This is a genomic window from Calothrix anomala FACHB-343, from assembly GCF_014696435.1.
Classification (GTDB): domain Bacteria; phylum Cyanobacteriota; class Cyanobacteriia; order Cyanobacteriales; family Nostocaceae; genus Aulosira; species Aulosira anomala_A.
Genome location: NZ_JACJQG010000062.1, coordinates 1 through 57,671 on the forward strand (window position 1 = coordinate 1; position 57,671 = coordinate 57,671).

The 57,671-nt window shown below is 40.6% G+C and carries 28 protein-coding genes, 1 pseudogene and 1 CRISPR repeat array (1 of these 30 running past the window's edge); of the genes and pseudogenes, 25 read left to right on the plus strand and 4 right to left on the minus strand.

The window, feature by feature from the left end; genetic code table 11:
* Positions 1 to 503 precede the first annotated feature (503 nt).
* The 8 genes from H6G08_RS27720 (at position 504) to H6G08_RS27755 (ending at position 15,252) form a co-directional block, all read left to right on the plus strand.
* A complete protein-coding gene (locus H6G08_RS27720; protein WP_190548943.1) occupies positions 504 to 1,028 on the plus strand; it encodes a P-loop NTPase family protein in 525 nt (174 codons plus the stop codon).
* A gap of 268 nt (positions 1,029 to 1,296) precedes the next feature.
* Positions 1,297 to 2,532, plus strand: a complete 1,236-nt coding sequence (locus H6G08_RS27725) for an LL-diaminopimelate aminotransferase (protein ID WP_190548945.1) — start codon at positions 1,297 to 1,299, stop codon at positions 2,530 to 2,532.
* A gap of 891 nt (positions 2,533 to 3,423) precedes the next feature.
* Positions 3,424 to 3,663, plus strand: a complete 240-nt coding sequence (locus H6G08_RS27730) for a calcium-binding protein (protein WP_190548947.1) — start codon at positions 3,424 to 3,426, stop codon at positions 3,661 to 3,663.
* Positions 3,664 to 3,776: 113 nt separating this feature from the next.
* Positions 3,777 to 6,251 carry a calcium-binding protein gene (locus tag H6G08_RS27735; RefSeq protein WP_190548949.1) on the plus strand — a complete coding sequence of 825 codons (2,475 nt, stop codon included), beginning with the start codon at positions 3,777 to 3,779 and terminating at the stop codon, positions 6,249 to 6,251.
* Between the two features lie 112 nt (positions 6,252 to 6,363).
* On the plus strand, positions 6,364 to 9,261 hold the full coding sequence (locus tag H6G08_RS27740) for a beta strand repeat-containing protein (protein ID WP_190548951.1): 2,898 nt from the start codon (positions 6,364 to 6,366) through the stop codon (positions 9,259 to 9,261).
* A 979-nt stretch (positions 9,262 to 10,240) separates the two neighbouring features.
* On the plus strand, positions 10,241 to 12,733 hold the full coding sequence (locus H6G08_RS27745) for a beta strand repeat-containing protein (RefSeq protein WP_190548952.1): 2,493 nt from the start codon (positions 10,241 to 10,243) through the stop codon (positions 12,731 to 12,733).
* Between the two features lie 553 nt (positions 12,734 to 13,286).
* Positions 13,287 to 14,981, plus strand: coding sequence for a calcium-binding protein (locus tag H6G08_RS27750; protein ID WP_190548954.1), 1,695 nt, complete (start codon positions 13,287 to 13,289; stop codon positions 14,979 to 14,981).
* A gap of 91 nt (positions 14,982 to 15,072) precedes the next feature.
* Positions 15,073 to 15,252: a hypothetical protein gene (locus H6G08_RS27755; RefSeq protein ID WP_190548956.1), complete on the plus strand. Its 180-nt coding sequence runs from the start codon at positions 15,073 to 15,075 to the stop codon at positions 15,250 to 15,252.
* Positions 15,253 to 15,360: 108 nt separating this feature from the next.
* Here the strand turns inward: H6G08_RS27755 and H6G08_RS27760 are convergent, their stop codons facing one another.
* Complete coding sequence (locus H6G08_RS27760) at positions 15,361 to 16,569, minus strand: 4-hydroxy-3-methylbut-2-enyl diphosphate reductase (RefSeq protein ID WP_190548958.1); 1,209 nt, start codon at positions 16,567 to 16,569, stop codon at positions 15,361 to 15,363.
* 286 nt (positions 16,570 to 16,855) lie between these two features.
* The gene (locus H6G08_RS27765; RefSeq protein ID WP_313942956.1) at positions 16,856 to 17,713 is read right to left on the minus strand and encodes an SGNH/GDSL hydrolase family protein; all 858 of its coding nucleotides are present in this window, start codon (positions 17,711 to 17,713) and stop codon (positions 16,856 to 16,858) included.
* A gap of 362 nt (positions 17,714 to 18,075) precedes the next feature.
* Between H6G08_RS27765 and H6G08_RS27770 the strand changes: the two genes are divergently transcribed.
* From H6G08_RS27770 to H6G08_RS27825, 12 genes are all read left to right on the plus strand, one after another.
* Positions 18,076 to 20,283 carry a CHASE2 domain-containing protein gene (locus H6G08_RS27770; protein WP_190548960.1) on the plus strand — a complete coding sequence of 736 codons (2,208 nt, stop codon included), beginning with the start codon at positions 18,076 to 18,078 and terminating at the stop codon, positions 20,281 to 20,283.
* A gap of 75 nt (positions 20,284 to 20,358) precedes the next feature.
* Positions 20,359 to 23,769 (plus strand): WD40 domain-containing protein, encoded by a 3,411-nt coding sequence (locus tag H6G08_RS27775; RefSeq protein ID WP_190548962.1) that lies wholly within the window; start codon positions 20,359 to 20,361, stop codon positions 23,767 to 23,769.
* A 193-nt stretch (positions 23,770 to 23,962) separates the two neighbouring features.
* Complete coding sequence (locus tag H6G08_RS27780) at positions 23,963 to 24,274, plus strand: hypothetical protein (protein ID WP_190555633.1); 312 nt, start codon at positions 23,963 to 23,965, stop codon at positions 24,272 to 24,274.
* A gap of 537 nt (positions 24,275 to 24,811) precedes the next feature.
* Complete coding sequence (locus H6G08_RS27785) at positions 24,812 to 29,704, plus strand: PAS domain S-box protein (protein ID WP_190548966.1); 4,893 nt, start codon at positions 24,812 to 24,814, stop codon at positions 29,702 to 29,704.
* Between the two features lie 1,522 nt (positions 29,705 to 31,226).
* Positions 31,227 to 32,351: a phosphotransferase enzyme family protein gene (locus tag H6G08_RS27790; RefSeq protein ID WP_190548968.1), complete on the plus strand. Its 1,125-nt coding sequence runs from the start codon at positions 31,227 to 31,229 to the stop codon at positions 32,349 to 32,351.
* Positions 32,348 to 32,890 carry a DOMON-like domain-containing protein gene (locus H6G08_RS27795; protein WP_190548971.1) on the plus strand — a complete coding sequence of 181 codons (543 nt, stop codon included), beginning with the start codon at positions 32,348 to 32,350 and terminating at the stop codon, positions 32,888 to 32,890. Before H6G08_RS27790 ends, H6G08_RS27795 begins: the two co-directional genes overlap by 4 nt.
* 525 nt (positions 32,891 to 33,415) lie before the next feature.
* Positions 33,416 to 36,526 carry a plasmid replication protein, CyRepA1 family gene (locus H6G08_RS27800; protein ID WP_190548973.1) on the plus strand — a complete coding sequence of 1,037 codons (3,111 nt, stop codon included), beginning with the start codon at positions 33,416 to 33,418 and terminating at the stop codon, positions 36,524 to 36,526.
* A gap of 17 nt (positions 36,527 to 36,543) precedes the next feature.
* Positions 36,544 to 36,699, plus strand: coding sequence for a hypothetical protein (locus H6G08_RS27805; protein ID WP_190548974.1), 156 nt, complete (start codon positions 36,544 to 36,546; stop codon positions 36,697 to 36,699).
* 49 nt (positions 36,700 to 36,748) lie between these two features.
* Entirely contained in the window at positions 36,749 to 38,398 is a 1,650-nt protein-coding gene (locus H6G08_RS27810) for an AAA-like domain-containing protein (RefSeq protein WP_190548977.1), read from the plus strand.
* Entirely contained in the window at positions 38,398 to 41,904 is a 3,507-nt protein-coding gene (locus H6G08_RS27815) for a WD40 domain-containing protein (RefSeq protein WP_190548979.1), read from the plus strand. Before H6G08_RS27810 ends, H6G08_RS27815 begins: the two co-directional genes overlap by 1 nt.
* Before the next feature lie 62 nt (positions 41,905 to 41,966).
* Positions 41,967 to 43,532 carry a hypothetical protein gene (locus H6G08_RS27820; RefSeq protein ID WP_190548981.1) on the plus strand — a complete coding sequence of 522 codons (1,566 nt, stop codon included), beginning with the start codon at positions 41,967 to 41,969 and terminating at the stop codon, positions 43,530 to 43,532.
* A gap of 53 nt (positions 43,533 to 43,585) precedes the next feature.
* A complete protein-coding gene (locus H6G08_RS27825; RefSeq protein ID WP_199322772.1) occupies positions 43,586 to 44,428 on the plus strand; it encodes a C1 family peptidase in 843 nt (280 codons plus the stop codon).
* 296 nt (positions 44,429 to 44,724) lie between these two features.
* On the opposite strand, the gene H6G08_RS27830 is transcribed toward H6G08_RS27825, so the two are convergent.
* Entirely contained in the window at positions 44,725 to 48,639 is a 3,915-nt protein-coding gene (locus H6G08_RS27830) for a PAS domain-containing protein (protein ID WP_190548990.1), read from the minus strand.
* A gap of 822 nt (positions 48,640 to 49,461) precedes the next feature.
* On the opposite strand from H6G08_RS27830, the gene H6G08_RS27835 reads away from it, so the two are divergent.
* The 5 genes and pseudogenes from H6G08_RS27835 (at position 49,462) to H6G08_RS27855 (ending at position 56,846) form a co-directional block, all read left to right on the plus strand.
* Positions 49,462 to 51,489: a calcium-binding protein gene (locus H6G08_RS27835; protein WP_190548992.1), complete on the plus strand. Its 2,028-nt coding sequence runs from the start codon at positions 49,462 to 49,464 to the stop codon at positions 51,487 to 51,489.
* A 734-nt stretch (positions 51,490 to 52,223) separates the two neighbouring features.
* Positions 52,224 to 53,021: an ergothioneine biosynthesis protein EgtC gene (gene egtC / locus H6G08_RS27840; protein ID WP_190548995.1), complete on the plus strand. Its 798-nt coding sequence runs from the start codon at positions 52,224 to 52,226 to the stop codon at positions 53,019 to 53,021.
* A 311-nt stretch (positions 53,022 to 53,332) separates the two neighbouring features.
* Positions 53,333 to 53,836: pseudogene (locus H6G08_RS27845) on the plus strand (RepB family protein); the annotation flags it as partial.
* Positions 53,808 to 54,488 (plus strand): PAS domain-containing protein, encoded by a 681-nt coding sequence (locus H6G08_RS27850; RefSeq protein ID WP_190548999.1) that lies wholly within the window; start codon positions 53,808 to 53,810, stop codon positions 54,486 to 54,488. The pseudogene H6G08_RS27845 and the gene H6G08_RS27850, both read left to right, overlap by 29 nt.
* Positions 54,489 to 54,812: 324 nt before the next feature.
* A CRISPR array of direct repeats spans positions 54,813 to 56,014; the repeat unit is 37 nt; unit sequence GTTTCAATCCCCTTGCGGGGTAATAGATATTTGAAAC.
* A 472-nt stretch (positions 56,015 to 56,486) separates the two neighbouring features.
* On the plus strand, positions 56,487 to 56,846 hold the full coding sequence (locus H6G08_RS27855) for a hypothetical protein (RefSeq protein ID WP_190549001.1): 360 nt from the start codon (positions 56,487 to 56,489) through the stop codon (positions 56,844 to 56,846).
* Positions 56,847 to 56,848: 2 nt separating this feature from the next.
* Here the strand turns inward: H6G08_RS27855 and H6G08_RS27860 are convergent, their stop codons facing one another.
* A protein-coding gene (locus tag H6G08_RS27860) for a hypothetical protein (protein ID WP_190549003.1) crosses the window boundary here: on the minus strand, positions 56,849 to 57,671 show its 3' portion. 134 nt of this gene lie beyond the right edge of the window; the window shows 823 of its 957 coding nt (coding positions 135-957); the start codon falls outside the window, past its right edge — the gene reads right to left on this strand; its stop codon occupies positions 56,849 to 56,851.

Sequence of the window (57,671 nt, forward strand, 5' to 3'; positions counted from 1 at the left end):
TGGGATATGCTTTACTCATGTTGCTCTCTCGGTGCTGTCTACTATCTATTCACAGCGTATACCGAGAGAGCTTTTTTACAATCTGTCCGACTTTTCAAACATCCTCTAAGAGACAACTCGATCGCAAAGAAGAGAGTTGACACTCACCGCCCTAAAAGTGCGGTGATTCTTGGGCTGAATCTTGCCTCCACCAACAATGTTGATTTTGGGCTGACAGTTTCATGTTTAGTCCGACTACACTTTTTACAGCAAGCACTCTTATGGACTACTCCCCAAGCGTAAATTCGGGTATGCCCTACCCTATTTGATTTTTATTTTCTCCCACCTATGCCATATTTTTAGAGGGCAGTGAGGTATTGGGGCAACCCTTGAGGGCTGGTGACACTAGCCTTTATCCAACGGTCAGTTCGCGTGCCACGACTACACATCTGATTTTCCGGTTGTACTCATTTTACCAGAAAGGCGTCCTAGAAGGACGGGGTTTTAGACCCATTCTCCTGATAATGAAAAAAGTAGCCGTGTTTGGTAATACTGGAGGCGGTAAATCAACTCTCAGCCGGAGATTATCAGAAATTACTGGTTTACCACTCTACATTTTAGATAAAATTCAATATCAACCAGGGGGCGCTAAAATTTCAGATGAAGAGTATCAGCGCATTCATGCGGAAATTTTAGCTAATAACCAATGGATTATTGATGGCTTTGGTTCAATGGAAACTCTTTGGCCTAGACTCAACGAAGCGGATAGTTTGGTATTTATCGATTTACCCCTATATGTGCATTTTTGGTGGGTAACTAAACGGTTAATTACAGGTTACTTTCAACCCCCAGCAGGCTGGCCGGAAAATAGTCCTATCTTCAGTAGTTCGCTAAATAGCTACCGCGTGCTGTGGTTATGCTACAAATATTTGACGCCAAAATATCGTGAGTATATTGCACAGGCTGAAAGTAGCAAAAAGATTTATCATATTCGTTCAGTGCAAGAGATTGGGCAGTTTTTTAAATCAATTGAAAGTCAGAATAAATAACAGTTTGAGGTTGGGCGATCGCTATATTAGTTAAATGTTACATTTACTACCATATAAAATATGTCTTTAATTCTATCCCTTCTAGAAATGGGATAAAAGACAACCCAACACCGTCAACCGTCAACCGTCAACCGTCAACGTGAAATACCCCCACATTACCCTTGTGGTAAAGTCATTGGCTGTGTGCGATTCGAGAATTACGGCAAAACTTTATAATTTGTAATCTGTTCGCAGTAAGCTTGTTTGATGGTATTTCTCTCAATCTACTATGGCAACGATTAACGACAACTACCTGAAGCTGAAAGCAGGTTACCTATTTCCCGAAATTGCACGGCGGGTAAATGCCTTTGCCCAAGCCAATCCAGATGCGAAAATTATTCGGTTGGGGATTGGCGATGTTACAGAACCTCTACCTGAAGCTTGCCGCACAGCGATGATTAAAGCTGTAGAGGAAATGGGCGATCGCGCAACTTTTAAAGGCTATGGCCCCGAACAAGGTTATGCTTGGTTAAGGGAAAAGATTGCAGCGCAAGATTTCCAAGCTAGGGGTGCGGATATCGACGCCTCGGAAATTTTTATTTCTGATGGTTCTAAATGCGATACGGGGAATATTTTAGAAATTTTTGGACATGATAATGCGATCGCTGTTACCGATCCGGTTTATCCTGTCTATGTAGATACTAATGTCATGGCAGGTAATACAGGTGTCGCTAACGATAAAGGCGAGTTTGCTGGCTTAGTCTATCTCCCCATTACCGCCGAGAATAACTTCACCGCAGAGATACCAAACCAGAAAGTCGATTTAATTTATCTTTGCTTTCCCAATAACCCCACCGGCGCAACTGCTAGTAAGGAACACCTGAAAGCTTGGGTAGACTATGCAAAGGCGAATAACTCGATTATTTTCTTTGATGCTGCTTACGAAGCTTACATCACCGATCCGGCAATTCCCCATTCGATTTATGAAATTGAAGGTGCTAGGGATGTCGCCATTGAGTTTCGTTCTTTCTCCAAGAATGCAGGTTTCACCGGCACTCGTTGTGCTTTAACTGTCGTTCCCAAAACTTTGACAGCCAAAGCGGCTGATGGTTCTGATGTTGAACTGTGGAAACTGTGGAATCGTCGCCAGTCTACCAAGTTTAACGGCGTATCTTACATTGTACAGCGCGGTGCGGAAGCTGTTTATTCCCCAGAAGGACAGGCGCAAATCCAAGGATTAGTCAGCTTTTATTTGGAAAACGCCAAAATTATTCGCGAAAAGCTAACAGCCGCCGGATTGTCAGTATATGGTGGTGTCAATGCCCCTTATGTTTGGGTAAAAACTCCCAATGGTTTATCAAGTTGGGAATTTTTTGATAAATTACTGCAAAACGTCAACGTTGTTGGCACTCCTGGTTCTGGCTTTGGTGCTGCTGGCGAAGGTTACTTCCGCATCTCTGCATTTAATAGCCGAGAAAATGTAGAAGAAGCTATGCAACGAATTACCACTGGCTTGTCTTTGTAAGTCTGTTTTGACTATAGTGCGATCGCATATTCAAAGCTGATGGCTCAGATATGCGATCGCATTATATTATCATTGGTCATTGGTCAAAGAAGAGGACAAGGGGCATTGGGCATTGGGCATTGGGCATTGGGCATGGGAGACATTGAGAATTATTTATTTGTCTGCGTCACGCTCCAAGTCTACTTTTCCCCCCTGCTCCCCTGCCTCTTTGGTCATTTGTCATTGGTATACCCTTGAGAATACAGCGAATTGCAACTTGGTGAGGTACAGATAATCGTTGATTGTAGGGGCATTGGCACTGCCATGCCCCGAAGCGCGTACCTCATTTACCTGAAATATGCTTTATATTGATTATTTGCTAATATTATTTGAATTATTATTATATTTTTCTATACCTGCATAAATAGTTATGGTTAATTTAAAAACCATAGATTATCAGTGTTTTGCAGGTGATATCGATAAAATATGACTAAGAAATATCAAATTTTATTGAGACTTTATTTTTCCTGTCTTGCAATACTAAATTGGCCTCAGTGAAATTTTTAAAGATTAGATAAAGTTAGGTATCCTCCCAAGAATTTATGGTAAGTAAATACTCAGGTTAACTCTGAGTTAAGAAGGTAAAAACAAGGAAAACATATTCATTATTGATGCTTGTATAGTTCTGACAGTAGTAACCATCCTTGATTAAAAGTGCGATCGCCCCATCAATCCCAAATTAAAGTATGGATAATTTCCCCAAGCATTACTAGTAAATCGCAGTATTTCTCGCCAAGAGAGCAACATCAACAATAAGTTGCTCGCTGAAAATTGTCCTGCTTTGTGAGATAGGAATTGTACATTTAGCGCCAAGTTAGTAACAAGATAAATTATTTACAAAAAAATAAAACAATGGCAATAATTTACGGAACTACATTAGACGATATCCTCAATGGAACTACTAGTGGCGATCGCATTTACGGTTATGCAGGTAATGATGTCCTCAATGGTGGTAGCGGTAACGATACACTTTCTGGGGAAGTGGGTAACGATACATACATCGTTGATAGTCTTGGCGATGTTGTCAGTGAAGATAATCGTGCAGGTGGCGATCGCACAATCAGCGCTGCAAATTTTCTAGTCGTTGCTTAATAGCGCGCAATTTCTTTATTAGGGATTGAGCAATACTTAAACCCCTAATAGTCTTTGTATGGCTGGCTTTAACCATCATACCTATATATTTACAAATTTTTAGGAAGAAAATCATGGCAACAATTAAAGGTACTGCTGCTGACGATATCCTCAATGGCACTACTAGCAGCGATATCATTTACGGTTATCAAGGTAATGATGTCCTCAATGGTGGCAGCGGGAACGATACCCTTGATGGCGGTAGCGGTAACGATACACTTTCTGGGGGAGGGGGTAACGATACATACATCGTTGATAGCCTTGGCGATGTTGTGAGTGAAGACAATGGTGCAGGCGGCGATCCTGGCGGTAGCAAAGATACAGTCATTTCTTCAGTAAACTGGACATTAGGCAATTATATTGAAAGACTTACCCTCACTGGCGCAGCTATTTCTGGCACGGGAAACAATCTCAATAACAGAATTACGGGTAATGAATTTAACAATATTATCAATGGTGGAGAAGGCAACGATACCCTAGAAGGTCTGGCAGGAAATGATAATTTGTATGGTGGGCTAAGTAATGACACAGTCTACGGTGGTGACGGTAATGACTATATTTACGACAATCAAGGCAAGAACAAACTCTACGGTGAAAATGGTAATGATGAGCTAAGTGTTACCTCTTCATCTACAAGTAACACTTTAGACGGTGGTTCTGGTAATGACTACTTGTATGCCCATAACTCCAGTGGCAATAATACCCTCAAAGGCGGATCTGGCGATGATTACTTATATATCGTCTCTTCCTTGGGTAATAACAGACTGAGTGGGGATGAGGGAAATGATATCTTTGCGCTTCGAGGATCTAGCGGGAACAATACACTTTCTGGCGGTACTGGCAATGATACCTTTAATGTTGCCAGCGTTACAGGCGCAAATAGGTTTTCTGGCGGCGATGGTAATGACTCTTTCTATCTATCTGCAGGTAATACAGCTTCGTTAGTAACCCAAACAATATATGGGGATGGTAATAGCGATTACTTGGATGTCGATTACATCAGTGCGAATGGTGGTATCATCATGACCTTGGATGGAACCACAACTAACGGCTCAATTACTGCTGGCACAAATAAGATTAGCTTTTCGAGTATTGAAAGCTTCAATATCATAGGTACAAACTACGATGATAGTATTAAAGGAGGCAATGGCAACGATAGATTTTACGGAGGCTATGCTGGTAATGATCGGATTAATGGTGGTGCCGGTCACGATTTCTTGAAAGTTGACTATGATGAGCCTGACAGTGGCATCACCATGACTTTAGATGCAAGCACTGGTAGTGGTACGATCGCCAACGGTACAAACTTTATTCGCTTTCAGAATATTGAACAATTTGAGATCGGTGTTACCAGCTATAATGACTTGCTTCTAGGTGGCAATGGAGACGATACTTTCCGGGGGGGCGGTTATAGTAGTAATGGTGGCAATGATGTCATTGATGGTGGTGGCGGTAACGATTTATTAAGGCTTGATTATTATGAAGATGGCGGCCCATTAATCATGTCCTTAGATGCAAACACTACTAGTGGCACCATTACAACAGGTAGCAACTTTATTCACTTCTCGAATATTGAACGTTTCCATATATTTGCTACATACGAAAATGATACCCTAGTGGGTGGTGATGGCGACGACTACCTCGCAGGAGGTTTTTATGGCAATGATGTCATTCGTGGTGGCAATGGTAATGATTATCTCCGTGGGAGTTATGATGGCATTAGCTATTTAGATGGCGGTAATGGCGACGACATCATCATTGGCGGTGCAAAAGGCTACGATACTATCATTGGCGGTGCAGGTAATGACATAATTGGGAGTGAAGATTCTGGAAATCAGACCGTTTATGGTGGTGATGGTGACGATAGGATAGGCAGCGACTATTCTGATGGGAATAACATCTTCAATGGAGAAGATGGTAACGATCTCCTTAACCTCAGATATTCTGGTGGCAATAACATCTTAACCGGCGGTAATGGCAACGATTCGCTGACTATTGAAGATACTGGTGGCAATAATATCTTAAATGGTGGCAATGGTAATGACTATTTAGCTATACGCGGTGATTCCTATGGCGATAACACTCTTCAGGGTGGCAATGGGGATGATACATTGAGTTGCTATTATGGTAATGATTTACTCATCGGTGGTGATGGTAATGATTATCTCACTGGTGGTAGCGGTGATGATACCTTTGTTTTCAATAATTACAGTCAAGGGATTGATACTATCTCCGACTTCAAGAGCTACTCGATCGGATATGACGGGATTGATTATACTTATACCTATGATAATGATGTGATTCAAGTATCTGCTGCTGGTTTTGGTGGTGGCTTATCCATCGGCGAACTCTCATCAAGTCAATTTACCATTGGTGCGGCTGCTAATGATAGCAATCAGCGATTTATCTACAACGATATTACAGGTGGTTTGTACTTTGACTCAGATGGCAGTGGAACTGGATTTGCCCAAGTACAATTTGCACAATTGTTCGATTCACGATCCAGTGTACCAGCTATCAGCACTGCGAATATTAGAGTCGTAGCTTAATAGCGCGCAATTATCACCAGGGGTTGAGCAATGCTTAAACCCCTAATAGTCTTTGTATGGCTGGCTTTAACCACCATAGCTATATGTTCACAAATTTTTTAGGCAGAAAATCATGGCAACAATTAAAGGTACTGCTGCTGACGATATCCTCAATGGAACTACTAGCAGCGATATCATTTACGGTTATGCAGGTAATGATGTCCTCAATGGTGGCAGCGGGAACGATACCCTTGATGGCGGTAGCGGTAACGATACACTTTCTGGGGGAGGGGGTAACGATACATACATCGTTGATAGCCTTGGCGATGTTGTGAGTGAAGACAATGGTGCAGGCGGCGATCCTGGCGGTAGCAAAGATATAGTTATCTCTTCAGTAAACTGGACATTGGGCAATTATATTGAAAGACTTACCCTCACAGGCGCAGCAATTTCTGGCACGGGAAACACCCTCAGTAACAGAATTACGGGTAATTCACTTAACAATATCCTCAATGCTGGAGAAGGCAACGATACCCTAGAAGGCAAGACAGGAGAAGATTCACTGTATGGTGGGCTAGGTAATGACACAATATACGGTGGTGACGGTAATGACCGTCTTTACGACTTTGAAGGTAAGAACAAACTCTACGGTGAAGATGGTGATGATGGGTTAGATATTTCTAACTCTTCTGGGAGTAATCTTTTAGACGGTGGCTTAGGCAGGGATTTCTTATATGCTTATAATTCTACAGGCAATAATACCCTCAAGGGGGGATCTGGCGATGATTTGCTGTATATCAACGATTCATCTGGTAATAACACCCTGAGTGGCGATGATGGAAATGACTACTTATATGCCGATAACTCCAGTGGCAAAAATACCCTCAAGGGGGGATCTGGCGATGATAGGTTAGATGTCAACGATTCCTCAGGTAATAACAGTCTCAGTGGTGATGGGGGTAATGATATCTTGGATATCGATTACTCTAGGGGGAACAATACTCTCTCAGGCGGAACTGGGAATGATTACTTTTCTGCCGATTACATCGCGGGGGCTAATAAGTTTTACGGGGGAGATGGTAATGACGAATTTTATATAACCACAACTAATACAACCTCCTTAGTAACTCATATAGTAGACGGAGGGTTAGGTAACGATTTTTTCGACTTATTTTTTCTTAATGCTAATGCTGGCATCACCATGACTTTAGATGCAAGCACCACTAATGGCTCAATTACAGCTGGTAATCAAAAAGTTAGCTTTCAGAATATTGAACGCTTCATTATCAGAGGTACTAACTATGATGACAATATTCAAGGAGGTAATGGCAACGACGGAATAAATGCCAGAGGTGGTGGCAATGATACCATTAGCGGTGGTGCAGGTAACGATGGAATCGGAGCCGAATATTCCATAGGCAACAAGTTCTTCTATGGTGGTATAGGTGACGATTACCTCTCTGTTAGAGAATCGAATGGCAATAACATTTTGGATGGAGGTGATGGTAACGATAAATTAGTAGCCTATGGTGTTAATGGTACTAATAGCCTAAGTGGTGGCGCAGGCGATGACTCCTTTACTTTATTCATTGGTTCGGAAGAATCTGAAACATCTCCTTCTTCTTTAGTTACTCAGACAGTAGACGGAGGTGTAGGTAACGATTACTTGTGGATTATTAACAATATTGCTAACGGTGGTATCATCATGACTTTGGATGCTACCAATACTAATGGCTCAATTACAGCTGGTACGAACAAAACTACCTTCTTGAGTATTGAACAACTGCGCATAAATGCTACAAACTACGATGACAACATTCAAGGAGGCAATGGCAACGACTACTTTGAGTTCATCAGTGGCAATGATACGGTTAATGGTGGTGCAGGCGACGATATCATCGACTTATCGTTTAGTGATAACAATAATATTTTGAATGGAGGTGCAGGTAACGATCGCCTGAATATAAGTTTTGGTAATGCTAATAGTGGCATCAACATGACCTTGGATGGAACCAATACCAATGGCACAGTTACTGCGGGGACTGCCTTTGTTAGCTTCCAGGCTATCGAAAGTTTCTTTATCTTTGGTACAGAATATGATGACAATATTAAAGGAGGCAATGGCGATGATGAATTGTTAGCCTATCGTGGTAATGATACCCTAATTGGGGGTGCAGGTAACGATTCACTATTCGCATCTTCTTTTTATGGCAATAGTATCCTCGATGGTGGTACAGGTAACGATAGACTCACTATTTCCTATGGTTCTTCTGGCAATCACATCTTAAATGGTGGATCTGGCGATGACTCCTTTTATATAGAGCAAAGTCGTACATCGTCCTTGGTGACTCATACGTTAGATGGTGGTACGGGTAACGATTTGTTGTCAATTGATTACATCATTCCTGACGGTGGGATCGTCATGTCCTTAGATGCAACTACGACTAATGGCACAATTACTGCGGGTACATACAATATTAGCTTCCAGAGTATCGAACGTTTAGGGATCAACGGTACAAACTACGATGACAATATTCTAGGAGGGAATGGCGACGACGGCTTAAGAGGAGGCATTGGTGGTAACGATACTATTAGTGGGGGCGCAGGTAACGATGTACTATCTGGATCTTCTAATGGCAGTTGTATCCTCATTGGTGGCGATGGCGACGACATCTTTTATACGAGCGATCGCAATGATACCCTGACTGGTGGCAATGGTAAAGATACTTTTACTGTGTATCATAGGTACTTTAGTCGTATTGATACTATCACTGACTTCAGTACAACGGATGATTTAATTCAGATATTTGCTACTGGTTTCGGTGATGGATTATCGTCCGGTACACTTTTATCGAGTCAGTTTACTATTGGTGCTGCTGCCACAACAAGTACTCAGCGATTTATTTACAATAATGGTACAGGCGCTTTGTACTTTGATGAAGATGGCAGTGCAACTGCATTTACTCAGGTACAATTTGCCCAATTATCTGCTGGATTATCACTTAGCGCTGCTAACTTTATGATTCGTTAATCAATTGCAGATTTTCTGATGTTTGTTTAAAAACGGGTATGGGACATATAGCAATCCTATTTCAGTTGTGAAAAATATCGGTTTTGGCTGTTGACTGGTGAATGTTGACTGTAAACGGTTAACAGCCAAGAATCATTTATGTAATCTTTCACACATTATTTAGGATTGCTATAGGTTGGTACCTATGTTCTATACCTGCTGTCTTTTCATGGGATAATACATCCACATCATAATTTTTTGTGAAATGGTATCAGATATTGCGATCGCCTGTTTCGCAATCATCTGGCATAATTAATTCTTTTTACTTATTTATAAAAGTACAATAAATTAAACCAGTCAAAATCATATAAAAACATATATTTTTGTTTTTTGTAACGCTGAAAAAAAGCTGGAAATATCTCACTCTTAATTAAGATTCATTTGCTGGATTTTGCTAAAAATTTAAATAACAGCAATAGATTTTTAAAGATTGGATAAAGTTCAGATATGTTGAGGGAATTTATGGTAATTAAATAATCAGACCAATGATCTATGAAGATGTAAATAACTAGCCTGTGTTCTAGGAATCAGTTTCCGTACCTTGGAAGTCGGCGACCGCTTTTTTACGATAAGCAGGTTTTGTTGGTGAGTGAGTGGCTTCTGGTTTATTTTGGCATAAATGTGCAAATTCATAGAGCATTGGCATTGAGCAATTAATTAAGCAGCTAGCAACTGCTGAAAATTCTTTGTAAGTGTTTAACTAATCAAAGCTAGGCAATAGCCTAAGAAAATTCAACGCCATGACAATACTGGTAAGGGTTTTCGTTGGTAATTGTTAAGGTTGCAAGTATGTTTACGGCTTGTAACATACTAGCGTGCAATCGCGCTTTTTATTTATGAGGTGCGCGATCGCTTCATTATCGTACTTTGTGGCAGAGGAATTGTGCTCTAAGTACAAAATTTTCTCGTGAAGAATTCAATTGTTTAAAGGAATAAAACAATGGCAACAATTAAAGGTACAGTAGCTGACGACATCCTCAATGGCACTACTAGCAGCGATATCATTTACAGTTATGAGGGTAATGACATTCTCAATGCTGGTACAGGGAACGATACTCTTGATGGTGGTAGTGGCAACGATACTATGTCTGGAGGTTCTGGTAATGATACATACATCGTTGATAGCGCTGATGATGTTGTGAGTGAAGATAATGGTGCAGGCGGCGATGCAGGTGGCATTGATACTATTAAGTCTGCGGTTAATTGGACATTGGGCAATTATATTGAAAAGCTGATTCTAACTGGGACAGCAATTTCTGGGACGGGAAACGCACTCAATAATACGATTACGGGTAATAGATTTAACAATTCACTATCTGGTGGGGATGGTAATGATACCCTCAAAGGCATGGTAGGTGCAGATTCATTGTCTGGCGGTCTAGGTAATGACAAACTCTATGGTGGTGATGATGATGACAACCTCTCTGACAATCAAGGTAACAACAGCCTCTACGGAGAAAACGGCAATGATACGCTAGATGTTTCCAATTCATCTACAAGTAATCTTTTAGATGGTGGCTCGGAACAAGACTACTTATTTGCTAATAATTCCAGTGGCAATAATACCCTCAAGGGGGGATCTGGAAACGATCAATTGTCAGTCAACAATTCTTCAGGTAATAACAGCCTGAGTGGTGATGCAGGAAATGACATTTTTTATCTTGAGGGATCTATCGGTAAAAATACGCTCTCTGGTGGGACTGGAAACGATCAGTTTTATATCAATGGAGTTACGGGCGCTAATACGTTTTTTGGGGGGGATGGGAATGATGAGTTTGATGCTCGTGGAGTTACAGGTGCTAATACGTTTTTTGGGGAGTATGGGGATGATGACTTGTCCATCAATGATTCCGCAGGTAATAACACCCTGAATGGTGATGCAGGAAATGACACCTTATCTGCTCAGGTTGCTAGAGGTGATAACACCCTGAACGGTGGTGCAGGTAACGATTGGCTAAGTATTACCGACTCAAGAGGCAATAACATCGTCAATGGAGGTGATGGCAACGATAAGCTAACAGCCTCTGCTGATATTGGTGCGAATACCCTCAATGGTGGCGCAGGCGATGACGAATTCTTTGTATCCGCAAGTGACACAAATTTTTTAGTAATTAACGTAGTAGAGGGGGGTACTTTTAACGACTACTTGCAGGTTAATTATTCTAGCGCTAACGGTGGCATCAGCATGACCTTAGATCCAAGCGCTAATAATGGCTTAATGATTGCGGGTACAAATCAAATTAGCTTCCAAAATATCGAAAAGTTTAATATCACAGGTACAGCCTATGATGACAATATTGTTGGAGGCAATGGCGATGACTACCTCTACGGAGGCTATGGTGGTAACGATACGATTAGCGGTGGTGCAGGTAACGATTTGCTAAGTATTACCGGCTCATTCTATTACTCTTACTTTGGCAATAACATCTTGAATGGAGGAGATGGCAACGATACCCTAACAGCTGCTGTCAAAGGTGCGAACACGTTGAATGGTGGGGCTGGCGATGACTCCTTCATTTTATCCGCAAATTATACAGATTCCTTAGTAACTCAGATAGTAGACGGGGGTACTCTTAACGACTACTTGGAGGTTAATTACTCTAGTGCTAATGGTGGTATTAGCATGACCTGGGATGCAACCACTACTAATGGCACAATTACTGTGGGTACGAATCATATCAGCTTCTTGAATATTGAAAAATTGAATATATTCGGTACATCCTACAGTGACAATCTTCAAGGAGGCAATGGTGATGATACTTTAAACGGGGGTTATGGTGGCAATGATACTATTAGCGGCGGTGTAGGGAATGATGTGATACGTGCCGAAAACTATGCTGGTATTAATATTTTGAATGGTGATGATGGAGACGATAGGCTCATATCTAATGATTATTATGGACAGAATAGCTTGAACGGAGGCAATGGTAATGATTATCTGGAAGTAAATAATAGTTACTATTACTATTACTATGATGGCGGCGATAACACCCTGAACGGTGGTGATGGAGATGATACCATCTTTGGGAGCGATCGCAATGATATCCTGACTGGTGGCAATGGTAATGATTATCTCAATGGCAGGGGAGGTAATAACACCCTGAACGGTGGTGATGGTAATGATATCTTCATTCTGAATGCATATTATTATAATGGCATTAATACTATCTCTGACTTCAATACAACTGATGATTTAATTCACTTGTCGGCTAATAGTTTCAATAATTTCGGTGGTGAATTATCGCTTGGTGTACTTTCATCTAGTCTGTTTACCATTGGTACTGATGCCACAAATAGCACGCACCGATTTATCTACGACGACGCTACGGGTGCTTTGTACTTTGACCCTTATGGTGGCGGTGGGTATCAGGTACAATTTGCACAATTGTCTGCTGGATTAGCACTCACTTCTACTAATTTTGTTGTTGTTTGATCGAGGTTAAGGGCTTGCCAAACGCAGATTTCTGCTGTTTGTCAAAGAATGATGGAATAGAGCATAGGTTTACTCCTATGTTCTATACCTATGTGATTTTGGTGGAATCAAGTGGAGCCGCATAATTTATGGAGATTTGCTCGCCAGTATCTTCTATTACTTGATTTGAGTAATAATCGATTCTTAAAGATTAAATAAATTTAGGGCTTGTAGCAATAATTTAATGCTAAGTAATACTTAGGTTAACTCTAAGTTAAAAAAGTGAAAATGACCAAAAATTATTTGTAATTGCCTAATTGAGGAAACAGCGATAGTAGTCTTTTGAAAAAGCGATGTCTACGACAAGCCGCTCCGCGTCTACGCTTAATCAACCCGATAATCAAGCAGGAATAATTCCCCAAAGCGCTACTCATAACGCACAGTATGGATTGCAAAGTAATCAACATCAATGAAATGTTGGTTACCTAAATTTTGTTGTGCCTTATGAAAGGAAAATTGTGCATTTAGCACCGTGTTTTTGACCAAATACCTTATCTCTATAAAGGATAAAACAATGGCAACAATTAAAGGTACAGTGGCTGACGACTTACTCAATGGCACTACTAGCAGCGATATCATTTACGGTTATGAGGGTAATGATGTCCTCAATGGTGGTAGCGGGAATGATACCCTCGATGGTGGTAGCGGCAACGATCGCATGTCTGGGGGATCGGGTAACGATACATACATCGTTGATAGCCTTGACGATGTTGTTAGTGAAAATAATGGCGCTCTTGGCGATCCTGGTGGTAGCAAAGATACAGTCATCTCTTCAGTTGACTGGACATTGGGCAATTATATTGAAAGACTTACCCTCACTGGCGCAGCAATTTCTGGGACGGGAAATACCCTCAGTAACAGAATTACGGGTAATGAATTCAACAATATTCTCAATGGTGGAGAAGGCAACGATACCCTAGAAGGGAAGGCAGGGCAAGATTCACTGTATGGTGGGCTAGGTAATGACACAATCTACGGTGGTGACGGGAATGACTATCTTTACGACTTTGAAGGTAAGAACAAACTTTACGGTGAAAATGGTAATGATGAGCTAAGTGCGAGATCTTCATCTACCAGTAATACTTTAGACGGTGGTTCTGGAAATGACTCTTTAGATGCCGATAATTCTAGTGGCAATAATACCCTCAAAGGGGGATCTGGCGATGATTGGTTGTCTATGAGCAATTCCTCAGGGAATAACAGACTGAGTGGGGATGAGGGAAATGACATCTTTGAGCTTCGAGGATCTAGTGGGAAAAATACACTTTCCGGCGGTACTGGAAATGATACCTTCAATGCTTCTGGTGTTACAGGCGCAAATAGGTTTTCTGGCGGCGATGGTAATGACTCGTTCTATCTATACGATTTTGTGAGTAATAGTACCCTTGATGGCGGTGCAGGTAAGGATTATTTGGCTGTTTCTGGAGATGGGATCATCATGAATCTGGATGATACCACCATGAATGGCACAATTAAGAGTGGTACGGGAAAAATTACCTTCTTTGGTATCGAAAGGTTTTGGATCTACAGTAAAAACGCTGGTGGCTATCTTCAAGGAGGTAATAGTGATGACTACTTGATCGCAATCGATGGACAATATACGTTGATCGGTGGTGGTGGTAATGACTACCTATATGTAGATGATGATTCTGGTAAAGATTCCATCTTGAATGGTGGTGATGGCGATGATACTCTCCGTGGGAGCAATCTTAATGATGTCCTGATTGGTGGCAATGGCAACGATCATATCTTTGGCCAAAGTGGTAACGATACCGTGACTGGTGATAATGGCGATGATTCTATCTTTGGGCGTGGGGGTAATCAATTACTGAGTGGTGGCAATGGCAACGATCTTATCGTTGGCTCGGATGGTTACCATACCCTAACTGGTGGTTCTGGTAATGATACCTTTGGTATTAATGATTACGATGAAGGATTTAATACTATCAAAGACTTCAGTACAAGAGATGATTTAATTCGGTTATCTGTTTATCTGTTGCGTAATGAATTATCGCCCGGTGTACTTTCATCAAGTCTGTTTACCATCGGGAAAGCTGCGACAAATAGCACGCAGCGATTTATCTACAACGACGCTACAGGCGCTTTGTATTTTGACATTGATGGCAGTGCTAATGCCTTTACTCAGGTACAATTAGCACAATTGTCTACTGGATTATCACTGAGAGCGGCTAATTTTTTTGTTGTTTGATAAAGCTTTTGGGCTTGTCAAACGCGGATTTTCTGCTGTTTGTTTGAGAATGGGGGTATACTGCATAGGTTTGCATCTCTGTTTTATACCCTTGACAATTCTTATTGGCTCAGGTAAAAACGCAAAACAGAACTTCGTTAATGGTACAGGCGCTTTGTACTTTGATGAAGATGGTAGTGCAACTGCATTTACTCAGGTACAATTTGCACAATTTTCTGATCCAGTGTTGGGTGTAGCATCACTGGGTGTTGCTGATTTTGTCGTTGTTTAATTGCGATCGCACTAATGATTGCCATTATCTAATAAATCAACACAATTAGGGGTTTAGCAATGCTAAACCCCCGATAATTCATCTTCTTAGTTGTAATGTTGGCAAAATTTACAGCGCCAAAACTGTTGCTTTTAAAGCAAAGATTCTGGTGATGACATCTTCAACAACTTTATCTGGTGTCGAAGCACCGGAAGTAATCCCGACATTAATTTTCCCTTCAGGTAACCAATTATCTGCGGTAACTATATCTCCGGTTAATTGGCGGTGTTCAATAGACTTTGCCGATTTAATTCGCTCGACAGAATCAATATGATATGAAGGAATTCCTTTTTCAAAAGCTATCTGTTGCAATTGGGTGGTATTTGATGAATTAAAGCCGCCAATTACAATCATTAAGTCGAGGTTTTGTTCGACTAAATCTAACATTGCATCTTGACGTTCTTGGGTAGCGTCGCAAATGGTGTTAAAGCTTTGGAAATGTTGAGTGATTTCTGCGGGGCCGTATTTTTGCATCATTGTGCGCTCTAACAGCCTACCAATTTGTTCGGTTTCCCCTTTGAGCATGGTAGTTTGGTTAGCAATTCCCACTCTTTGTAAATCTATATCTGGGTCAAAGCCAGGGGAACAAGCTTTAGCGAATTTTTGCAGAAATTCTTGGCGATCGCCTCCATGTAAAATATAGTTGCTCACATATTCGGCTTCGCGCATATTTAACACAATTAAATATTTGCCTGCGAAGGAACTTGTGGCTACAGTTTCTTCGTGCTTATATTTACCGTGAATAATTGAGGTATAGTCAATTTTTTTGTGCTTTTCTACTGTATTCCAAACTTTGGATACCCAAGGACAAGTTGTATCGACGATTTTGCAGCCTTTTTCGTGGAGAATTTGCATTTCTTGCACGCTGGCACCAAAGGCAGGTAAAATAACTACATCTTCATTGCCAACGACAGAAAAGTCTTTTTGACCAGCATTTACAGGGATAAATTGGACTTCCATCTCCTGCATTCGCTGGTTCACAGAGGGATTGTGAATAATTTCATTGGTAATCCATATCTGTTCGTTGGGGAAGTGCTGGCGGGTTTCATAAGCCATTGCTACCGCACGTTCCACACCCCAACAGAAACCAAAGGCTTGCGCTAACAAAATGGTGACTTCACCTTGTTCTAACCTGTAGTTGCGATCGCGAATTTCCTGAATTAAGCTACTTTGATATTCAGACTGTAACTGGGTAGCAACTTCTGCTTGATGACCAAAGCCTTTGCGATTATAGTTTTCCGAGTGTTGCAGGCTACGTTTAAAAGCTTTTGTATCCATTGGTTTGTTCAAGTTAGTTCACCATTTCTCATTGTCTCGCGTCAAGACGCTAATGACTCTGTGAAAGTGTCTATGGGTTAGATAATTTTAGATTTTGGATTTTGAATTTAAGTAGTACAGTGTTAAAAATTATTGCTATGGCAAGGCAGGAGGCAGATGGCAGATGGCAGGAGGGAAGAAAGTCATAGCTTTGTTTACTTTTCTTAACTTAGTTTTGTTTTTTCCCACTGACTTACTTACCTCCAGACAAAAACTGCTGGCTTGATACCCAACTAAGAATAATTGCTCAAATTTTAACTTTAACTTTATCCTTTTTCTTTGGTGGCGGTGGCAATTCTACGGCTTGCTGGCTGTAAATCTGCAATGCAGTTCCCCAAACCATATAACCTTGCGGACTCAGGTGTAAGCCATCGGTAGTCAATTCACTGCGGATATTACCTTCAGGATTGACAAACAGGCTATATAAATCGAGATACTTGACGCCTTGATTGCTGGCTATGGTTTGCAATTGCTGATTTAACTGCTGAATTCGATTGTTGGGAATTTTCAGCAATTTTTCTTTACCTTCCCAAGTTGATTCTGCTCCGCCATGCGGCAAAATTGATTGGATAAAGATTTTGGCTTTAGGATGGACTTTGCGCAGGTAACCCAGAATTTGCTGTTGATTTTCTAAAATGATTTCATCGCTATTACCGCGAATTAAATCATTAATGCCAATCATCACAAAAATTACCTCAGGTTCGGTATTGTCAAAAAGATTTAATCTTTTCAGCAATCCGTCGCTAGTTTCGCCAGAAATAGCCTGGTTGAGCCAACTTCTGTTTTCAGGTAATAATTCTGGGGGAAACCACAAACTTAAAGAATCTCCCGCTAAAATGCTGAGATTTTGCGGTGGTTTTTCCGATGCAACCTTGGCTTCTTTTTTCAGGATTTCTACCCATTGCTGATAATTGAGTTGATGACGGGGGCCTAACTCTGGTTCAGTAGCCTGGGTTTCAGTGACTGTTGGGGTAGTTGTCTCTTCCTCACTATTGGTTAATCTCTGTTGTTGCCAGATTAGCAGTACAACCGCCAACATCAGAAGCCCGTTGGTTAATAAAGAGAAAAATCCCCAGATGGGAAAAGGTTTTGCAGAAATGGACACGGCTAGCAAAATTTAATTTTACGTTGACTGTGAATACATTGCGATCAACAACTTTAAGCGAATTACTCGGTTTTTGTGGATATTTCCATAGCCAAGTACAAACAGTTGTCAGCTATTTAGGTTATCACGGCAGTGATTTCCCTATAGTGCCTGGTATCATAACTCAGAGAATCTAAACTGCGTATATTTTTTATTGGAGACGCGATGAATCGGAGAAGCGATGAATCTGAGACGCGATGAATCGCGTCTGTACAAGAGGCAATTGCTAAATTAAATAAAGCTGAGGTTTACGATATTGGGAATCAAAGTATCTTAATATTGCAAATTCTTGACATCTACCAAAATAGTAGTACCGCAATCCCGTGATTAGTGGAATTTTACAAAAACTGCGAGATGGGTTGAAACAGGATCGGGTGAATCGCGAGGTTTCGCCTATACTTAAGTGGCTGCAAATCGTTGGCGTTAGCAGTCTGGGGGTGACAGCTTTAGTTTGGGGCGTAAGGGAACTGAAGTGGTTACAATCTGGGGAATTAAAAGTTTACGATCAAATGGTGCGATCGCGTCCGGTGGAAGCAACCGAACAGCGCATTACCTTGGTAACTATCACTGAAGCTGATATTGCAAAGGAAAAATGGCCGTTATCAGATAGCACTGTCAACAAATTGTTACAGAAAATTCAGTCTTATCAACCCCGGACGATTGGCTTAAATATTTATCGACCGACACAAAAAAATTTAGGTGAGGGAATTCCTAATACAGATAATATTATCGCTACTTGTTTATTAAGTAGTATGGGTAGGGCAGAAGTTCCGCCACCGCCGAATTTCTATATAGAAAATGTCGGCTATAACGATTTAATTCCTGATAGCGAAAATGACCAAATTATCCGGCGTAGTTTGTTATTCGCGCAACCACCAGATAAAAAATGTACAGCGTCATTTTCTTTTGCGGCATTAACAGCTATTAGCTATTTAGAAAATTCCGGTTTAGAAGTTAATTTTATTGACAAAAAAACTTTCTCAATTGGAAAAACTATTTTTCCTACTTTAACTAGTAATTACGGTAGCTATAAAAATTTAGATGCTAGTGGTTATCAATTATTACTAAATTATCATCACCCAGATCACTTTGCTCCAGAAGTGAGTTTAACAGATGTTCTCACAAATAAAGTTAATCCTAATCTTTTTAAAGATAAATTAGTCATTATTGGCACTACTGCGGCTAGCGTTCATTCTGGTGTATATACACCTTATAGTGCTGCACCAGAACAAATTGCTAGAATGCCTGCTTTGATGATTCATGCACAAATTGCTAGTCAAATTATTAGCACAGTATTGGATGGTAAACCTTTAATTTGGGATTGGCCGGAATGGGGTGAATTTCTTTGGGTGTGGACTTGGGGAATAGTGGGGGGAACTGTAGGTTGGCGGCTAAGACATCCTTTAATATTGTTCATCACTGGCGGTATAATTCTGATTGCTTTGGTGGGTATTTGCTTTGGGTTATTTCTGTTATCTGGATGGGTTCCTTTAATTCCCCCAGCTTTAAGTTTGGTAATCTCTGGGATGGGGGTGATGGTTTATTCTAGCTATCAAACTCAACAGCAAACTCAGTTAATTATTCAGCAAGTAGAAAAACAACAGGAGGTAATTGCTCAATTAGATTTGCTTTTAAAAGAAACTGCGGTAGATTCTACAATAGTGCGTGACAGACACCATCATATTTCTGTAATTGAAACACCAGAAAAATCTACGGGTGATTTTCTTTTAGGGGGACGCTATCAAATTTCCAAAATTCTCGGTTCTGGTGGCTTTGGTTGTACTTATTTAGCAAATGATACTCACCGTCCTGGTAATCCGACTTGTGTGGTAAAACAATTAATGCCAGCCAGAAGGGATACAAGATTTTTAGAAGTTGCCCGCAGATTATTTAATACAGAAGCGGAAATTTTAGAAGCTTTGGGAAAACATCAACAAATCCCGGAACTGCTGGCTTACTTTGAAGAAAATCAAGAATTTTATTTAGTGGAACAGTATATTCCTGGACATACTTTGAGCGAAGAATTACCGCCAGTGCAGGATGTCAAGTCAGAAATTGCCGCGATAAAGATGGTTAAGGAAGTTTTAGAAGTTTTAGAATTTGTCCACGAACATCGGGTGATTCATCGCGATATTAAACCAACTAATATTATTCGCTCAACTGAAGATAATCGCTTAGTCTTAATTGACTTTGGCGCAGTTAAATTAATGCAACCAGGTAGCAGCGAACAAACAGAATTAGCCACCGTCGCCATTGGTACGCGGGGTTACGCGCCAGCAGAACAATTTGCGGGACATCCGCGTCTATCAAGTGATATCTACGCTTTAGGGATGATTGGGATTCAAGCGATGACTGGGATTCCCCCCCAAGAACTGCACCCAGACCCAGAAACAGGTAATATAATTTGGCCTCATCACAAAGTTAGTCCAGAATTTGCCGCAATTTTAGACAAAATGGTGCGTTACCATTTTAGCGATCGCTATTCATCCGCGATCGCAGTTCTTGAGGATTTGCAAAAATTATCACAGTAGAAGAGGCAGGGGGACAAGGGAGACAAATGACTATTGACTATTGACTATTGACTATTGACTATTGACCAATAAAACATGGAACCACTCTCCGCTACTATCGGCTTTATTGTTGGCTTAATTGGCTTTATTGCTAGTACAGTGCAAGTGCTGGACTATATAGAAAAACGTCGCGAAAAGCAGCAAGCTGATACTCAACAAGCAAATCAGCCAAATCCCCAGCTAAAACCTGCAACTTCCCATCGCGTTGATTGGGGGGAAGCTGTTGATGTGTCGGTGTTTTATGGACGGGTGGATGAACTGACGCAGCTGGAAACATGGGTAGTAGAACAAGGTTGTCGGGTGGTGGCGCTGTTGGGAATGGGGGGAATTGGCAAAACTTCTCTATCTATTAAACTGGCGCAAAAAATTCAAGGGGAATTTGATTATGTGATTTGGCGGAGTTTGCGCAATGCGCCACCGATAGAAGATATTCTGGCAGATTTAATTAAGTTTCTCTCTCATCAACAACAAACTGATTTACCTCAAGATGTGGGGGAAAGAGTTTCTTTATTAATTGATTATCTCCGCAGTTCCCGTTGTCTGGTAATTCTCGATAATGCGGAGTCAATTTTTCAATCGGGTGCGTTGGCTTATCGCGGCGGTTATGAAGCTTACGGCGAACTTATTAGGAGAATTGGCGGCACAAATCATCAAAGTTGTTTAATTCTCACGAGTCGTGAAAAACCTCCAGAAATAGCAGCTTCGGAAGGGGAAACTCTCCCGGTACGCGCTTTACAACTCACGGGGTTAAAAGCGGTAGATGGGGAAGAAATTTTTCACACTCAGGGACTATCAGGAACGCCAACAGAACAAGTTAAATTAATCGAATTTTATAAAGGTCATCCTTTAGCTTTAAAAATTATCTCAACGACAATTAAAGAATTATTTGATAGTAGTATTGCTGCTTTTTTAGCTCAGGATACGGTAGTTTTTGGAGGAATTCGCCAACTTTTAGACCAGCAATCTCAGCGCCTTTCTGATTTAGAAACAGAGGTGATGTACTGGCTAGCAATTAATCGCGAACCTGTGGGAATTGGGGAACTAAAAGAAGATATTGTTAATTTACCTTCTCAATCTAATTTAGTGGAAGCGTTGCAATCATTGGCGAGAAGGTCATTAATCGAAAAAAGTAATGCTTTATTTACTCTGCAACCGGTGGTAATGGAATATGCGAGCGATCGCCTAATTGCCGAAATCTGTGAAAATCTAGTTAATGGGGAAATTACTACTTGTAATCGCTATGCTTTAATGAAAGCAACGGCAAAAGATTATATCCGGGAAGCGCAAATTCGGCTGATAGTTAAACCACTGGCGGAACGGTTGCTGAATTTATTGGGTAGTAATAAAAAAGTTGTCGGTAAATTAACAGAACTTATCTCAACGTTACAAACTAAATTTTCCCATCAACCAGGGTATGCTGGCGGGAATATTATAAATTTACTTTGTTATCTGCAAACAGATTTAACTAATTATGATTTTTCCAGTCTGACAATTTGGCAAGCTTATCTGAAAGGGGAAAATTTACAGCAAGTAAAATTAATTAATGCGACTTTTGAACGTTCAGTTTTTACCGATATTCTCGCCACTATTTTCTCTGTCGCCTTTAGCCCCAATGGTAAGATTTTAGCTACAGGCGATGCTAACGGCGAAATTCGGCTATGGCAAATCGATGACGGTCAACCGATTTTAACTTTTAAAGGTCACACAGGCTTTGTCCGTTCCGTCGCCTTTAGTCCTGACGGACAAACTTTAGCCAGTGGCAGTGTTGACAAAACTATCAAATTATGGTCAGTAAATGACGGTAAATGTATTCAAACTTTACAAGGTCACAGCGATCGCGTAGAGTCAGTAGCATATAGTCCCAACGGTCAGCTGATAGTTAGCGGTAGTTACGACCAAAATCTGCGCATTTGGTCAGCGAATACGGGACAATGCGTGCAAATTTTCCAAGGACATACTAACGAAATTTGGTCAGTCGCTTTTAGTCCCGATAGTCAAACTGTCGCCAGTGCTAGTTACGACCAAACTGTGCGACTATGGTCAATGAGCGATGGTAAATGCTTGCAAGTTCTGTATGGACATACAGATAAACTGCGGTCAGTCGCCTTTAGTCCCGATGGTCAAATGTTAGCCAGTGCTAGTTATGACCAAACTGTGCGAATATGGTCAGTTAATAACGGTCAATGCTTGCAAGTTTTACAAGGACATAGCGATCGCGTATTAGCAGTAAGATTTAGTCCAGATAATCAAACCGTAGTTAGTAGTAGTTACGACCAAAGCGTGAGATTATGGTCAGTTAATAACGGTGAATGTTTGCAAATATTGCAAGGACATAGCGATCGCGTTTGGGCTGTTGCCTTTAGTCCTGATGGTAAAATCTTAGCCAGTGCAGGTTATGACCAAACAGTAAGATTGTGGTCAGTCAGTGGTGGTGAATGTATTAAAGTATTTCAAGGTTATATTAACGGTGTCGAGTCAGTCGCCTTTAGTCCCGATGGTCAAACCTTAGCCAGTGGTGGTTTTGACCAAAAAGTCAGACTATGGTCTATTGTTAACAATCAATGTCGGAGAACCTTAGACGCTCATACTCAGCAAGTCAGGTCAGTAGCATTTAGTCCTAATGGAGAAATTTTAGCTAGTTGCAGCCACGACCGCACAATTAGATTATGGTCAGTCAAAGATGGTAAATCTCTCCATATTTTAGCCGAACATCAGCATAAAGTCCGTTCCATCGCCTTTAGTCCCGATAGCCAAATTTTAGCTAGTGGTAGTCACGACAGCACAATTAGATTATGGTCTGTCAGCACAGGTAAATGTTTGCATGTTTTACAAGAAACCGCCAATCAAGTTTGGTCAGTCGCCTTCAGTCCCGACGGACAAATTTTAGCCAGTGCCGGTTACGATCGAGAAGTGCGGTTATGGTCAGTCAACAATCGCCAATATCTCAGAATATTACAAGGACACACCGGACAAGTAGGCCCCGTAGCATTTAGTCCCGACGGAAAACTTTTAGCCAGTGGCGGAAACGACCAAATAATTAGACTATGGTCAGTGAATGATGGTGAATGCGTGAAAATTCTCCAAGGACATAGTAACTGGATTTGGTCAGTCGCCTTTAGTCCCGACGGAAAAATTTTAGCCAGTGGCGGTGATGACCAAACAGTAAAATTATGGTCAGTGGATGAAGGTAAATGTATAAGTACCTTACCCGCACATATTAACCGAGTTTGGTCTGTGGCATTTCATCCTGATGGTCATACCTTAGCCAGTGGTAGCGGCGATGGCACGATAAAATTATGGAATGTGAATACAAGTGAATGTCTCCAGGTTTTGCAAGTAGAAAGACCTTATGAAGGAATGAACATCACCGGAATCACAGGTTTAACTCCCGCACAGGTAGCGACATTAAAAGCTTTAGGTGCGGTGGAGAGTGATTCTAGGGGCTAGGGGTTAGGGGCTAGGGGCTAGAGAATAGGGGTTAGGGCATTGCCCAGCATATCAGGGTTTTGGTAGGCAATGCCCACACTACACTTAAGATTACAGCTATTTTCAGGTAAAAATACCACGCTGTAGGGGCACGGCACCAGTAAAATTATTGTATGTACCAAAAAATTGTCGATGCCGTGCCCCTACGACAGATGTGGTTCTCATTCACGAGCAAAATAACCTCATTCACGAGGAAAAAAGCCTCATTCACGAGGAAAATAACCTCATTAATGAGCAAAATAACCTCGTTCACGAGGAAAATAACCTCATTAATGAGCAAAATAACCTCATTCACGAGGAAAAAAGCCTCATTCATGAGGAAAATAACCTCGTTCACGAGCAAAATAACCTCGTTCACGAGCAAAATAACCTCATTCACGAGCAAAATAACCTCGTTCACGGAGCAAAAAGCCTGGTAAATGAGAATTTAATACAGGCGATCGCACAATTTTTGCTAAATTTGTAGTCAGCACTTCACTGCTTCCCAACCCAGGACTAAATTCCTGACTACAAAATCGTTAAAACCTAGCGTATAAGAAAAGCGATCGCAATATATACCGCAGATTGCCAGTTGGTAAGGTACAGATGATCGTTAATTGTAGGGGCACTGGCACTGCCATGCCCCGAAGGGTGTACCTCAACCGGAAATATGCTGTAACTCGGTTCCTAATGAAACAAACGGGAGGAGGGCACGGCAATGCCGATGCCCCTACTTTCGCCCCGCAAGGGGATAAGAGCAAAAAAGAACTCTTTGCGGGGATGAAAAATAATTGAAAATAAGAGCGATCGCACAAATCTAAACTCAGCAAAAAGAGCGATCGCATTTGATAAATTGAGTATCTACTTTAAAGCGAAAATAGCGATCGCATTCTTCCCCCTCTGCCCCCTGCCCCCTGCCCCCTGCCCCCCTGCTTTCATCCCAAGCTCAGTCTAAAGAAAGATCCTGGTTTAGTGGAATTCGGATTAAATAGAAAAAACCGTGTACGCCTACGGGTAAAGGAAAATGAAGCGCGACTCTACTGGTAAGTTTGTGAGGAATTGGGAATTAGAAAGCAAACAACGGGTTAGTGTCACGCTTACCAATACAGCATGGCGATCGCTCGATGCGGCAGCCCAAAAGCAAGGAATTTCGCGATCGGAATTGATTGAATGCTTTGCACGGAGCTTGGGAACAGAGGAACAGCCAGATTTCCCAGAAATGCAAGCAACTGCGGAAAATGCTGGATTACAAGCATCTATCGCTAATTTAGAACAGCAAATTCAGCATTTAGAGGCTGTAGTAGAAAAGACACCAGATGCAATCGCCCGCATCGCTGCGCTAGAAACTGAACGAAAGGTGATTACTATCCTGGAAAGTATTACCGATGCTTTTGTGGCTTTTGATTGTGATTGGCGCTACACCTATATTAATCAAGCCGCCGCCAAAATTTTAAACCAATCGCCACAGGAACTCATTGGTAAAAATGTTTGGCATGAAGTGTTTCCCGAACTGATCGATGGTATTGCTTATCAAGCGATGCATCGCGCTGTGGCTCAACAACTTCCGGTTTCTTGGGAGGAATATGGCGAACCTGTGGGGCGGTGGTTAGAAGTCCATGCTTATCCCTCTGCTGAAGGTGTGGCGGTATATTTTCGCGATATCACAGAACGCAAACAAACCGAAGCCGAACGCGATCGCTTAATGCAAGAATTGGAAATTGAACATGGGCGGTTTGTGGCGGTTTTGCGCCAGTTACCCACTGGGGTGCTGATTGCAGATGCAGCGACAGGTAAATTAGTTCTCGCTAACGAACAAGCCAAGCAAATTGTCGGCTATAGCTATGAAGAATCCCTAGAACTGGAAGAATACGTCCCCCTTACTCCCTTTGTCGCCTTTGGTAGGGATGGAGAAATGTATGCGCCTGATGATTATCCTTTAGCGCGATCGCTCCGCACTGGTGAAATCATCTCTAATGAAGAATTGACACTGCAAAATGATGGTAAGCAAACTTTTATTAGTGTCAATTCCGCACCCATCTTCAATAGCCAAAATCAAATTGTCGCAGCAGTCGCCGTATTTCAAGATATTACCGAGCGCAAGCAAATTGAAACAGCACTTAGGCAGCAAACCGCAGCTTTAGAAAATCAGCATAAATGGCTAGAAACTGTGTTGGATTTAATGCCAACGGCAACGGTATTTGTAGAACCAGCTACAGGAAAAATCACCTTCACTAATCGGATTGCTAACGAATTAGCAGGTAGTGAAATCCCGAAAAATAAAGCTTTTGATGAGTATATTGATACTTATTACTGCACCGATGCCAATGGCGAACCTATTCCCAGAGAAAAAATGCCCTTGGTGTTGTTAGCAACAGGAAAACATCTGCAAAATTATCAAATCAACTGGCATACACCAGGGGGTATTCGCTCTACACTGTGCTGGGGAGAAACTTTACCCGCAATGTATGGGTATCCGGAAACGGGTATTTGCATGTTTCAAGATGTAACTCATCTCAAACAGATTGAAGAAAATCTGCGGCAAACAGAAGAACGCTTGCAACTGGCTTTATCTTCCGCCCAGATAGTCGCCTGGGATATGGATTTAGTCAACAATCGTGTAGTCTGTTCCCTTAATTCAGTTTGTGCTTGGGGCTTGGAAGCCAGCACAATCGAGGAATTTGTCACCAAAATTCATCCAGACGATCGCCAGCAAGTTTTGCAAGCAGCCGAAAACGCCGCCGCAGGCGAAAGGATTTATCAGCAAGAGTACCGGGTAATTGCCGCCGATGGTACGGTGCGCTGGCTAAATAGCCAAGGTAGAGTTTACCTGGATGCAACAGGGCGGGGAGCGCGGATGATAGGCGTTTCCGTGGATATTACAGAACGCCAACAACTGTTGGAAAAGTTGCAACACAAGGAGAAACAACAGGAATTTTTAATTCAATTAAATGAAGCAATTCGCGCCATTGTTGAGCCAAAGGAAATTATGTGGCAGGTGGTATGCGCCACTGGGCAACATTTCCAAGTTACGCGCTGTACCTACGGCGAAATTGATTCCACCCAAGAATACGTCATTGTTGAGCGCGACTACTGCAACGGCGTCATCAGCGTTGTTGGCTCTCACCAGATGGATTCTTTTGGCCCGGAAATTATTACCCAACTCAAACAGGGGCAAACAATTGTTGTCGATGATGTGGATATCGATCCTCGAACTCAGGGAGCAGGTGCGGCTGCTTTTGATGCCATTGAAACCAAATCGCTTTTATGCGTGCCTTTGGTTAAACAAGGCAAGTTTGTAGCCTTATTTGTATTACACCATATATCTCCACGTCCCTGGACAGATGAGGAAGTGGCGCTAATGGAGCAAATTGCCGAGCAAACTTGGTTAGCCGTAGAGCGATCGCGCGCGGAAGAAGCTTTGCGGGAAAGTGAGGCGCATTTACAACTGGCGCTGAATGTCGGGCGTATGGGTTCCTGGGATTGGGAAGTGCAAACAGGAGCTTTACACTGGTCAGAAGGACATTTTACCGTGCTAGGGTTGCAACCTTATGAATGTCAACCCGCTTATGAAGTTTGGTCTAGTCGGGTACATCCCGATGATTTAGCTACAGCCGAAGCCACCCTAGAGCAAGCCATGCAGCAAAGGAAAGATTACCATCACGAATATCGTTTGCGGTGGACAGATGGCTCAATTCACTGGGTAGAAGCTAGAGGACAGGCTACATACGATTACCTGGGAAAACCGAAAAATTCCATTGGCGTAGTCATTGATATTACCGAACGCAAGCAAGCAGAACAAGAAAGAGAACGCTTGCTAAAGCGCGAACGCATCGCCCGGATGCAAGTAGAAACCATACAACGGCAATTAGCAACTATTTTTGAAACTTCCCCGGTGGGTATGGGGTTTTTAGATAGCCAGCAGCGATTTATTGCCATTAATGAAGCATTAGCCCAAATCAACGGGTTAACGCGGGAACAACATTTAGGAAATTCGATTCCGCAGCTATTTAGTGAATCAGACCCCCGATTAGTCGCCGTTTTCGAGGAGATTTACAAGACTGGTAATCGCTTTATCTCACCTAACTTTGCAGTAAATGTTCCAGCACGCAGCGATCGCTCTCCCGGTTATTACAATGTTTACTATCTACCCACAACCAACGCCAATCATCAAGTCGAAGATGTTTTGGTGTATGTGGTAGATGTAACAGAACGTGTAAGGTTAGAGCGCGATCAACGTTTTCTAGGAGAAGCCAGCGCAGTTTTAGCATCTTCTCTCGATTACCAAATTACCCTAGAGCGGGTAGCACAATTAGCAGTACCAGAGTTAGCCGACTGGTGTACAGTCCACATCGTTAAAGAAGATGGTTGCATTGAACAGATTGCTGTCGCCCACGCCGATCCAGGTAAACTGCAATGGGCAGAAGAAATTCGGTGCAAATATCCTTTGAACCCCGATGATCCCAGAGGTGCGGCGTTAACTTTACGCACAGGTGAATCGCAGTTAATCGCAGATATCCCCGATGAATTGCTAGTGCAAGCTGCGCGCAGTGCCGAACATTTAGAGATTTTGCGCTCTGTAGGCTTTAAAGCTTTTATGTCAGTACCATTACGCACACAAAACCGAATTTTTGGTGTAATTTCTTTTATATCTGCCGAATCAGGGCAAGTTTACGACCAGGGCAATTTACAATTAGCCGAGGAACTAGCTCACCGTGCATCCTTAGCAATTGATAATGCCCAATTGTACCGCAGGGCGCAAAGCGATCGCGCTAAAGCCGAAGCCGCCAATAGAATTAAAGATGAATTTCTCGCCGTACTATCTCACGAATTGCGATCGCCCCTGAATCCGATTTTAGGTTGGACAAAACTTCTCCGCAGTCAGCAGTTAAACCCCGCAAAAATCGACCAAGCCTTAGAAACCATCGAACGCAATGCCAAATTACAAGCCCAATTAATTGAAGATTTACTCGATGTTTCCCGCATTCTTCAAGGGAAAATGTCTTTAAACGTCGCCCCAGTCAATTTAGCTGCAACCATTGAAGCAGCCAACGAAACAGTGAGACTAGCCGCCGAAGCCAAGAATATTCACATCCAAACCATACTTAACCCGATTTCCGGCACAGTTTCCGGCGATACCAACCGTTTACAACAAGTTATCTGGAATTTGTTAGCGAACGCTGTCAAATTCACCCCCCCTGGTGGAGAAGTTGAGGTAGAACTACAACAGGTGGGGATGTATGCACAAATTCAAGTTACAGATACAGGAATTGGTATCAGCCGAGAATTTTTACCTTATGTCTTTGAATACTTCCGCCAAGAAGACGGCGCAACCACCAGAAAATTTGGCGGTTTAGGATTAGGATTAGCCATTGTCCGCCATTTAACAGAACTGCATGGGGGAACAGTCTTTGCAGATAGCCCCGGACAGAATCTGGGCGCAACCTTCACAGTTAAGTTACCATTAAATATAGTTGAGTCAGATTTATCTGGCGATGCTAGCAATTTGCAAAGCGCGATCGACCTTAACGGTATGCAGATATTAGTTGTCGATGATGATGCAGATATGCGCGACTTAGCAGAATTCATCCTCACCCAAGCTGGCGCACAAGTAACTACAGCCGATTCTGCATTGCAAGTTTTAACTTTATTACAGCAATCGCTCCCAGATTTACTAGTATCTGACATAGGTATGCCAGAAATGGACGGCTATTGCCTAATTCGGCAAATTCGACAATACCCACCGCAACAGGGAGGAAATTTACCCGCGATCGCACTTTCCGCCTATGCAGGAGAAATCAACCAGCAACAAGCCCTACAAGCCGGATTTCAACAGCATATCCCCAAACCCATCGACCCAGATGAGTTAGTCAGGATAATTGCATTGTTAATGGGAAATATTACAGAAAGTCGGCAGTAAAACTCACTCGGCGTTGCTGATTAAGGAGATGATTCAGGCTGACGCAGGGACGCAGGGATACCCAGACGCGGAGACGCAAAGACACCCAAACGCGAAGATACGGCATGGGAAAAGCCTTGCCCTTATAATTTGTAATATAACTGCGTACCACAATTGAATGCAAAACCCTATAGCTAGAAAAAACAGTCTTTGATATAGAGGAATGAGGATAAAAGCCTCATTCACGAGCAAAAAAGACTCATTAACCAGTATCAAAGACTCATTAACCAGTATCAAAGCCTCATTAACCAGTATCAAAGACTCGTTAACCAGTATCAAAGACTCGTTCGCGAGCAAAAAAGCCTCATTAACCAGTATCAAAGACTCGTTAACCAGTATTAAAGACTCGTTCGCGAGTAAAAAAGACTCGTTAACCAGTATCAAAGACTCGTTCGCGAGTAAAAAAGCCTCATTAACCAGTATCAAAGACTCGTTCGCGAGTAAAAAAGACTCGTGAATGAGAATTGATAGCGGTTCTCACTTGGATTAAATACAAAATTATATCATCGCCTGTAGGGGCATCGGCACTGCCGTGCCCTCAAGATTTTATTGGACTCAACCGAAAACCGCTATATACAGGCGATCGCACAATTTTGGCTAACTTCCTAGTCAACACACAGCTTACTTCCCAAACTACGACTGAAAGCCTAACGTACAAGAAAAGCGATCGCATTACATAACTCGGTTCTCAATGAAATCTCACTGCGATGCTTAAATTTAACAGAAATCACTCGTTACTTGTAACAAATCAGTAACAAATTTGACTTAATTAGCTCAAAAATTTTATATTAAAAATAGTTTGTGTCGCTCATCGACACCACTCACCAGAACCTTGAAAACCGCATAACTTCGTTGACTGGTGTCGATTGCTTGCACAGCCAAGTTTCCAGGCTGTGAAATGCCTAAATTATTGATAATTTCTGTAGCTTATTGACATTATAAAAAGTGGTGTCGATTGGGGGGTCTACAACTCTCTCCCCGCAAGGCTTCCAGAAGTGAACTCTTTACACTTACCTCGCCCCGCAAGGGGATGGAAACTTCTGTAGGTTGATTGGTTTGAAGAACTGCGTCTGACTTTACACTTACCTCGCCCCGAAAGGGAATGGAAACAAAATAATGCCTGTGGTTGTTCCTCCGTAGATTAGACTTTACACTTACCTCGCCCCGAAAGGGGATGGAAACAAATGTAATCAAACGGAATTAAAGTGCTTTGCTTTACACTTACCTGGCCCCGCAAGGGGATGAAACGAAAGGGAGGAGGGCACGGCAATGCCGATGCCCCTACCTTTCGCCCCGCAAGGGGATAAGAGCAAAAAAGAACCCCTTGTGGGGATGAAAGATAATTGAAAATTAGAGCGATCGCACCAAAGCTGGTTGATTGTTGAAGAGTTGACTTTTAAACATATCGCAAAAGTCTAACAATAAGCTACCATATCCCCTAATTCCTGTTGGGTCTTTAAGTGGGGAGTCGTAAAAGTTCAGTATGAGTACAATCGAAGATATCAAAACTCAAAGCGCCAATCACCTACAAGCGATCGCCGAACAATTTACAATTCAAGGTAAAGTTAGAGATATTCAAGCTTTTGGCAGTGGTAATATTAATGACACTTTTTTAGTTACTCTAGATGGGGAAACTGAACAAAATTTTGTATTGCAACGCATTAATACACAAGTATTCCGTCAGCCGGAATTGATTATGCATAATATGTGTACTTTCACTGAGCATATTCGCCAAGGGCTACAAAAACAACCCCTAAATCGACGCTGGGAAGTACCGCGAGTACTGTTTACCCAGGATGGAAAAGATAACTGGAAAGATGCTAACGGTGCATTTTGGCGGGCGATTAGTTTTATTAGTAATTCCCAGTCATTTGATACAATGAGCGATCGCGCTCAAGCTGGCGAAGTTGGTTATGCTTTGGGGATGTTCCACAATTTAATCAGCGATTTACCACCAGAAAAACTTGCTGATACCTTAGAAGGGTTTCACATTACGCCGCGTTATTTGGAACAATATCACAAAGTTCTGGCAACTACATCTGTAGAGAAAACAGCAGAGGTAAATTATTGCTTGCAATTTGTGAGCGATCGCCAAAATTTTGTGCATACTTTAGAAGATGCCAAAGCTACAGGTAAATTACCTCTGCGTTTGATGCATGGCGATCCCAAAATTAATAACGTGATGTTTGATACTGTGACTGGTTTAGCTGTCAGTGTAATTGACTTAGATACCGTTAAACCTGGTTTAGTACATTACGATATTGGCGATTGTTTGCGTTCTGGTTGCAATCCATCGGGTGAAGAAACAGCAGATTGGCAAAATGTTGTGTTTGATACTGATATTTGTCAAGGGATATTGCAAGGATATCTGTCTGTCGCTAAAGCGTTTCTCACCGAAAATGATTATGTATATATGTATGATGCGATTCGGTTAATAGCTTTTGAATTAGGGTTAAGATTTTTTACAGATCATTTAGCAGGGAATGTCTATTTTAAAGTTAAACATCCAGAACATAACTTAGCTAGAGCGCTAGTACAATTTGCCTTAACCAAAAGCATTGAAATTCAGGAAAGTCAAATTCGCGCCATAATTCAGGATGTAAAATGAGCAATCAATCATTTTCTCTGCAACCTTTCCCCGGTACTGGGCAATTACTTAATATAGAAATTGCCGCTAAAATTGCTCGCAATAGTAATAAATTGGCGATTGAATATACTTTAGTTGGTAATATCAAAGAAATTGCCATCAGTTCACCATCACCAACACCATCGCGCAAGCATCAACTGTGGGAAGATACTTGCTTTGAGTTTTTCTTAGGAATGCAGAATTCTCCAGGTTATTGGGAATTTAATCTTTCCCCATCTGGTGATTGGAATGTTTACCGCTTTGATAATTATCGTCAAGGAATGCAAGAGGAAACAGCTTTTTCTGCATTGCCGTTTATTGTGCAACAGCAAGGAGATAGTTTACAACTGACTCTAGAATTCGATTTAGATAAAATTCTTCCTTTAGAACAAGCTTTAGAAGTTGCGATTACCACGGTGATTAAAAGCAGAAATGGTGAAGTAACTTATTGGGCGTTGATTCATCAAGGTGCTGAGGCTGACTTTCACCGCAGAGATAGTTTTATAGCGGTTGACTGTTGACTGTTGACTGTTGACAGAGTTGAAAGCCTTGTATTGTCAGTAGATGTAGGTTGGGTTGAGGAACTTCAACACCTTGCAGATGTTGGGTTTCACTTCGTTCTACCCAACCTACACATCTGGATTCTTAGTTTTGAATTTTGAATTTTGAATTTTGAATTGTTAGTAACCTCAACTTCTCTATATTTTCAGTAACTTTTGTTACTTTTACCGCAAAAGTCGTGAATAACAGCTATATGTTGCGGTTTCCTGCACCTTGACAACGATTTGGTTTTGTTATTTGATGCGATCGCATTCCTTAATATAGGATTCTACTGATAATTAAAAATTAATCGCGAATATTTATCACAATACAAACTTATTACCGAACCAAGACAAGAGAAAAAATCGCTGACTTGAGCTTGTACCGATGTATCTGATAATTCAGTGTATAAAAAGCAGCGACAAACCCTCATAAAAACCATGATATAAAATCAAGAGAGGCATGATAAGTTTTAAATCCATCGTCCTCCCTTAGAGCTTTGCCTTATGCATCTGCACTATTTACACCCGCAACACCTTGAGGAATTAGTCAATAGCAGTGGCATAAATTTACACCTTGCGAAGCTCAATTTTTTGTCGCTGGAAGGCATCAACGCCTATGAATATCTGTTAATTTCCGAGTTACTTCCCCGCACCAATAGCGGTATGGTGAAAAATGCCTGGTTGCAGCGTTACGCCCACATTACAGCAGGTGGTTGGTGGTGTTCGGGACTCGATCCCCTCACCGATTGGCAGACAATGGAATGGGGATGTTTTAAGCCTAACCAACCGCGTCTAAATCAAAATGGTAAGGCGATTAAATACGAACATCCACCCAGCACCGCAACGCGGGTATTTTGTCTGCGAGTGACATTAGAAATTTGGCAGCAAGTCGCCCAGCGTTATCATCTGTCTTTGCCTGACAATATTACGATTGCCGCGCATGGCGAAGCTGTAGGTTTTTGGCAATGGGTGATGGAACAGAAATTACCTGTGATTATTTGCGAAGGTGCAAAGAAAGCCGCCACACTCTTAACTCAAGGATACGCTGCGATCGCAATTCCGGGAATAACTAGCGGCTATCGCGTCGTTAAAGATAACTTTGGTAAAGTTACCCGTCGTCAGCTAATACCCGACTTAGGAATTTTCGCCCTCAAACAACGCACCTTTTATATATGCTTTGATTTTGAAACCAAACCTAAAACCATCGCTGCAGTTAATAACGCCATTTCTCAACTCGGTTTTTTATTACAAGAAAAAAACTGTCCTGTAAAAGTTATCGAATTACCAGGAATGGAAAAAGGTGTTGATGAATTTATCGTAGCTAAAGGTGCAAGTAGTTTCGATAAAGTTTATCGCCAAAGCGTTGATTTAGAAGTTTATCTCGCTCAAACAAAGCCCCATACCGAATTAACGATTCCGGCTGCAATCACCGTTAATTGTCCTTATTTAGGCGAAATTCCGTTCCCCACATCGGGATTAGTAGGAGTAAAATCAGCCAAAGGTACAGGTAAAACCACAGGTTTAAAATCTCTAGTTCATCGTGCCAAAAGTAAAAATCAACCTGTTTTATTAATCACCCACCGCATCCAATTAGGACGCTTTCTCTGTGAAAAAGTCGGCATCAACTGGGGCATCAATTACACAGAACGCAAACCAGAAAACCCCCCTCAATGCCCAATGCCCAAATCTTTTGGTTTATGCATAGATTCCATTTGGAAACTCAACCCGGAAGATTGGCAAGGTGCAATAGTAATTTTAGATGAAGTTGAGCAATCTTTATGGCACTTACTCAACAGCAATACTTGTAAACAAAAGCGCGTTAAAATTCTCAAAATATTTCAACAATTAATCGCCACAGTATTTAGAACAGGCGGCTTAGTTATCGCTCAAGATGCCGATTTATCTGATGTTTCTCTAGAATATTTACAAGGATTGTCCGAAAATAAATTAACACCTTGGATATTATTAAATCAATGGCAACCTCAACGGGGATGGGATGTGACATTTTACGATTCTCCCAACCCTACACCCTTAATTCATCAATTAGAATTAGATTTAATTGCTGGGCGAAAATGTTACGTTACCACTGATAGCAGAACTGGACGTTACAGTTGTGAAACTATCGAACGTTATTTAAAAGAAAGGTTAGAAAAACTTCGGCGACAATTTCCAAAAACTTTAGTCGTCAGCAGCCAAACTACAAATACACCAGGACACCCAGCAGTTGATTTTGTCGCCGCAATTAATCAAAAAATTCCCGAATATGATACCGTATTTGTTACCCCGACAATCGGTACAGGAATTAGTATTGATGTGCAACATTTTGATCGAGTTTATGGCATTTTTCAAGGCGTAATTCCTGATTCAGATGCGCGACAAGCCTTAGCTAGAGTTAGAGATGATGTCCCCCGTGTAGTGTGGTGCGCTAAACGAGGTATTGGCTTAATTGGTAGCGGTAGCACCAATTATCGCTTGCTTTCCTATTGGTATCAGGAGAATCAAAAAGATAATTTAGCTTTGCTCAGTCCCCTACATAAAATCGATGTAGATTTACCCTTAGTTTACGATCCAATTCATTTACGCACCTGGGCGAAATTATCTGCTAGGGTAAATGCTTCCATCCGTCTTTATCGCCAATCTTTACAAGAAGGCTTAATTGCTGATGGACACCAAATTAGACCTAGAAGCAACGCCGTACATAATAATATTATTCGCGATTTACGCCTAGCATTTTTAGCCACAGATCCGCAAGATTTAGCAAATCGCAAACGCTTAATTTTAGAAATTGTCAAAGTTCAAAAAGATTGGACAGAGAAACGCATTAAAGCGAAAGAAATTAAACGTAAAATTCGTGAAATTAAGCAACAAAATCAATTATTAGCTGCTAATGCTGTCGCCAAAGCCAGAGATATTGATTATGTAGAATATGAGCAGTTATTAGCGAAGCATTCTTTAACCGATGATGAGCGTAACGCTATGCAGAAATATATACTGCGTCAGCGTTATGGTATGCAGGTAACGCCAGAATTAAAATTGCAGGATGATAAAGGCTATTATGGACAACTGTTAACGCACTATTATTTAACCCACGAAAGCGAGTATTTTCACATTCGCGATCGCCAGGAGTGGCATCAACAATTATACTGGGGAGAAGGGCAGGTGTTTCTCCCAGATATCAAGACTTATACCCTCAAAGTTGAGGCGATGAGAGCCTTAGGGATGGTAGATTTTCTCGCAGCTACCAAAGAATTTACCGAAAACGATCCAGAATTGATTGTGCTGAAGAATTTAGCGAGTCAAAATAGTAAACATATTAAAAGAGTACTGGGGATTAATTTGGGTAGCAATACAGAAAATATCTCCGCAATTAAAATTCTCAGTCGTCTGTTAAGTTTGTTGGGGTTAAAGCTGAAGCGAGTCGATACAGGATATCAAATTCATATAGAAACTCTGGATGATGGTAGAGATAAAATATTTGCAGTTTGGCATCACAGAGATGAGTTAATGTTGACTCATTTGCGCAATACGCGAGAGGAAACGAGTCAGAGCAATTCGCAATTTACTAGTTTACATCCGGCAAAAATTTCCTCAGTTGCATCGGTTGACGTATGTTAGGGAATTAGGATTAATTGATGGTGCGTTGCGCTTTGCGACAACGCACCCTACGCGATCGCAGTCCTACAATCCCATTGTCACGCCATACAATCAAATTGCAACGTGATGCGATCGCTCTACATTTTGGCTTGACAACAAAAATTTACATAGCACAATTCAGTAATTTACCTTAACTGCGTGTAGACTTCATCTAGGTAAGAATCCGGCTTTAAATGGTTGAAAGTGAAAAGAATCCTGATTTTGTCCGCTAATCCGACGAACACAAACAAGCTACGCCTGGATGAAGAAGTGCGGGAAATTCAGGCTGGGTTGGAACGTGCTAAAAGTCGAGATAAGTTTGAAATTATCACTAAATGGGCCGTGCGGACTGATGATTTACGGCGGGGATTATTAGATTATGAACCGCAAATCGTCCACTTTTCTGGGCATGGCGCAGGTAGTGAAGGGTTAGCTTTAGAAAATAGTACTGGACAAATGCAACTAGTGAGTACAGCATCACTAGCGCGGCTGTTTAAATTATTTCAAGATAAAGTTGAATGTGTATTGTTAAATGCCTGTTATAGTGAAGCCCAAGCTGAAGCGATTTATCAATATATTGACTGTGTAGTCGGCATGAATCAGCAAATTGGTGATAGAGCTGCAATAGAATTTGCTGTTGGCTTTTATGATGCTCTTGGTGCTAATAGAACCTATGAAGATGCTTATGAATTCGGCTGTAGTGCGATTGATTTAGAAGGAATTCCCGAATCTTCTACCCCAGTACTCAAAAGTAGAAATCATCCCAGCCAAGCTGTTTCTCCAGAACCACTCCCGCCAACCCCAATCAAAAATACTCCAGTCATCGCCACAATTAATCTTGAAGATCCCGAAGGACAAGTACCACTAGAATCGGCTTTTTATGTGGAACGTCCCCCGATTGAAGCCGACGCTTACGAAACGATTCTTAAACCAGGTGCTTTAATTCGTGTCAAAGCTCCCCGACAGATGGGAAAAACTTCTTTAATGACGCGAATTTTACACCATGCAAAACAACAAAGTTATCAAATTGCAGCTTTAAACTTTCAGTCAGCCGATGCAGAATTTCTCAGCAATTTAGACAAATTTTTGCAATGGTTTTGTGCCAGCATTACCTACGAACTCAATTTACCAGATAAATTAGAAGATTCGTGGAAAGGACTTCTTGGTAGTAAAAATAAATGTACAAATTACTTTCAACGCTATTTGTTAGCTGAAATTAAAACCCCCATCGCTTTAGGATTAGATGAGGTTGATGAAGTTTTTAAACATCCCGAAATTGCTGATGGCTTTTTTGGTTTGTTGCGTTTTTGGCACGAACGAGCTAAGAATGAACCAATTTGGCAAAAGCTCAGATTAATCATTGTCCATTCTAAAGAAGTATACATTCCCCTGAATATTAATCAGTCGCCTTTTAATGTAGGATTGCCAATTGAGTTACCAGAATTAAATCAAGCGCAGGTACAAGACTTAATACTGCGTCATCAACTCGATTGGAATACACAAGAAATAGAGCAGTTAATGTTACTAGTAGGCGGACATCCTTATTTAGTGCGAGTGGCGCTGTATCAAATTGCCCGCAGCCGCTTGACTTTAGCCAAGCTGCAACAAGTTGCATCAATGGAAGAAGGCCCTTACTGCGACCATTTACGCCGTCATTTGCTAAATTTACAAGAGGACGAAGATTTACTGAATGCCATTATAAAAGTAGTCACATCAAACACAGCAGTCGATGTCGGCACAACGGAAGCCTTCAAACTCAGAAGTATGGGTTTAGTCAAATTTCAGGGGAATAAAGTCATACCGTTGTGCGATTTGTACCGTCAGTATTTTGGCGATCGCTTGGGAGTTAAATAATGACTGTAGAACCGCGCCCAAGCTACGAATATCAAGTAGGCGGGAGTTTACCCGTTAATGCGCCAACTTATGTGTGGCGACAAGCCGATAGGGAATTTTATGACAGCTTAAAGCGCGGTGACTTTTGTTACGTCCTTAACTCCCGACAGATGGGTAAATCTAGCTTGCGAGTGCAAACAATGCAACGGTTGCAAAGAGAAGGTTTTGCCTGTGCAGACATTGATATCACAGCCATTGGCACAGCAGATATTACCCCAACGGAGTGGTATGCTGGGGTGATTGATACTCTAGTAGGCAGGTTTAATCTTTATCATAAGTTTGATTTAGAAACCTGGTGGAATGAAAACAGTTTGCTGTCACCAGTGCAGCATTTCAGCAAGTTTATTGAGACGGTACTGTTAAAAGAAAAAACTGAAAATATTGTCATCTTTATCGATGAAATTGATAGTATTCTTAGTATTAAATTCCCATTAGATGACTTTTTTGCAGTCATTCGTGAATGCTACAATCGACGTTCTGACCACAAAGAATATCATCGCCTCACGTTTGCTTTAATTGGCGTATCTACACCTACAGATTTAATTAGCGATAAAGGGCGAACACCGTTTAATATTGGGCGAGCAATTGATTTAACAGGCTTTCAACTAGAAGAGGCGCAACCGCTAGCACAGGGACTAGAAGCTGTAGGCGATCGCACAAAATTAATGACAGCCATATTAGACTGGACAGGGGGACAACCATTCCTTACTCAAAAAGTATGTAAATTGGTGTTGAATGCTGGGCAAGAACAGGAAACAAAAGCAGACGCCAACATAGCACAATGGGTAGAAGAGTTAGTGCGATCGCAGATTATCACCAACTGGGAAGCCCATGACGAGCCAACCCATTTAAAAACAATCCGCGATCGCATTTTACGCAGTCAACATGGTAGCGGTAGATTATTAGGATTGTGTCAGCAAATTTTACAGCAAGGTGAAGTCATAACCGATGAAAGTCCAGAACAGGTTGAACTGCGGCTAACAGGATTGGTGGTGAAGCGCGATGGTAAATTGCGAATTTATAACCGACTATATGCAGAAGTATTTAATAAAGAATGGTGTGATGGAGAACTAGCAAAAATTCGTCCATACACCAAAGAATTAAATGATTGGGTAGCTAGCGAACGTCAAGATGAGTCACGCTTATTGCGAGGAAAAGCACTAGAAGATGCTCAAACTTGGGCTAAAGGTAAAAGTTTAAGCGATTTAGATTACCAATTTTTAGCAGCTAGCCAAGAATTAGAAAACCGTGAAATTCAGAAACTATTGGATGTACAAACAGCAAAAGCTGCTGCTGCTAAAGCAGAAATAGAAGCATCACAAGCCATACAACAAGCTAAACAAAAGATTGAAGAACAAAAGCGAAAAACTAGAGATGCAGTTTTGATTACATCTTTAGGTTTCCTTACAATAATTACCATATTTGCTGGACTTAAGTGGAGAGAAGCAGAAGCAGGACAGATCCAAAAACTTACAGCATTCTCAAGTTTTAAATACACCATAAATCGAAATACTTTTGATGCTTTAATAGATGCTTTGAGAGCAGCAAAACAACTAAAGCAATCTATGTGGTATGGAAACGATCTTGAACTGCAAGCTCAAGTAATGGAAGCACTTGGTAGTGCAGTTTACAGTGTCAGGGAGAGCGATCGCTTAGAAGGACATCAAAACTTTGTGATGCAGGCTACATTTAGTCCTGATGGTAAAACAATTGCGACTGCTAGCTACGATAATACTGCTAAACTCTGGAACTCAGATGGCAAACAAACCTCAAATTTGCAGCATAATGACTCAGTTACCGATGTCAGCTTCAGCCCTGATAATCAAATAATTGCTACTCCTAGTCTAGATGGAACAGTAAAACTCTGGAATCAACAAGGTAAATTACTTAGAAATCTTACAGCACATAAAGATAAAGTTTGGAGTGTAAGATTTAGCCCCGATGGCAAAACAATTGCTACAGCCAGTGAAGACAACACAGTTAAACTTTGGTCATTAGATGGTAAACTCATCAAGACTTTAAATGGTCATACTATAGCAGTATACAAAGTAGCTTTTAGTCGTGATGGCAAAATAGCTACTGCTAGTGAAGACAACACAGTCAAACTCTGGGATACTCAGGGTAATTTAATTAATACCTTAAAAGGACACACAGATGCTGTGTTGAGTGTAAATTTTAGCCCTGATGGTCAAACTCTTGCCTCTGCTAGTAAAGATAAAACAGTTATCCTTTGGGATGTTAAAAAAAGTAAGCAAGTCACATCACCTTTAATACATACTGATATAGTTAGAGATGTTATTTTTAGCCCTGATGGTCAAATAATTGCAACTGCTAGTGATGATAATGTTGTGAAACTTTGGCGGAATCAAGATTATTTACTACTAGAAACTTTGAATGGACATCAAGGTTCAGTCAATAGTGTAAGTTTTAACCCCCAGGGCAATATACTTGCATCTAGTAGTGTTGACAAAACAGTCAAACTTTGGCGGATAAATGATTTGCTAACTACTTTGAAAGGACATAGTGAAGGAATTTATAGTGTTGATATTAGCCCCAAAGGCAACATGATTGCAACTGCTGGCAGTGACAATACAGTGAAATTGTGGAACTTGCAGGGGAAGCAACTCAAGACGCTTCAAGGACATACTCAATCTATTGGTAGTCTTAATTTCAGCCCAGATGGGGAGTTAATTGTTAGTGGTAGTAATGACAAAACTGTTAGGCGATGGAATTTACAAGGACAACAAATTAAACCACATCTTACAGGGCATAGCAGAGTTATCACTAGCGTTGCTTGGAGTCCAAATAATAATATAATTGCTTCCGCCAGTCTTGACAGTACTGTTAAACTTTGGAGTCGCAAAGGAGAATTTATAAAGAATCTAGAAAATAATGATGAACAAACTGGTAGTCTGAGTTTTAGCCCAAATGGTAAAATCATTGCTGCTGCGAGTCGATATACGGGAAGAGTACAACTCTGGGACAGTGATGGAAATTCCTTGCGTAATTGGCAGGCTCACAATACTTCAATTTATAACATTCGTTTTAGTCCTAATAGTAAATTTATCGCTACTGCCAGTGAAGATAACACTGTGAAATTATGGAATTTGGATGGTAGTTACATAAATTCTTTGAAAGGGCATACTGCCGGAATTTGGGGATTGGATTTTAGCCCTGATGGTCGAATGATTGCGACTGCTAGTGATGATAAGACAGTAAAAATTTGGTCAGATAGAAGTGTATTAATTATGACTCTTAATGCTCATCTTGATAGTGTTAATTCACTCAAATTTAGCCCTGATAGTAAAATACTTGCTACTGCTAGTTCAGATAAAACAGCAATGTTATGGCATATAGAAAACTTAAATCTGGATACATTTATGGTGCGTGGATGCAATTGGTTAAGCGACTATTTAAAGAATAATCGTAATGCGCCTAATGATATTTGTAACGAAATCAAGAGGTAAAAATTACTGGTCTTATATACTCTAAATAATTTGACAATTGCAAAAAATATTAAAAGGAAATTATGGAAAATAGCCGTAACCAACAAGAAAAAAAGGATTGGAGTAAAAAAGGATTGGGCTGGTTACCAGATTATCCAGACCTCCGTGATTATAACTTAGGCAATGAAGAAGGTATCAAAAATAACCTCATCAAAATAGAAGAAAGAACTAATAATTTTGAACAATCTGTAAACAATTTAATTGATGTGATTTCAAAAATTGCCGACAAAATCGGAGATGATTTATCAATAAAAAATACTGTAGAAGAATTAAGAACCCAAATATTTGGTAATGTCAGATTTGCCAAGGTAAAAGTTTATAAGATACTAAGATATATATCTGAAAACACAGATAGAACAGATGATCTACCTCCAGCTAATCCAATTCCATATGAAAGTGTACTTTCCAAGCAAATACTAGACTTAAAGCAGTATCTTTTTTTAATTGAATCATCAATGTGTGCTAAGAAGGGACAAGATTTTAATTGGGATATTTCAGAAAGTCTGGATTGGATGAGAAATTCAGAGTACGATGAACGCACTAAATCATTGGTACAGAAGTTACAAGTTTGTTCTAAAATTCAGGATGATGGAATAGTAGGAATTGAAACTTATAATGCTTTAAATGAATATTTTTATAAGGAAAATGATAGTAAAAATAAGAAGATTTTAGAATCTCAAAATGATAGAGGAAATCAAAGTATTATATCTGCAAAATCGTCATCAGAGGTTAATTTTGTTGCTATTAGTTCATTGATAACAATCAAAGAATTTAAAATCATCCTAAAAATTCTAAAAAACAAAGTCATAGAGCAAATAGACAACGAATTTCACAACGAATTTCCAAAAGATAAAAATAATGATTTTGACAGTCTAACTCCTCAAAATAAAAAGGAGCGAGTCAATACTTTTGTAGAGAAGTTCTTTGAATATAGCTTTCTAGAAGCTATTGAAATTAGTATTAAGTTAGAATTTCAAAATCTATTTAAATTAACACAAGACGATTTTAATCAAATTACACAAAATAATGAGTTGAAAAATTTAATTATAAAAATAGTAGAAGAAATTAATAATATAGTAAAAGAAATTAATAATACTTCTTCTCCATCTAGCAAGATTTTAGAAGCATTACAAAACTCATCTGTAACTAGGCCAATATTTTCAGTGATAACGCGAACTTTTTCTCCTTTATCCCAATACAGCAATCAGACTTGGGAGGAAATGATAACAAAAGGCTTTAATAATCTGGATAAACCTGCTGATTTAAATCCAGAACCAGGATATTCTCAAGAAAAATTAATCAGCACTGCGATTAGTCAAGTTACATCTCTTCTTCAAAAAGAAATTGAAAAAAATAAAGCTAATACAAGTGCCCTATTTATATGTTTCTTACTGAAAAAATATCTAAATAGATTAAAAGAAAAGCATATGAAAGATGTCAAAATTGATATTAAAAAAATGAGTATAAAAGTAATATTTTTGATAATCAAGAAGTATTTAAAATTGAGCAATTTCTTGGCTATGATAATAATATTGAACAGTCAAAAGAGACTGAAACAAACAAGCCGAAAGATTTATTTACATCTCTAAATTTACATATTCCTATAATAATTAATAACAGTTATTTAAATAATTCAAGAACATTGAATAAAGAAGAGGAATCATTAGAAACCCTGTTTTTTTATCTTCCTGCTGTAATAGATTTGAGCTTTTGGTTTTCTCCAGTGAGAGATCAAGGTTCACTGAAATCTTGCACAGCATTTGCTGCGATCGCACTGTTAGAATATTTTCAAAATAGAAATTTTGGCAAGTCAACAGATGCTTCTCCCCTATTCCTCTATAAGGCTGCCCGTAATAAAATGAATCTGGAAGGAGATCTTGGAGTTTCTATTAGAGAAACAATGAAAGTACTAGCACTATTTGGTGTGCCTCCTGAACAATCTTGGCCTTATGAAGAAGATAAAGTAAATGAAGAGCCACCGCCTTATTGTTATGCCTATGCTCAAAACTACAAAACTCTCAAATACTTTCTTCTAGATTATGCTGGCATTACTACAGAGAGTCTCTTGTTTCAGATTAAAGCAGTGTTAGCAGCAGGGTTTCCTTGTATTTTTGGGTTAACGCTTTATAGTTCTGCATACGAAGAAACTAATTCTAAAACAGGTCATATTCCATATCCAGACCCCGATAAGGATAAGGTGGTTGGTGGACATACTGCCGTTGTTGTTGGATATGATGATTTCAAATTTATTCGCTGTGCCGATCGCAAGCACTATTCAAAAGGTGCATTCTTGATCAGAAATTCTTGGGGTACTGAATGGGGAGTAAACGGTTATGGATGGCTTCCCTATGACTATGTTTTAGCTGGACTCACATCTGCTTGGTGGTCTTTACTTAAAGCAGAGTGGTTTGATGAAAGTAACTTTGGTTCAGCTAGAACAGGTGGTGAGGTCGCAGATGATGATACAAAAGGCGGTGGTAAGTAGGGAGGCACAATTATTTGTAAGATGCGATAGTATCTTCACAAAGCCTTAAACCCTTTAAAAGCATGGGTTACGCTACGTTAACTCATCTTAGGTTTAATTCAAGCCACCTACTTAGCTAAGGAGATAGTAAGCTAAAACATATCTAATTTGTAGATTCAATTTTATCAGTCTCTTGTGAGGTAGGCATTTTGCCTGCCCAAATCATGCAGCTTAAATGCAGATTAACTTAGACCACGGCAAAGGCTAAGAAGTTATTGTCATTAAAATCGGGACAGAAGTCTCGACTACAAAATGCATTATTGCTCTCGCAGGAGTTGGGCGATCGCTAAAATTAATAAATCGGGATCGATGGGTTTGGATAAATGGCGCTGAAATCCGGCTGCTAGTGCTTGTTGCTGATTAATTTCCCCAGCGTAAGCAGTAAGTGCGATCGCCGGAATTGTACCACCTTTTTCTGCTTCTAGTTTCCGCACTTGTCGCATTAAGGTATAGCCATCTACCTCTGGCATACCGATATCACTCACGATAATATCTGGTTGAAATGATGCGATCGCTGTTAAAAATTCTCCACTAGATGCTACTGTCATCACTTCTGCGCCATACTCAGCTAATAAGAATTCGATGAAATCCCGGCTATCTGCTTCATCATCAATAGTTAATACCTTGATGCCTGTGAGATCCAGTATATCTGCGGGTAATTCCTCTGGGCGATCGCTCTCTGATTCTACATGCAATAAAGGCAATTTCACTGTAAATATAGCTCCATGCCCTTCCCCTAGACTATCGGCGCTGACTGTTCCCCCATGCGCTGCAATTAAGTGGCGGACAATCGCTAACCCTAACCCTAATCCACCATATTTGCGAGTAACGGAAACATCTTCTTGGCGGAAAGATTCAAAAATGTAGGGAAGAAATTCGGGATTAATCCCTTTACCAGTGTCAGCAACGGTAATCTGTGCTTGTTTACCTACCTTTTCTAGCCAAATGTCTACTCGCCCACCACTGGGGGTAAACTTGATGGCGTTAGACAGCAAATTCCAAATTATCTGCTGTAACCGCACTGCATCACCGGATACTTGCCCAATATTGGGTAATAGGGGATGAATCACAATGGATTTAGCAACAGCTGCGGTGCGCACTGTCTCAATTGCCGCTTCTATTACATAAGCTAAGTTTACAGGCTCGGCATTTAAACTGAGTTTACCGCGTAAAATCCGCGCAATGTCTAACAAATCGTCAATTAGTTGTGTCTGTAACTTGGCGTTCCGCTCAATTGTCGCTAAGGCTTCGGTTGTTTTGGCTTCATCCAGCTTGCCACTTTGCAGTAACTTTGTCCAACCTAAAATCGGGTTGAGGGGAGAACGCAACTCATGGGAAAGAACCGCTAAAAACTCATCTTTAATCCGGTTGGCTTTTTCGGCTTCATTTCGCGCCTCTTGTTCTAATTGTAAAATGCGATCGCGTTCTATCTCTAAGTTTTTATCATCCGTAATATCACGGGAAATACATAATATTTGTACTACTTGCCCGGCTGAATTGCGAATAGGCGTCAGTACCACATCCCACCATTTCGGCTTTCCTTTCGCCGTCGGACAATAGCCTTGAAATCTGCCTAATTCGCCCAGTTTCGCCATTGCTAGTGCATCTTCCGCAATGTTTCTAGCTTCCTCTGGCCAAAAACAGCACCATTCACTGTGGAGTAAGGGTGTAAAATCGTCAATTTCTAACAGACAAATCCCGCCGGGATTCATGTATAAGAGTTTGCCATCTAAGTCGAGGACTTTGATACAATCGCTACTACTCGCCAGCATCCGTTGTTTAAATTCTTCACTCTGGCGCAGTTCTTCTTCGGCTCGTTTGCGATCGCTAATATCCAAGTTGATCCCACTCAAACGCAAGGGTTCGCCATGACGATCAAAAGTAACGCGCCCTAAAGCCAATAGCCAACAAATACCCTTCTGTGGATGAACAATGCGGAATTCACTCTGATACTCCGGGAGTTTCTGCTCCACAACCTGCATAACTTCAGCATGAGTGCGTTCTTTGTCTTCTGGGTGCAGAGTATTATACCAATCTGCATATTCAACTTGAGCTTTGTTGGGATCAAGCCCATATAAATCATAATTTTCTGGCGACCAGTTGATTTGATTAGTTTGAATTTCCCAATCCCAAGAGCCAGCCTTAGCACCCGACAACGCCAGTCGCAGGAGTTGTTCGTTTTCTCGCAAAGCAGCTTCCGCAAGTTTGCGAGCTGTGATATCCATTGATAAGCCAATCATCCCCACCGGACGCTGATTTTCATCGCGCAGCAAGGATAGGGAAAGCAACACGGTAATGAGTTCGCCAGATTTGCGGGGTACAGTTACTTCTAATTCATGCTCGCCTTTGATTTTCAAGGGTGCGATTACCTGGGTTTCCAGAAAATCGAGCATTTCTGGTTGTCTATACATTAGCCGTAGATGTTGACCGATTGCTTCCTGGGCAGAATAGCCAAAAACTCTCTCTGCGCCTTGATTCCAACTGGTAATGTAACCATCGAGATCGGTGGAAATGACACTATCATGGGTTTGCGCCAGCACTTGTGCTTGTAATCTTATTTGCTCTTCAGCTTGCTTGCGGTCAGTAATATCCGTCAGCGTGCCAATATAGCCAGTAATGCTGCCATTGGGGTCAGTCTCAGGTAATACCTGACAGTAAAACCAGGTAATACTTCCATCGGGACGCAGACATCTGCCTTCTTGTTGATACATGCCTCCTGATGCTAATGCTTGCGCCCATGCGGTGACGATGCGATCGCGGTCTTGGGGGTGTAAGCTATCAATCCATCCCGACCCAAAAGCGGCTTCTTTTGGTCTGCCGCTAATTTCTGACCAGCGATCATTGACATATACGCAGTTATTATGGTTATCAAAGCGAAAAATCGCCACTGGAACTGCTTGGGCTAAATTTGCATAGCGGCGTTCGCTTTCACGCAGATTTTCTTCCGCCAATTTGCGAGCGTTGATGTCTTGAATATTACCTGTCATGCGCACGGCTTTGCCAGTTTCATCGTAGAATACCTTAGCTCTTGATGCTAACCAGCGATCGCTTTGAGGATGTAGCAGCCGAAACTCAGTATCATAATCTTGTTGTTGGTCGCGGATCAGCCGGGAAATATATTCATTGACTTTAATTCGGTCTTCCGGGTGTATTAATAGCAACCAATCTTCATAGCTAATTTCCCTTATGGCTGGGTCAATAGCAATTAGGCGACAAAATTCTTCGCCAATCCTGATTTTACCTGTGGTCAGATTCCAATCCCACAATCCTGAACTTGTGGCTTTTTGTGCCAATTTTAACCATGCGTTGGTTTGTTGCAATTCGGCTTCTGAACGTTTACGTTCAGTAATATCTAAATCTACACCCGCCATGCGTACAGGATTGCCTGTCTCGTCGTAAAAAACTTTACCTTGGCTGAGTGCCCAACGAATATCTCCATTAGGGTAAACTACCCGAAATTCAATATTGTAGTTTGCCCCTGTAGCGATCGCTGCATTGATGGCTTCAAGAACGCGATCGCGATCGTCTGGGTGTAATCTAGAAACAAACATGGTATATGAACCATCAAATTCCCCTGGTTTCAAGCCAAACAAAGCTTCTAAGTTACTAGACCATTGAATTTTACCTGTAGTGATATTCCAATCCCAAGTGCCCATGTGGGCAGCTTCGAGGGCTAATCGCAATCGTTCTTCATTTTCCTGTAAAATTTTCTCAGTACGTTTGCGCTCTGCTAGTTCATCTTGTACTTGCTGTAGTGCTTGTTGCAGTTGGTTGCGTAACTGAATATTTTCAATTGCTGCATTTACCGCCAAACACAATCCATCTGCAGTCATGCTGCCTTTAACTAAGTAATCTTGGGCACCTGCTTTAATTGCTTGCGCGGCGATCGCTTCATTTCCCTGCCCTGTAACTACAATTACAGGTAAAAATAATTGCCCCGTTATTGTTTGCAGTTGGCGGAGAAAATCTCTGCCATCTAAGTCTGGTAGGAAATAATCAAGCAACACAATATCAGGCTGATGTTGCTGCCATAGTTCCAAGCCTATACGCGCCAATTCTGCATGGACAAAGTTATAATTATATGTCCCATCTCGCCGTAAATATCGCAGATACAGCTCGCGGTCTTCTGGGCTATCATCAACAATCAACACAGTCCTTAGTTGCTGGTTCATGACTACTTTGGCAAATTTTGGGGTCAAAGAAGCGGAGAAAATCTCTCATGGTTAAATATCAGAAATTTCTCCCAAAAAACACACTTGATAGAAAATTTTACTTCTAGAGTCTTTACAGCATCAGGATATTATCATATTTACACCTTTCCTGGAGCCATAGAGATCCTTAGCGCGAAATTCACTAAATCTAGATGGATGCTCAAAGGTTAGGCGATCGCTAAATTAAAACATTATTAACTAATTCGCCGATCGGGGAGATAAGGTATATAGGCATTTGCGATCGTTGGGGCTGACTATATTAAGCAATATAAAAATATGGAACTCATTTTATTTTCAGGACTTCATTTTGAATTTTGAATAAGCAAATTTTGAATTAATTTCTCCCTAATTTTTTGTTACCTCACTACACAAATCACTACTCGCAATTAAATCAGTCCCCAATAGAAAAATCTCTCTTAACAGTCAACAGTCAACAGTCAACAGTCAACAGTCACCGCTATTTCCAAGATAAATGGCTACAATCTCCGAAAAAATTTTCTATTTTAAAGATTAGGTAAAGTTAGATGATTTTTCGGTAATTGTATGGTCAAATAAATACTGCATTTGAGAATTAACTCCAAAACACGAGCCAGTCAAAAAACATCTGTCTTAGTGTAAATAATCACATACAACTAATAGCTTGATAGTAAGTCATAGTGTGCATCAAATTAGCAATCAACATCAACGATCGGTTGAAAATTTCAACTTATCGCTGATGTTGAATTTTCAACCTGCAAAAAATGCAGATTTGCTCACAGGATAATTCATCACAGGAATCAAAGAATGGTAACAATTAAAGGTACTGCTGCAAACGATTTACTCCAAGGAACTTCCGGAGGCGATCGCATTTACGGTTATGCAGGGAATGATATCATCAATGGCGGCACAGGCAACGATACAATGTTTGGTAATTCTGGTGATGATACATACATCGTTGATAGCATTGGCGATATTGTCACTGAAGAAAATAGTAATGGTAGCAATGCTGGTGGCAGAGATACTGTTAAATCTGCGGTAAACTGGACTTTGGGTAAATATGTCGAAAACCTAACTCTGACGGGAACAGCAATTTCCGGGACAGGAAACGCACTTAATAATACAATTATCGGAAATACTGCCAACAATCAACTCGCTGGTGGGGATGGAAATGACATTCTTAAAGGCTTGGCGGGTGCAGATACCTTATATGGCAGTGCAGGTAATGATACAATCAACGGCGGCGATGATGATGATTATTTATCTGACAGCGAAGGTAAAAATAGGTTATATGGCGATCGCGGTAATGATATCTTAGATATTTCCGCTTCTTCCCAAAGTAATTTTTTAGACGGTGGTTCAGGTAACGACTTTTTATATGCTTATAACTCCAGTGGTAATAATACCCTCAAAGGCGGTGCTGGAGATGATGGAATATTTCTCAATAATTCCACAGGTAATAACACAGTCAGTGGTAATACGGGAAATGACGAATTTTATCTCACTGGATCTAGTGGGAAAAATACTCTGTTTGGTGATGCAGGTAATGATAGCTTTTATACCTCTGGCGTCACCGGGAATAATCAATTTTCTGGCGGAGATGGTGATGACTCGTTTTATTTATATGCAAATAATGCAGCATCCTTAGTCACGCAAACAATTAATGGTGATGGTGGTAGCGATTATTTGTTTGTCTATTACGATGATGCTAACGGTGGGATTGAGATGAATTGGAATGCCACCAATACAGAAGGTACAATTACTGCGGGTACAAATAGGATCGACTTCCGCCATATTGAAAGCCTAGAAATCTTTACTACAGACTACGATGACAATATTCAAAGTGGCAATAGCAATGATACCTTTAATATTAAAGGTGGTGGTAGCGATCGCATTAATGGTGGTGCAGGTAATGATTCCCTCTTAGTTGATTATGATGATGCTAAAAATGCCATCATTATGAGTTTCAATGCAACTATCAATCAAGGTTTAATCAAGGTAGGTGCAGATAGAGTTAGTTTCCAAGATATCGAAAGCCTGAAAATTTCCGGTACAGAATACGATGATAAGATTGTCGGTACTAATGGCGACGATATCCTCGATGGAGGCGTTGGCGGTAAAGATACAATTAGTGGCGGTGCTGGTAACGATATAATCGGTCGTGAAGATTCTAGCTATCAGCTTTTATCTGGTGGTGATGGCAATGATACGCTAGGAATCGACTTTTCAGCAGGTTATAACACTTTAAACGGTGGTAATGGTAGCGATCGCCTCGTCATCAATTATTCTAATGGCAATAACATCTTAAATGGTGGTAACGGTGACGATATCCTCAGACTAGAAACTGTTAACGGCAATAACACCTTAAGCGGTGGTAATGGTAATGACTTTCTGGGCGCATTAGATGATACCTATGGCGATAACACCCTCAACGGCGGTAATGGTGATGATACCATCCGTGGGGGTTATGGTAATGATGTCCTCATCGGTGGTGCTGGCAATGATTATCTAATCGGTTTCGATGGTAATGATACCTTTGTTTTTAAGAATTTTAATCAAGGTATTGATACTATCGAGTTTTTTGGTGCAGAAAATTTTGTAATTCAAGTCTCTGCTGCTGGTTTTGGTGGTGGATTATCTGCTGGCGAACTCTTACCGAATCAGTTTACCATCGGTACTGCTGCCACCACCAACGCTCAAAGATTCATCTACGACAATAGTACAGGTAGTTTGTACTTTGACCGAGATGGCAGTGCTAATGCATTTACACAAGTGAAATTTGTACAATTTATTGCTGCACCATCACTCAGCGCCGATAATTTTCAGGTTGTTTAATTAATACCAATTTAAATACTGTTTGCGGCACATCATTATATTCTAAAGGGCATGGCAATGCCATGCCCCTACCATCCTTCGCATCCTTTTTTCAAATTAGTACAAGTATTTTCTAGGATTTGCGAAAAAAAGCAGATACAGCGAATTGCAAGTTGGTGAGGTACAGATAATCGTTAATTGTAGGGGCATTGGCACTGCCATGCCCCGAAGCGCGTACCTCATTTACCTGAAATATGCTGTATTATGTATAGATTTGCTTTCATCTTTAATACTTATAGCTGTAGCCAAATGACTAAAAAACTTTTAAGTCTGTCAACAGTCAACAGTCAACAGTCAACAGTCAACAGTTAACAGTCAACAGTCAACAGCGATAACTTAAACAATTCCAAAATAGCTAAAATTTAGCAATAGCAAGAACACCAAGATTTTCTGTCTAAAGTCATAAATATATCCATGACTTTAGTCATACTGAAAGCAGACACAATATATAAATTAATTGTTAACTTAATAATAGTTAACAAAGCCTGTAGTCAAAGACATCATTTAGCTTACAGCATCTTCCTGTAAATAGACCACGCTGTAGGGGCACGGCATCAGTAAAATTATTGTATGTACAAAAAGATTGTCGGTGCCGTGCCCCTACGATAGATGTGGTTCAAATAGGTGAAAACTGCTGTAAAGCTGGTAGCTAATTTGATTACTCTGGCATTCATCCTATTGTATATTTGTTATCTATGTGTAGATTAATTGGCTATCTCGGTAACAACATTCGCTTGCATGAATTGTTGTATAAACCAGAACATTCTCTTTATCAACAAAGTTATCAACCCTTAGAATTAAAGTCTGGAGTAGTATGTGCAGATGGTGTTGGAATCGGCTGGTACGATGAAGCGGGAAAGTCATTTATTTACCGTAACACTATCCCCTTATGGAACGATCGCAACCTGGAAGAATTAAGCCAATATGTACAGTCTCATTGTACTTTAGGCTATGCCCGACTAGCGGGAATAGGCGAATCACTCGACATTAGTAACTGTCAACCATTCCGGAGCGGTAAGCTGTTGTTTGTACATAATGGCGAAATCGCCAACTTTAAACAAACACTCTATCGACCAATACGCGATCGCCTTTCCGATGCCACATACAATTTAATTAAAGGTATGACTGACTCTGAACATATCTTTGCTCTCTTCGTAGAAATATGGCAGTCATCTCCAGAAAGCAGTCTAGTGTCAGCCTTACAGATGACACTAACAGAATTGACAGATTTAGCGCAAAAATACGACACCAGTTTGAGTGCCAATATCATTGTTAGCGATGGTAACACTGTTGCAGCAGTTCGCTATAGCTATCAAACAGCAGCACCTACTCTTTATTGGTATTGTGATACTGTCGATAGCCCCAGCCAAATTATAATTGCCTCTGAACCTTTATCAAAAAATAACTGGGTAGCTTTTTCTGAACAAAGTACTCTATCAGTTGCAGCCGAGTCATTATTACCAAAAATTAGCCTTTTGCCAAAATACTCTTAATTTTGCTGACGCTACTTGAGGGTTATTATCCACATATTTCAGTTTAATGTGTGTAGCACTATTCAAGAAATCACAAAAACATACTACAGTACAAAATCTGTTAAATCTAACTCTAGTATTTATTGTCATACTTGGATTACACAGGCATAAATCTGGCTATTTATCTAGTTATTAGCTTTTGACACGCCGGATTAGTCAACATTTTTCTGTATTAAAGCAGACCTAGTATTGCTTCAGGAAAAAAATACTTTGTAAATTCTTTACTTGTCATTTAAAAAAGACATACAAAAATGTCTTGCTTTTATGAATGACTAAGAGAAAATGAAAAGTATCATGAAAAATATGAAGATATGACTGACCGAAGGCGTTCTGAAAATTATAAGCAAGTCAGTGGTTATATTCCACTAGAACTAGCTTTAGAATTCAAAAGCATCTGTGCGCGCTTGGGAATATCTCAAGGCGATGCAGTAGAAGAGATGATTCAGGATTGGATAGACAAAACTACAGGTTCTGGTGGTAAAAACCAACCCAAACAAACACCAGAAACAATTGCTGATTTAGTCAGACTCAATGCAATCAAACTTAAAAGTTGCGGTATTAAGAACTTGCAAGCATTAGCTGATGGAGAAGTACTACCTACACCAGGAGACTTTGCAATCATCACTTCGGTTTTAGGTATCCCAGAACAAGAAAGGATAAAGATTTGGCAAGGAACGTATAAACCGTCCGTGTATCCAGATGCTAGGGGTGTAAAAGTATATAGAGTTTCTGAAGGTGTCAAAACAGATGAGTGTCAGTATTCTGAAAATCCTTAACCTACCTGGCTGGAATTATAAAATGTCCTATGAAGGAATTTCTATTCTAGCCCCAACTAAACGCGATGCTACACAACTGGCGCAAAACTACGGTGATGCCCTGAGTGAAACCGCGTTAAAAATTAACGGTAAGATACGGATCAAATGGCGTGGCTGTAAACAACCAATCGAGTTTTTCGGATGGATGGCTAGTCAACTACCACCGGCACCTTCCGAAACCGCCGAACGTATATTAAACAATGGAGGTAAAGTATTTTGTAACCAACTGCATCTTCCTGATGAGTTGTTATATCGGATGGTAGCTGCTGCAGATAATGAACTTCCTGTCAGCATCGTCAGACAAGACACCCGCCAGCAAATCATTGTCAATCAGCCAATGATTGAAATGTTGCAAACTCCTGCTGAGATTGCGACTCAACGGTCAATGTCAAAATTCTGGCTACCAGAAGATTTACACGAGTTGGAAAAGCGATTACAAAGTCATCAACAATTTACTTGGACTTATTCAGCCGGTCTCAATGAACAAGCATGGGCAATTTTGACCACTCAATTTGAGATCTTCGAGACTGAAGGAATATGGTATCGTCAAGGAACTTGCTTGTCGTCTCCTCAACTCGTACCAATTCCACCTGGCGTGTTTGAATCTGCTTAATTTAACGATTTAATTCCTTCCAGAACTCCATAGTTATCAGGTGCTTCCTTTTTTCAGGATATTTTTTGCATAAAGGCAGATGGCAGAAGGCAGATGGCAGAAGGGAAGAGAGTTAAAGTTAAGTTCGTTGTTTAGCATTTAAGCAAGTAAAAAATATACGTCGTAAGCGGCTGATTTTCATCCCCTTGCGGGGAAAAATAGTCCCTTAATTTAGCAACCCTATTTTTTCTTTGCAGTAAGCATCCCTAACCCTTATTTTCAGGCAAAACTATTCCTTTACCCTCAAAAACCTAAAATTTCGTAGGTTGGGTTGAGGAACGAAACCCAACATTCCCCTTGCGGGGTAATAGATATTTGAAACAGTTCGGCTTTTTGAAGGGGGTAAAATTCGCCCTGGTTTCAATCCCCTTACGGGGTAATAGGTATTTGAAACCTAAAACTTTAATTGGCCCTAGCGGACAATTAAATAGTTTCAATCCCCTTGCGGGGTAATAGGTATTTGAAACTTCAGCCGCAATTCTTGATTGTTCTGCTGAGTAGCGTTTCAATCCCCTTGCGGGGTAATAGGTATTTGAAACTTGGTTAACCCAAGCGGGTGTAAGAGGTTCAATCTCGTTTCAATCCCCTTGCGGGGTAATAGGTATTTGAAACCACCCGAAAAAATATTGATGCTGCTACAGACAGCAAGTTTCAATCCCCTTGCGGGGTAATAGGTATTTGAAACCTCGTAAGTTACGCGGTAGACTTCAGATAAAACCATGTTTCAATCCCCTTGCGGGGTAATAGGTATTTGAAACGAATCGGGTTTACTTAACAACAATAAACTTTATCCGGGTTTCAATCCCCTTGCGGGGTAATAGATATTTGAAACCAAGGAAGCCATCCTGTCTCCTGGCGTTACTCAAGGTTTCAATCCCCTTGCGGGGTAATAGATATTTGAAACCTTAGGGTTAACTGACCGTCCTATATATCTAACGTTTCAATCCCCTTGCGGGGTAATAGATATTTGAAACCTTGGCATGGGCAACGGCAAACTTACCCAATCGTAAAGTTTCAATCCCCTTGCGGGGTAATAGATATTTGAAACCCTGTAGCGTGTCACGTATGGCGTAATAAGGACAAAGTAACGTATGTTTCAATCCCCTTGCGGGGTAATAGATATTTGAAACTGCCGCAGGAAAGCAATTTCTTACTAGATATATTGTTTCAATCCCCTTGCGGGGTAATAGATATTTGAAACTAAACAGAAGGATAAACGCTAACTAACATGTAAAGGTTTCAATCCCCTTGCGGGGTAATAGATATTTGAAACCCGCCAAGACTTGCCAATTATTTTCGCATTGAGAGGTTTCAATCCCCTTGCGGGGTAATAGATATTTGAAACCCTTAGCTTCTGTCTTGCGATCTTTTTCCTGGTTGTTTCAATCCCCTTGCGGGGTAATAGATATTTGAAACTTTAGATGCCGCTTTGCTGCTGTTAGTCTTATTCGTTTCAATCCCCTTGCGGGGTAATAGATATTTGAAACCCTTCGTGCTGAAACCCATACACAGCAACCATCTTGTCAGAGGTTTTGGCAGATCGAAAAAAATGGTTATTTTCAGACGACCTTATTGCAATTAATTTGCAACTGTGCCAAATCTCCAAAGGCTAAACTTATTAATTTGTCAAGGTTCTGGCGTTTTTGGCGGAACCCCCCAGGTTTTTGCCCCCGCTTCGGTTTGCCAAACATCAAGCTAACACATCAATAATAGGATGATATCAAATCTATTACCGAAATTTCAGAAGCACTAGAAAATTTACAGAAAATACAGCAGATTGCCAGTTGGAGAAGTCCAGATAATCATTGATTGTAGGGGCATTGGCACTGCCATGCCCCGAAGCGCCTACCTCATTTACCTGCAAATATGCTGTATGTTACAAAATCTTTACCAATGACAAATGACAAATGACTAATGACAGCCAATTGGTATTAACTAAGCGAAATCTAACTTAAATCTATGACACAGTTGTTAGCGTTACTTATTTCCTGGCTAATTGAAATACCAATAGTGTTAATTACATTAGTAATTACTAAACAACTGTCTTCTCATAGGGATATTTGTAATTCATTATTTATCGCCATTGCTGCTACTCTCTTTACCCATCCCCTAGCTTGGGAAAGCAATCAAATATTGACTTCCTATATTAAATTTCCGCTTCGGGTAGCAGTTATTGAGAGTTTCGTTATGATTATCGAAGGTATTTTATATACAAAATTTTTGAAATTGAGTTGGCGAAAAGGCTTATTATTATCTATTTTGGCAAATACCACTTCATTTTTAGCTGGTTTTGTAATTAATCAGCTTTTTTATAGTTAATATTAATGTGATGTGTCTGGTATGGCTAAAGCTAACAGTAAAATCGGGATTTCTACCCAAGCATGAACTGCGGCGACAATTCCATATACAGCACGGGCATTATTAAATGCTATAGTAAACCCGATAAATAATAATGTGCTAAATAAAATAATAAACCATGTAAAATACTTTCGTGGGTATCCTATAAATATACTGTTGTTGGTTCTAGATTGCTTACTATCCTCCCACGTTGGTAATACACCAATAACTACTGCATAATGCATAGATTGTAAAAATACTGCTGCGGAAAAAGCATGAATAGCGATGATTTGATTGTGTAATTGTTTGGGGACAAATACTCCTAAATGCGCTTCAATTCCACCAACCGGAAGTAAGGAAAATTCCCATTTTACTAAATTTAAAGATGATAATAATTTGTAGGGTATTCCTGAAAGAATTAGCAAGGGTATGAGTATAAATACTATAATACAAGCTAACAAAGCGCGATCGCGGTTTGAACCTCGCAATTTTTCAGCGATAAATCCTACAGGGGTAAGGTTATGAAGTACTGCAAATAATAACAGTGTAAGAGTTGGCGAGTAAAATATTCCTAAGGCGATTCCAACAGCTAATACAGTTCCCAAAATTCCTAGTCGCCAATCTTTTTTGACTAAAATCGGGATAACCAAAATTACTAAGCCAATTACACAACTGAGTTCTAAAGGTATGCTTACCCAAGTAGGAATTAAACCAAATACTTGCAAGCTACGCAAAGAAATTATTATTAATAATAGCTGGCTAATAGAAATTCGTAGGCGGTTTATTAGCCGTTGACTAAAGCGATTT

What these genes read in the sequence shown, in the direction of transcription:
- H6G08_RS27720 (WP_190548943.1), top strand. Translation starts at nt 504, where the DNA reads ATGAAAAAAGTAGCCGTGTTTGGTAATACTGGAGGCGGTAAATCAACT.
- H6G08_RS27725 (WP_190548945.1), top strand. Translation starts at nt 1,297, where the DNA reads ATGGCAACGATTAACGACAACTACCTGAAGCTGAAAGCAGGTTACCTA.
- H6G08_RS27730 (WP_190548947.1), top strand. Translation starts at nt 3,424, where the DNA reads ATGGCAATAATTTACGGAACTACATTAGACGATATCCTCAATGGAACT.
- H6G08_RS27735 (WP_190548949.1), top strand. Translation starts at nt 3,777, where the DNA reads ATGGCAACAATTAAAGGTACTGCTGCTGACGATATCCTCAATGGCACT.
- H6G08_RS27740 (WP_190548951.1), top strand. Translation starts at nt 6,364, where the DNA reads ATGGCAACAATTAAAGGTACTGCTGCTGACGATATCCTCAATGGAACT.
- H6G08_RS27745 (WP_190548952.1), top strand. Translation starts at nt 10,241, where the DNA reads ATGGCAACAATTAAAGGTACAGTAGCTGACGACATCCTCAATGGCACT.
- H6G08_RS27750 (WP_190548954.1), top strand. Translation starts at nt 13,287, where the DNA reads ATGGCAACAATTAAAGGTACAGTGGCTGACGACTTACTCAATGGCACT.
- H6G08_RS27760 (WP_190548958.1), bottom strand. Translation starts at nt 16,569, where the DNA reads ATGGATACAAAAGCTTTTAAACGTAGCCTGCAACACTCGGAAAACTAT.
- H6G08_RS27775 (WP_190548962.1), top strand. Translation starts at nt 20,359, where the DNA reads ATGGAACCACTCTCCGCTACTATCGGCTTTATTGTTGGCTTAATTGGC.
- H6G08_RS27785 (WP_190548966.1), top strand. Translation starts at nt 24,812, where the DNA reads ATGAAGCGCGACTCTACTGGTAAGTTTGTGAGGAATTGGGAATTAGAA.
- H6G08_RS27790 (WP_190548968.1), top strand. Translation starts at nt 31,227, where the DNA reads ATGAGTACAATCGAAGATATCAAAACTCAAAGCGCCAATCACCTACAA.
- H6G08_RS27795 (WP_190548971.1), top strand. Translation starts at nt 32,348, where the DNA reads ATGAGCAATCAATCATTTTCTCTGCAACCTTTCCCCGGTACTGGGCAA.
- H6G08_RS27800 (WP_190548973.1), top strand. Translation starts at nt 33,416, where the DNA reads ATGCATCTGCACTATTTACACCCGCAACACCTTGAGGAATTAGTCAAT.
- H6G08_RS27805 (WP_190548974.1), top strand. Translation starts at nt 36,544, where the DNA reads ATGGTGCGTTGCGCTTTGCGACAACGCACCCTACGCGATCGCAGTCCT.
- H6G08_RS27815 (WP_190548979.1), top strand. Translation starts at nt 38,398, where the DNA reads ATGACTGTAGAACCGCGCCCAAGCTACGAATATCAAGTAGGCGGGAGT.
- H6G08_RS27820 (WP_190548981.1), top strand. Translation starts at nt 41,967, where the DNA reads ATGGAAAATAGCCGTAACCAACAAGAAAAAAAGGATTGGAGTAAAAAA.
- H6G08_RS27830 (WP_190548990.1), bottom strand. Translation starts at nt 48,639, where the DNA reads ATGAACCAGCAACTAAGGACTGTGTTGATTGTTGATGATAGCCCAGAA.
- H6G08_RS27835 (WP_190548992.1), top strand. Translation starts at nt 49,462, where the DNA reads ATGGTAACAATTAAAGGTACTGCTGCAAACGATTTACTCCAAGGAACT.
- egtC (WP_190548995.1), top strand. Translation starts at nt 52,224, where the DNA reads ATGTGTAGATTAATTGGCTATCTCGGTAACAACATTCGCTTGCATGAA.
- H6G08_RS27850 (WP_190548999.1), top strand. Translation starts at nt 53,808, where the DNA reads ATGAGTGTCAGTATTCTGAAAATCCTTAACCTACCTGGCTGGAATTAT.
- H6G08_RS27855 (WP_190549001.1), top strand. Translation starts at nt 56,487, where the DNA reads ATGACACAGTTGTTAGCGTTACTTATTTCCTGGCTAATTGAAATACCA.